Raw genomic sequence first — 56,462 nt, forward strand, 5'->3', positions numbered from 1 at the left:
GCTGTGCGCGGGCATCACCACCTATTCGCCGCTGCGGCACTGGAAGGTCGGGCCGGGCCAGAAGGTCGGCGTGATCGGACTCGGCGGCCTCGGCCACATGGGCGTGAAGCTCGCGAAGGCGATGGGCGCGCAGGTCGTGATGATTACGACGACGCCGGAGAAAGGCCGCGACGCGACCCGGCTCGGCGCGGACGAGGTGCTGGTGTCGCGCGATCCGGCCGCGATGGCGTCGCACGCGGCGAGCTTCGACTTCCTGCTGAACACGATTCCGGTCGGCCACGACGTCAATCCGTACCTCGCGCTGCTCAAGCGCGACCGGACGATGGTGCTGGTCGGCGCGCTCGAACCGCTTCAGCCGGCGCTGAACGGCGCGAACCTGATCTTCGGCCGCAAGAGCATTTCCGGATCGGGGATCGGCGGGATGGCGGAGACCCAGGAGATGATCGACTTCTGCGCGAAACACGGCGTGGTCAGCGACGTCGAAGTGGTGCCGATCCAGCAGGTGAACGAAGCGTGGCAGCGGCTCGAAAAGAACGACGTCAAGTATCGGTTCGTGATCGACATGGCGTCGCTTCGCGGCGAAGTCGCGTAACACGCGGCGCGGCGGCTATTGTGCATGGGGTTCGATGCGCGCCGCCGTTTTTTTCGCATCGGCCGGCGGCGCGCCTGCTACGTGAAACGCCGCCGCCCGATCAAGCCGTATATCCGCCGTTCACGTCCAGCACCGAGCCGGTGATGTAACCGGCGTCCGGCCCCGCGAGAAAGACGATCGCGGCGGCCACTTCGCCGGGCGGCCGGTCCGGCGGCGTCGCCGCGTCCGGGCTGTCGAGCCAGATGCCCGCGTGTTTGATCAGGATGTCGAGCGATCCATGCGTCGCGGCAACGGAGTCGTGCGCGGCCTGGCAGTCGTCGGCCGACGTCACGTCGAGCCGCCGCGTCCGCCGCCGGGCTCTCGAATCGCGGCGGCCCGACGAAACCCGTGTCCGCAAGTCGCAAAAGCGATCACCCGATGGAAAGAATTCGCTATGCCGCCGCGTCGCGCCGCGGCTATAGTCGCTCGAAACGACCACGGAGACACTCACGATGACCCAGCAAGCGTGGCGCGGCGTATTCCCCGTCGTGCCGACCATCTTCGACGACGCGGGGCGCCTCGACCTCGACGGCCAGCGGCGCGCGGTCGATTTCATGATCGACGCCGGCTCGCACGGCCTCGCGATCCTCGCGAACTTCTCCGAACAGTTCGCGCTGTCCGACGACGAGCGGAACACAGTTCAAAAGACCGTGCTCGAACACGTCGCCGGCCGCGTGCCGGTGATCGTCACGACCACGCACTTCAGTTCCGACGTGTGCGCCGCGCGCAGCCGCGCCGCGCAGGATGCCGGCGCCGCGATGGTGATGGTGATGCCGCCGTACCACGGCGCGACGATCCGCGTGTCCGAGCGCGGCATTCACGAGTTCTATCGGCGCGTGTCCGACGCGATCGACATCCCGATCATGATCCAGGACGCGCCGGTGTCGGGCACGACGCTGTCCGCCGCGTTCCTCGCGCGGCTCGCGAAAGAGATCGGCAACGTGTCGTACTTCAAGATCGAATGCCCGCAGGCGGCCGCGAAGCTGCGCGAACTGATCGAACTGGGCGGCGACGCGATCGCCGGGCCGTGGGACGGCGAAGAGGCGATCACGCTGCTGCCCGATCTCGACGCGGGCGCGACCGGCACGATGACCGGCGGCGGCTACCCGGACGGCATCCGCCGCATCTACGACGCGTACATGGCCGGCGATGCCGACACAGCGGCCGCGCTGTACCAGCAGTGGCTGCCGCTCATCAACTACGAGAACCGGCAGACCGGCCTCGCCGCGTGCAAGGTGCTGATGAAGGAAGGCGGCGTGATCGCGTCGGACGCGCTGCGGCATCCGCTCGCGCCCGTGCATCCGGCGACCCGCGAAGGACTGTTGAAGGTCGCGCGGCGGCTCGAACCGCTGGTGCTGCGCTGGGGGCGTTGACGGCCAGCGGTTGGCGATGACGTTCGGCGGCGCGGCGACGGGGGATTCGACTTCGTCGCGTTCGCGGACGTATGCCGAATTACGGCAACCCGCCCGCTTCGACCAGCCGGATGAACTGCTCGGCCGCCGGCGACAACACGCTGCGCTGACGCGTGACGACGCCGAACGTCTGCGACTGCGATCCGAGCTTCACCGGCAGGATCCGCAGCATCCGCCGCCGCGCGAACAGTTGCGCGATGCCGGCCGGCAACAGCGACACCAGATCGTCGCTTCGCTGCAGCAGCGCGATGGTCACGAACGTGGATGCGGTCGAGATCGTGTTCGCCGGCATCGCGAGGCCCGCGAGTTCCATTTCGTGTTCGAGCAGCGCGTGAAGCGGCATGTGCGCGGGATACGTGACCCAGCGATGCGACGCGAGATCGCGCAGCGTCAGCGTCTTTTTTCCGACGGCCGGATGCCCGCCGCCGACCACCACCGACAGCGGCTCCGCGCCGAGCGACCGGTAGCGGTACTTCGACGGGTCCTGGCTGACCGTCGAGCGCCCGATCACGAGGTCCAGTTGCCCATCGTCGAGTTGCGCGAGCATCCGCGTGCTCGTGTCCTCGGTGATCTCGACCGACAGGTTCGGCTGGCGCGCCTGCAACGCGATCACCGCCGGCACCACGACGTCCGGTATCGCGCCCATGATCGCGCCGATCGCGAGCCGCCCGCCGCGGCCCGAGCGGATCTGCGCGACGTCGTCGCACAGCGCGTCGAGGCCGGTCGCGAACCGCCGCGCATGGCGGATCACGCAATGGCCGAACGGGTTCGGGATCATCCCGCTCTTCGTGCGCTCGAACAGCGGCGCGTCGAGCATCGTTTCGAGTTCGCGCAGCGCCTTGCTCGCGGCCGACTGCGTGATCGACAGCGCGCTCGCGGCCTTGTGCAGCGAGCGGTGGTCGTCGAGCGCGATCAGCAGTTGCAGCTGGCGCATCCGCAGCCGCGACAGCAGCACGTTCAACGTGTTTTTCATCGGGATCGCGAAAGAACGGCGCAATGCGCCGCGAGGTCGGGGCGGCGAAGCCGCGCAGGCGTTATCGCGCCGAAGCGGGACCGGTCGTCGTGTCGGCCGGAACGCGACGGCGGTTTCGCGTCGCGCTGGCCGGCGAGCGCGGCCAGGGTCTGCCCCGCGCTCGCCCTGCGGATCACGTGATCGCGCCGATCTGCCACGGCACGAACTCGTTCTGCCCGTAGCCGTGCAACTCGCTGCGCGACCGCTTGCCGGACGCCGTGTCGAGCATCATCCGGAACAGCACGCGGCCGAGTTCGTCGATGCGCGCGGTGCCGTCCAGCACCTCGCCGCAGTTCAGGTCCATGTCGTCGGACTGGCGCTGCCACAGCGCGGTGTTGGTCGCGAGCTTGATCGACGGCGACGGCGCGCAGCCGTATGCGGAGCCGCGCCCGGTCGTGAAGCAGATCAGGTTCGCGCCGCCCGCCACCTGGCCGGTCGCGGAGATCGGGTCGTAGCCGGGTGTATCCATGAACACGAGGCCCTTCTTCGCGACCGGCTGCGCGTACTCGTACACCTCGACGAGATTCGTGTGGCCCGCCTTCGCGATGCCGCCGAGCGACTTTTCGAGCACCGTCGTCAGGCCGCCCGCCTTGTTGCCGGCCGACGGGTTGTTGTTGATCGCCGCGTGATGGCGCTCGCAGTAGGCCTCCCACCAGCGGATCCGCGCGACCAGTTTTTCGCCGACCTCGCGCGTCACCGCGCGGCGCGTCAGCAGATGCTCCGCGCCGTAGATTTCCGGCGTCTCGGACAGGATCGCGGTGCCGCCGTGCTGCACCAGCAGATCGACCGCCGCGCCGAGCACGGGGTTCGCGGTGATGCCCGAGTAGCCATCGGAACCGCCGCATTGCAGGCCGACCGTCAGGTGGCTCGCCGGCATCGGCTCGCGCCGCACGTCGTTCGCGGCCGGCAGCATGGAGCGGACCAGTTCGATGCCCTTCGCGATCGTTTTCGTCGTGCCGCCGGTGTCCTGGATCGTGAACGCGTGCAGCCGCGCGTGTTCGGTCAGCCCCTGCGTGTCGAGCAGCCGCGAAATCTGGTTCGTCTCGCAGCCGAGCCCGATCACGAGCACCGCCGCGAAGTTCGGATGCACCGCGTAGCCGCCGAGCGTGCGTTGCAGGATCGACAGCGCCTCGCCTTCCGGATCGACCGCGCAGCCGGCGCCGTGCGTCAGCGCGACGACGCCGTCGACGTTCGGGAACGCGGCGAGCGCGTCCGGATGGATGTCGCGCCGGAAGTGATCGGCGATCGCGCGCGCGACCGTCGCCGAGCAGTTCACCGAGGTCAGGATGCCGACATAGTTGCGCGTCGCGACACGGCCATCCGCACGGACGATGCCGTCGAACGTCGCCGGCTCCACGGCGGGCGCGGACGACATATCGCACACGCCCTCGCTGAACGCGTAGTCGCGCGCGAACTCGCCCATCGCGAGATTGTGCGTATGCACGTGCTGGCCGGCGCGGATCGGCTGGCTCGCGAACCCGATGATCTGCCCGTAACGATGCACCGGCTGGCCCGGCTCGACCGCGCGCGTCGCGACCTTGTGGCCGGGCGGAATCAGGCCGGACACGGTCACGCGCTCGTCGTCGAGCGTCGTGCCGGACACCAGTTGATCGAGCGCGACGACGACGTCGTCGGCCGGATTCAGGCGGATCACGCGGGCGCGCCGCGCAGGCTGCGCGTCGGCCGGCGCGGCTTCGGAGTCGGTGGAAAGCATGGTCGGATTTCCTGGCGGGTCGTCGATCTAATATATTAGTATTCGATTATTATCCGAATTGTATCGACGTGCCGGAGGAGCGTCATCCGGGTTTACCCACTGACGCGCACGATCCCCTGCGTCCCTCGAACGATCCGCGCCGCAGCCTATCGGGCCGCCCGGCGCATTAATATACTGGCCACATCAGTCCAACCCGGCCCAACCGACCGCCCTTCATGAAGTCCATCCGCAACGATCCCGACGCGTTCATCGGCCGCGTGCTGTCCGCCGGCCTCGCGCTCGACCGCTCGATGGCGCTGTCCACGCAGATCTACCAGTGTCTGCGCGAAGCGATCATCACGATGGCGTTGCAGCCGAACGACGTGATCTTCGAACGCGCGATCGCCGAGGCGCTCGGCGTGTCGCGCACGCCGGTGCGCGAGGCGCTGCTGCAACTTGCGCGCGAGGACCTCGTGATGATCGCCGCGCAGTCGCGCACGTTCGTCGCGCCGGTGCGCCGCGAGCAGTTCGTCGAAAGCGCGCTGATCCGCCAGGTGCTGGAGATCGCGAGCATCCGGCGCGCGGCCGAGATCGTCAGCGACGCGGAACTCGACCAGCTTCACGACATCCACGAAGCGCACCGGCGCGCGGTCGAGCGCGGCAACCCGGTCGCCGCGATCCGTCACGACAACGCGTTCCATGCGGCGGTCAGCCAGTCCGCGCGGCTGCCGAAGATGCAGCAACTGGTCGAACTCGTGCGCGCGCCGATCGATCGCGTGCGGCACATCACCGTGCGCGATCCGGTCGTCGCGGACGTGACGTTGAGCCAGCATCAGCAGGTGCTCGACGCGCTGCTGCGGCACGACCCCGACGCCGCCGAGCGCGCGCTGCGCGATCATCTCGACGACGCGTTCGAGCGCCAGAAGATCGCATTCGACGCGAACGTCGCGCTGTTCGAAGGCACCGACGAACCGGCCGCGACGACAGCGGCATAAACCGTGACGACGATTGCGCGCGCAACGCGCAATCGCGGCATCGGCGTCCCACACTCTGTACAACGCGTTGTTCCCTTTACGATTCGCCCGCCGGCGACGATGATCGCCCTTCAGCGGCGAGCGTCGAGCATCGCGCGTTATGTTCATCAACCACGAAAACCTCGCGATTAACGCGGCGTGCGTAGCAGCACACATTGACCGCATTTCGCATTGCACCGCGTCATACCGCTCGCAGGTTTCAAAAAGCGAATCGCCCGCCGCCCATCGTTCCCGGATAACCCAACGAAACGACTGACCGCCCGCTTTTATGCGCGTTATTGCGCCCATTCCCAATCTTTGAGAAATTTCATAAATAGGATGACTATATAAGCGATAACGCTCGGGAAAACGATAATCGCGACGGCCGAATACGGCAAATATAGTAGGTCTATTGAAGTCGGAAGGCAGGCGGCCGGAGGATCAACCGAAGGCCCCAGGATGGCGCGAATCTCCGTCGTGACACTCCCCAGGCCGTGGCGGATGACGGGTGTAGCGCCTGATTTAAACAACTACAACGCAGGCTACCTCGGAGACACACATGAAGCTGGCAACGCGCAGGATCGCGGGCGGGCTGGTCGCAGCCGCCTTCGCGCTGATTTCGGCCGCCGGTCACGCCGAAGACAAACCGATCACGCTGGGTTTCGCGCAGGTCGGCGCGGAAAGCGCATGGCGCACCGCGAATACGGTATCGGTCAAAAGCGCCGCGAAAGACAGCGGCATCAACCTGAAATTCTCCGATGCGCAGCAAAAGCAGGAAAACCAGATCAAGGCGATCCGCTCGTATATCGCGCAAAGAGTCGACGTGATCGCGTTTTCGCCGGTCGTCGAATCGGGCTGGGAGCCGGTGCTTCAGGAAGCAAAGCGCGCGAAGATCCCGGTGATTCTCACCGACCGCAACATCGACGTGAAAGACCAGTCGCTGTACGTGACGATGATCGGCTCCGACTTCATCGAGGAAGGACACCGCGCGGGCAAGTGGCTCGAAGACCACTACAAGAGTTCGCCGGGGCCGGTCAACATCGTCGAGCTGCAAGGCACGGTCGGCTCCGCGCCGGCGAACGACCGCCACGCAGGTCTGATCGAGGTGATCAAGAACGATCCGAAGTTCAAGATCATCGCGTCGCAGAGCGGCGACTTCACGCTCGCCGGCGGCAAGCAGGTGATGGAGGCGTTCGCGAAGACCTACGGCAGCAAGATCAACGTCGTCTATTCGCACAACGACGACATGGCGCTCGGCGCGATCCAGGCGATGGAGGAAGCCGGCATGAAACCCGGCAAGGACATCAGCATCGTGTCGTTCGACGCGACGAAGGGCGGCTTCGAGGCGATGATCGCGGGCAAGATGAACGTCGACGTCGAATGCAGTCCGCTGCTCGGCCCGCAGTTGATGACGGCGGTGAAGGACATCGTCGCCGGCAAGACGCTGCCGAAACGCATCGTCACGACCGAGACCGTGTTCCCGATGGACGTGGCGGCGCAGGTGCTGCCGAGCCGCAAGTATTGAGCGGCGCATGTCCACCGTCTCCGGCGCCGCGCCGGCCCCCGTTGCGCCCGTGCTCGAAACGATCGGCCTGACGCGCGCGTTCCCCGGCGTGCGCGCGCTCGAACGCGTGGATTTCCGCCTGTTTCCCGGCGAAATCCACACGCTGATGGGCCAGAACGGCGCGGGCAAGTCCACGCTGATCAACGTGCTGACCGGCGTGCACCAGCCGGACGCCGGCGAGATCCGCGTCGGCGGCGAGCCGGTGCGCTTCGCGACGCCGCAGGAGGCCAAGGCGGCCGGCATCCAGACGCTGTATCAGGAGATCAACCTGTGCCCCAACCTGTCGGTCGCGGAGAACATCTTCGCGGGCCGCCAGCCGAAGCGGCGCGGGTTGATCGACTGGAAGACGATCCATCGCCGCGCGGCCGACGTGCTCGCGGAACTGAACCTGTCGCTCGACGTCACGCAGTCGCTCGACACCTATCCGATCGCGATGCAGCAGATGGTGGCGATCGCGCGCGCGATGTCGGTGGACGCGCGCATCCTGATCCTCGACGAACCGACGTCGAGCCTCGACGACGGCGAGGTGAGCCGGCTCTTCGACGTGCTGCGCAGGCTGAAGGCGGCGGGCATCGCGATCCTGTTCGTCACGCATTTCCTCGAACAGACCTATGCGATCTCCGACCGCATCACGGTGATGCGCAACGGCGAGCGCGAGGGCGAATACCTCGCCGCGAATCTGCCGGTGCAGACGCTGGTCGCGAAGATGGTCGGCCAGCAGAACGCGGGCGCGCATCTCGAACCCGGCGCGGACGACGCGCAGCGCGACGCGGCCCGGCCCTGCGCGCCGTACCTCGCGGCGCACGGCCTCGCGCGCCGCGGCGTGCTCAATCCGCTCGACCTCGAAGTGCGGCCGGGCCAGATCCTCGGGCTCGCCGGCCTGCTCGGCTCGGGCCGCACCGAGACCGCGCGGCTGCTGTTCGGCGCCGACCGCGCGGACGCCGGCGCGCTGTCGATCGACGGCCGGCCCGCGCGGCTCGGGTCGCCGCGCGACGCGGTGCGCCACGGCATCGCGTATTGCCCGGAGGACCGCAAGAAGGAAGGCATCGTCGCGGACCTGTCGATCCGCGAGAACATCGTGCTCGCATTGCAGGCGCGGCGCGGCTGGTGGCGGATGATCGGCCGCGCGCGCCAGCGCGAACTCGCGAACGGCTACATCGCGCAACTCGGCATCAAGGCCCGCGACGCGGAGCAGCCGATCGCGCTGCTGTCCGGCGGCAACCAGCAGAAGGTGCTGCTCGCGCGCTGGCTCGCCACCGAGCCGAAGCTGCTGATCCTCGACGAGCCGACGCGCGGCATCGACGTCGCCGCGAAGTTCGAGATCATGGAACGCGTGCGCGCGCTGTGCGCGAAGGGCCTCGGCATCCTGTTCATCTCGTCGGAGATCGGCGAGGTGGTGCGGATCAGCGACCGCATCGCGGTGCTGCGCGACCGCCGCAAGGTCGCCGAACTCGGCGGAGCCGCGCGCACCGAAAGCGAGGTCTACGCGCTGATCGCCGGAGGCCGCGAATGACGCGTTTTCCGATGCGTTTTCCCGCCGGGCTGCTGAAACATCCGCTCGCATGGCCGGCCGCGACGCTCGTCGCGCTGCTCGCGATCGACGTGATCCATCGCGCGGACTTCCTGTCGGTCACGCTGCTCGGCGGCCATCTGTTCGGCGCGCCGGTGGACATCCTCACGCGCGCCGCGCCGCTCGTCGTCGTGTCGCTCGGCATGACGCTCGTGATCGCGACGCGCGGCATCGACATCTCGGTCGGCGCGGTGGTCGCGATCGCCGGCGCGGCGGCCGCGACCGTGCTCGCCGACGATCCGTCGCGGGTCGGTACGGCGTTCGGCGCGGCGCTCGCGGTCGGCCTGCTCGCCGGCGCATGGAACGGGCTGCTGGTCGCGTTCGTCGGCATGCAGCCGATCATCGCGACGCTGATCCTGATGGTCGCCGGGCGCGGCATCGCGCAACTGCTGACCGGCGGCCAGATCATCCCGATCGGCGCGCCGGGTTATCTCGCGGCCGGCGGCGGTTTTTTCGCGCTCGTGCCGTGCGCGGTGTGGATCGCGATAGCAGTCACGACCGTCACCGCGCTGATCGTGAACCGCACCGCGCTCGGCCTGTTCATCCGCTCGATCGGCGTGAACCCGGTCGCGGCGCGGCTCGCGGGCCTGTCGTCGCGCGCCGTGATCTTCGGCGCGTATGCGTTCTGCGGCGTGACGGCGGCGATCGCCGGCATCCTGATCAGCTCGAACGTGCGCAGCGCGGACGGCAACAACGCGGGCCTGCTGCTCGAACTCGACGCGATCCTCGCGGTCACGCTCGGCGGCACGTCGCTCGCGGGCGGCCGCTTCAGCCTCGCGGGCACCGTGCTCGGCGCGCTCATCATCCAGACCCTCACGTACACCACCTATTCGATCGGCGTGCCGCCCGAGGCGACGCTCGTCGTGAAGGCGATCGTCGTGCTGCTGGTCACGCTGATCCAGTCGCCGGCCGCGCGCGCGACGGCCGCCCGGCATCTGCGGCGCGCGGCCGCGCTGCGCCGCGCGCGCCGCGTGCCCCTCAAGAGCCCGACGCCATGAACCGTCCGCAGCATGTCACGCACCCGACGCTCGCCGCATGGCGGCATCGCGCGGCGCGCTTCGTCGATCCGCGCGTGCTGCCGATCGTCGTCACCGTGCTGCTGTTCGTCGCGCTGTTCGCGTTCGGCTCCGTGATGTACACCGGCTTCTTCTCCCTTCAGGTGCTGCTCGGGCTGCTGGTGGACAACGCATTCCTGCTGATCGTGTCGATCGGCATGACGTTCGTGATCGTGTCGGGCGGCATTGATCTGTCGGTCGGCGCGGTGGTCGCGCTGACCACGATCCTGTGCGCGGTGCTGGCCGAACGCTGGCACTGGCCGGTCGCGCTGGTGATTCCGGCCGTGCTGGTCTGCGGCGCGCTGTACGGCGCGGCAATGGGCGCGCTGATCCACTACTTTCGCCTGCAACCGTTCATCGTGACGCTGGCGGGCATGTTCCTCGCGCGCGGCGCGTGTTTCCTCATCACCACGCAGTCGATCCAGATCGACGATGCGGGTTTCCACGCGCTCGCGAACGTCAGCATTCCGGTCGGCTCCGGGTCGCTGAACGCGGGCGCGCTGGTCGCGCTCGCGATGCTCGGCGTCGGCATCGTCGTCGCGCATTTCACGCGCTTCGGGCGCAACGTCTATGCGCTCGGCGGCAACGAACGCTCCGCGCTGCTGATGGGGCTGCCGGTCGCGCGCACGCGGATCGGCGTCTACGCCTTGAGCGGCTTCTGCTCGGCGCTCGGCGGCGTCGTGTTCACGCTGTACGTGCTGTCCGGCTACGGACTCCAGGCGCAGGGGATGGAACTCGACGCGATCGCGGCCACCGTGATCGGCGGCACGCTGCTGACGGGCGGCGTCGGTTACGTGATCGGCTCGGTGTTCGGCGTCGGCATCCTCGGCACGATCCAGACGCTGATTACGTTCGACGGCACGCTCAGTTCGTGGTGGACGCGGATCGTCGTCGGCGCGCTGCTGTGCGCGTTCTGCCTGATGCAGCGCGCGACCGAGCGGCACGCGGCGCGCCGCAAGTCGACCGGCACGGGCGTGGGGATGTCGAGTGCGTCGAGCGCGCGCCCCGACCCGGCGATCGACGCGGAGCAGGCCCGCGCCGCGCCGCCGCGCGCCCCCCTTCATGCAGCACCCCGCTCGCGATAGCGGAAGGCCCCACGCGAGCCCCATCCTCGATACGCAAAAGACGACTGGAGGAAGACATGGCGGAACAGACGACGAAGCCGCAGACTGAATACGACGCGGAACGAAACGAAGGCGGCCAAGGCATCGTCCGCGCAACCCGGCGCGGACTGCTGCAAGGCGCGGGACTCGGCGCGGCGCTGTCGCTGCTCGGCGCGGCGGGCGCGGGCCACGGCGGCCTGATCGGGTCGGCGCTCGCGGCCGAGCCGCCGTTCCCCGCGCACAAGCGCTGGAAGATCGTATTCGTGAATCACGTGACGACGAATCCGTTCTTCGTGCCGACGCAATACGGCATCCAGGACGCGGCCGAACTGCTCGGCATGGACTATCAGTGGACCGGCTCCGCGACGTCCGACGCCGGCGAGATGGTGCGCGCGGTCAACTCCGCGATCGCCGCGAAGGCCGACGCGATCGCGGTGCCGATCGTCGATCCGACCGCGTTCGACAAGCCGGTCCAGGCGGCGCTCGACGCGGGCATCCCGGTGTTCGCCTACAACGCGGACGCGCCGCGCGGCAGCACCAATCCGCGCCTTGCGTACATCGGCCAGGATCTGTATCTGTCCGGGTATCAGATGGGCGAGCGCATCGCGAACCTCGTGGACAGCGGCCTCGTCGCGCTGTTCATCGCGACGCCGGGGCAGTTGAACATCCAGCCGCGCCTCGACGGCGCGAGCGACGCGATCAGGAAGTCCGGCAAGAAGATCGACGTGCAGACGGTCGCGACCGGCGCGACGGTCAACGAGGAGCTTTCGAAGATCAAGGCGTTTTATCTCGGCCACCAGAACCTGAAGGGCATGTTCGCGGTCGATGCGGGCAGCACCCAGGGCGTCGCCGAGGTAATGCGCGAATCGAACCTGCCGGCGAAGGGCGTGCACGGCGGCGGCTTCGACCTGCTGCCGCGCACGATCCAGTTGATCCACGACGGCTACCTCGACTTCACGATCGACCAGCAGCCGTACGTGCAGGGTTTCTACGCGGTGGTCGAGGCGTTCGTGTTCCTCGCGTCCGGCGGGCTCGTCGGGCCGGGCAACATCAACACCGGGCTCAAGTTCGTGACGAAGAGTTCGGTCGATCCGTATCTGAACACGTCGACGCGCTACGAAGGCAAGACCACGAAAGCGCAGATCGTGCCGATGAGCGGCGCGATCAAGTCGTGATGGACAGTGTGAACGAGTCCCGCAACGTGGAGCGGCGGCGCGCGGGCCGCGGGCCGCGTCTCGCCGGCTGGTCGGCGGAACTGCGCATCCTGCTCGTCGCGATGCTGCTCGCCGCGTACTTCGAGTTCTCGAACCGCGACTTCCTGCTGACCAACGCGAGCCTCGAAAACCTGTCGCAGTTCGTCGCGCCGGTCGCGATCATCGCGTTCGGCGAGATCATGCTGATGATCGGCGGCGACATCGACCTGTCCGCCGGCATGGTGTTCGCGTTCGCGCCGTTCATGATGGTGTTCGCGGCCGACGCGGGCGCGCCGATGTGGCTTGCGGTGATCGCGGGGCTGGTCGCGGCCGGCGTGGTCGGCTTCGTGAACGGCGCGGTCAGCGTGTGGCTGCGGCTGCCGTCGTTCGTGACGACGCTCGGCACCCTGTTCCTCGTGAACGGCGTCACGCTGACCGTGTCGCGCGGCACCCCGGCCGCCGCGCCCGGCTCGCCCGCGTTCGCCGCGTGGATGGGCGCGTGGGGCTACAGCGAGATCCTGTGGACCGTCGCCATCGCGGCCGCGATGCACGTGCTGCTGCGCCATACGCGCTGGGGCCTGCATACCCAGGCGTCCGGCGCGAATCCGGTCGGCGCGAGCGAGGCCGGCATCAATGTGAACCGGCTGCGGCTCGGCAACTTCGTGCTGGCCGCGCTGCTCGCCGGCTTCACCGGCATCCTCGAAGGCTTCCGCATCACGTCGATCGACCCGCAGGCGGGCGGCAACCAGATCACGTTCCTCGCGATCGCGGCGGCCGTGATCGGCGGCACGCCGCTCACCGGCGGCTCGGGCACGATCGTCGGCGGGCTGATCGGCGCGGCGGTGCTAGGCATCCTGAACGACGGCTTCACGCTGATCGGCATCAACGCGTTCATGTTCAACATCATTCTCGGCGCGGCGATTCTCGCCGCGATGGTGTTCAACATCCACGTCGCGCGGCTGCGGCGCAGAGGAGGACCATGATGAGCGATCCGCAGCAGCCAGCGCCGGGCGCGTCCGCCGCATCCACTGGCGACGCGGCATCGTCGTCCACGCGCGGCGTGACATCCCCGCAAGGCGCGCAGCCTGCCCGCGAGGCACTGCGCGGCGACGGCCTCGTAAAACGCTTCGGCGCGGTGACCGCGCTCGACGGCGTGTCGTTCACGCTCGGCGCAGGCGAGATTCTCGGCGTGCTCGGCGACAACGGCGCCGGCAAATCGACGCTCGTGAAGATCCTGACCGGCTACCATCAGCAGACGGCCGGCACGCTGTACGTGAACGGCAGCGAAACACTGCTGCGTTCCGTCGATCACGCGCGCTCGCTCGGCATCGAATGCGTGTACCAGGATCTCGCGCTCGCGAATTCGCTCAGCATCTATCACAACATGTTCCTGAACCGCGAGATCGTGCGGCGCGGCCCGCTGCGGCTGCTCGATCACCGGCGGATGCGCGAGATCGCCGCGCAGTGCCTCGACGACATCGGCGTGCACGTGCCGTCGGTGGATCTGCCGGTCGAGCGCCTGTCGGGCGGCCAGCGCCAGGCGATCGCGGTCGCGCGCGCGGTGCATTCGAACGCTAAGATCCTGCTGCTCGACGAGCCGCTCGCGGCGATGGGCGCGCGCGAGGCCGCATTGATCCTCGACCTCGTGATGCGGCTGAAGGAAAAAGGCGGCCTGTCGATCATCATGATCATGCACAACTACGCGCAGACGCTCGACATCGCGGACCGCATCGTGCTGATGCAGCGCGGCCGCGTGACGTTCGAGCAGCACAGCGCGCAGACGTCGGTCGCGGAGCTGATGGAGATCGTGCGGCGCGAATACCGCGCGATGCGCGCGGCCGGCGGCGCGCGCTGAACGCCGGCACGGGTCGGCAACCGCACGCAGCCGGGACCAGCATGGACTATCGCAACCCGCAGAATCGCAAGAGCATGCACCCGAGGATCGTGCAGGAACTCGGCATGCAGATCGTCGGCGGCGCGTTCGCGCCGGGGCAGCGGCTGCCCGCCGAGCCGTCGCTGTGCGCAAGCTACGGCGCGAGCCGCTCGGTGCTGCGCGAGGCGATGCGGGTGCTCGCCGCGAAGGGGCTCGTCACGTCGAAGCCGCGCGTCGGCAGCGTCGTGCGTCCGCGCGACGACTGGCACATGCTCGATCCGGACGTGCTGTACTGGACCGTCAGCAGCCTGCCCGAAGGCGAGTTCTTCCGCTCGCTGATGACGGTGCGCCAGATCATCGAACCGGCGGCGGCCGCGCTCGCCGCGCTGCGCGCGAGCGACGACGACATCGCACGGATCGGCGTCGCCTACGAGCAGATGGAGCAGGCGAAAACGGCCGGCGACCTGCTCGATCCCGATCTCGCGTTCCATCGCGCGATCATGGCCGCGACGCACAACGACATGCTCGCCTACATCGGCAACCTGCTGTCGCTCGCGCTGCGCGAATCGATCCGCTTCACGAGCCGGCATCCGAACACGCATGCGCTGTCGCTGCCGCGGCACAAGGCGATCCTGACCGCGATCGCGCACCGCGACGCGCTCGCCGCGCGCGAGGCGTGCATCGTCCAGCTGGACCACGCGCGCGCCGACGCGAATTCGATCCTCGGCGGCGCCGCGCTCGCGCCGGACCGGTCGCTGCACGACTGACACACGGGCCGTCGCGATCCGTTGCGTCGAACGCGGCGGCCATGCCGCCGCACGCGTTCGATAAGCGTCAGCGGCCGAACGGCTCCACCTCGACGCGGCGTCCGAGCAAAAACGCATCCGCGACGAGCCGCAGCGGCCGCACGTCGACGTCCTCGCTGCGATGCGCGATCAGCCAGTGGAACCGCTCGTACAGCGACGGATACTCGCGCTCGGGCAGCAGCGTGACCGGCTGGCCCGCGATCGACAGCCGCTTGCCGCCCTCGCTGATCGCGAGCAGCCCGTCGGTCGTCTCGACGTCGATCTCCCATTGCTCGACCGGCCCATGCCGCCAGTCGAACTCGGCGCGCACCGGCACGCCGTCCGCGTCGATGCCGTCGAGTTCGGCCGCGATCGGCGTAAACGTGTCGGCCGGAAAATGCAGCGTGGCGGCCTGAAGCAGCACGTCGCGCGGCAGGATGCGCGTGACGATCGACAGCGCGTTGATGCCCGGATCGAACACGCCGAGCCCGCCCGGCTCCCAGATCCACTGCTGGCCCGGATGCCAGCGCCGCACGTCCTCTTTCCAGCGCACGCGGACCGCGCGGATCGTGCGCGACGCGAGCCACGCGCGCGCCGGCTCGACCGCGCTCGCATAACGCGAATGCCATGTCGCGAACAGCGTGCGGCCGACCGCGCGCGCGAGGTCGCGCAGCGCCTCGACTTCGCTGACGCTCGCGCCCGGCGGCTTCTCCAGCATCACGTGCTTGCCCGCCGCGAGCGCGGCGCGCGCCTGCGCGTAACGCACCTGCGGAGGCGCGCACAGCGACACCGCATCGACGTCGGGCTCGGCCGCCAAGAGCGCGTCGAGGTCCGGATAGTTGCGCACGGGCTCGACGCTCGCATGACGGCTCGCGCACGCGACGAGCGAAAAACCCGGATTCGCCGCGATCGCGGGCAGATGCTGGTCGCGGGCGATCTTGCCGATGCCGGCGACCGCCAGTGTGTAGCTCGGGTTCACGAGATGATCTCCGCTGTTTTTTTGGGGGGCCGGCGACGCCGGCTACCGCATCATAGCCGCGCGGCCGTCAATGCGAGTGGCGCGGCACCGCCGCGCCGCGCTGCCCGACGAGGAAGTCGAGATCGCAGCCTTCGTCCGCCTGCAACACGTGATCGACATAGAGCCGCGTGTAGCCGCCCCGCCCCTGCTGTTCCGCGAGACCCGGCGCGGCGGCCGGATCGAGGTTCGCGAGACGCCGCTTCAGTTCTGCTGCGTCGATGTCCAGATGCAGCGTGCCCGCGTCGCAGTCCAGTTCGATCCAGTCGCCGTCGCGCACCACCGCGAGCGGGCCGCCCGCCGCCGCCTCGGGCGCGACGTGCAGCACCACCGTGCCGTACGCGGTGCCGCTCATCCGCGCGTCCGAGATCCGCACCATGTCCTTCACGCCCGCACGCAGCAGCTTCGGCGGCAGCCCCATGTTGCCGACCTCCGCCATCCCCGGATAACCGCGCGGCCCGCAGTGCTTCAGCACGAGCACGGAGTCCTTGTCCACGTCGAGCGATTCGTCCGCGATCCGCGCCTTGTAGTGCTCGAAGTTCTCGAACACGACCGCGCGGCCGCGATGCTTCAGCAACTCGGGGCTCGCGGCCGACGGCTTCAGCACCGCGCCGCGCGGCGCGAGATTGCCGCGCAGGATGCGGATGCCGCCGTCCGCGATCAGCGGACGCGTCAGCGGCCGGATCACCTCGTCGTCGTGATGCGGCGCGTCGCGCACGTTGTCCCACAGCGTGCGGCCGTTGACGGTCAGCGCGTCGGGATGCGGCAGCAGCCCGCCCTCGCCGAGCCGGCGCAGCACCGCCGGCAGGCCGCCCGCGTAATAAAACTCTTCCATCAGGAAACGGCCGGACGGCAGCAGGTCGACGATCGTCGGCACGTCGCGGCCGAAGCGCACCCAGTCTTCGAGTTCGAGCGGCACGCCGATGCGCCCGGCGATCGCCTTCAGATGGATCACCGCGTTCGTCGAGCCGCCGATCGCCGCGTTCGCGCGGATCGCGTTCTCGAACGCGGCGCGCGTCAGCACCTTCGACAGCGTCAGCCCTTCGAGCGCCATCGCGACGATGCGGCTGCCGGACAGATGCGCGAGCACGTAACGGCGCGCATCGACGGCCGGAATCGCCGCGTTGTGCGGCAGCGTCACGCCGAGCGCCTCGGCCATGCACGCCATCGTCGACGCAGTGCCCATCGTGTTGCAGGTGCCGGCCGAGCGCGACATGCCGGCCTCGGCGGACAGGAAACGATGCAGGTCGATCTCGCCCGCCTTCAGCGCCTCGTGCAGTTGCCACACCGCCGTGCCGGAGCCGATGTCCTTGCCGTCGAGCTTGCCGTTCAGCATCGGGCCGCCGCTGACGACGAGCGCCGGCACGTCGCAGCTCGCCGCGCCCATCAGCAGCGCCGGCGTGGTCTTGTCGCAGCCGGCGAGCAGCACGACCGCGTCGATCGGGTTGCCGCGGATCGCTTCCTCGACGTCCATCGACGCGAGATTGCGCGTCAGCATCGCGGTCGGCCGCAGGTTCGACTCGCCGTTCGAGAACACCGGAAATTCGACCGGAAAACCGCCGGCCTCGTACACGCCGCGCTTCACGTGTTCCGCGAGCTTGCGGAAATGCGCGTTGCACGGCGTCAGCTCGGACCACGTGTTGCAGATGCCGATGATCGGCCGGCCGTCGAATTCGTGATCGGGGATGCCCTGATTCTTCATCCAGCTTCGATACATGAAGCCGTTCTTGTCCATCGTGCCGAACCATTGTTGGGAGCGCAGCTTCGGTCGGGATGCGGGCATCGTGTCGTTCGGTTTTTGTCGCGTGGGAGGGCCTGCCGGTCCGGCCAGTCTACGGAGGACTCTGATAATCTTCCAATGAAAAATCGGCTGCTTCCGATATCGAAACGAAGATCGGTATAAACCCTCGGACACGATGCTCGACGACGCTTCGAATCACGGTTATCTGCGCACCCGGCTGAAGATGCGCCACTGGGTGCTGGTCGTCGCGCTCGCGGACGAAGGCGGCCTGCATCGCGCGGCGGCCGCGCTGAGCATCACGCAGCCCGCCGCGTCGAAGCTGCTGCGCGAACTGGAGGACACGCTCGGCGTCGCGCTGTTCGAGCGGATGCCGCGCGGGATGCGGCCGACGCGCTACGGCGACGCGCTGATCCGCCATGCTCGCGCGGTGCTCGGCAGTCTCGACGGCGCGCGGCACGAACTGGCCGCGCTGAAGGACGGCCGGCTCGGCCATGTGGCGATCGGCGCGATCACGTCGCCCGGCGTGCGCGTGCTGCCGGCCGCGGTCGCGGCGGTCAAGCGCACGCATGCGGACCTGCGCGTGTCGGTCGAGATCGACGCGAGCCATGCGCTGCTCGACCGGCTCGCGCAGGACCAGCTCGACATCGTCATCGGCCGTCTGCCGGCCGGCGACGACCGCCCGCCGCTGCGTTACGAGCCGCTGAGCGGCGAGCCGGTCTGCGCGGCCGTGCGCCCCGGCCATCCGCTGCTCGGCCGCGCGGCGCTGACGCTCGCCGACGTCCACCATCATGCGTGGCTCGTGCCGCCGGCCGGCAGCGTGCTGCGGCATCGCTTCGACCTGATGTTCCGGCGCGCGAGTATCGCGCCGCCCGCGAACGTCGTCGAGACCGGCGCGCTGCTGTTCGTCACGCGCGTGCTCGAACAGAGCGACATGATCGCGGTGCTCGCGCAGGACGTCGCGCGTTATTACGCGGCGCACGGGATGATCGCGATGCTGCCGCTGCCGATGGATTGCCGGATGGACGACTTCGGCCTGATCACGCGGGCCGACCGTTTGCTGTCGCCGGCCGCAACGGTGATGATCGACGCGCTGCGGGCCGCGAGCCGCGACGCTTATGCGTCGTGTCCTGCCGCCGGTTGAACCGGACGCCGCCGCGCGTTCAGGACAGCAGCAACGCCGGCTCGAACGCGACGCGCACGCATCCCCAGTGCCGGCCCTCCACCGCGATCGGCATCGAGAACACGCAGGTGACCTCGCCGGTGTCGCGCACGTAGGTCTGCAACAGATGATGGCGGCGCGACGTCGCCGAACGCTGGCCGGTATCGTCCGCGAAGATGCGCTTGTGACGGCTGTGCACGCGGTCGATCCGCGGGTCGCCGGTCGGCGGCGCGGAGAAGCGGCGATGATGCGCGGGCATGTAGCAGTTCGCGTCGTAAGCGACCGCGAAGATCAGGCCGTCGCGCGTGTCGAGCATCTCGTCGAACAGCGCCTGCAAACCGCCCTCGACCCTGTCGTCGTACGACGTCGTGTACTTTTGCGGCGACGTGCCGGGTATCGGCCGGTACTGCTGGTCGAAGAGGTTCGCGCCGCTCCTCGCCGCCTGCTCCAGATAAGCCTGCACGCGATCGCGGAACCGCTCGACGTCCGCGAGCAGCACGTCGTGGCGACTGCCCCGCAGCGGCAGCGTCGAGCCGAGGCCGTGCAGGTTCTCGGTTTCGTCGCGCAGCACCCTGCTGCTCGACTGCGCGGTCGCCATCGCGTCGGCCACCGCCACCGAGCGCACGCGCATCTCGTGAATCTGGCCGGTCAGCTCGACGTTCGCGTGATGGATGTCCTCGAACGCGCGGCCGACCAGCGCCATGTTGCGGTCGGTCGCCTCCAGGTCGTTCACGACTTCCGCGAAACGCAGCACGCTGCGGTCGATCACGGCCGTGCATTCGCTGCTGCCGCCGTGCACCCGCTCGATCTGCTCGCGCAGCGCGCCGATGCCGGTCAGCGTCTGCGTCGCGAGGTCCGCGATCGAGCGGTTCGCGTCCTGCACGCGCTGCGCGAGCAGCTTCACTTCCGCCGCGACCACCGAGAAACCGCGGCCGGCCGGACCCGCGCGCGCGGCCTCGATCGACGCGTTGATCGCGAGCAGTTTGGTCTGCGCGGATACGCTCTCGATCAGCTTCACGACGTCGCCGATCTTCGCGGTGCGCGCATGCAGCGTGCCGATGTCCTGCGCGACGTCGCCGAGCCGTTCGTTCGCCGCGCGGTTGAGTTGCGACACGCCGGTCAGGTCGCGATGCGCGTCGCGGATCGCGGCGAGATTGTCGGCAGTCGCGCGGCACACGGTATCGACATGCGTGCGCGCATCGTCGACGACCCGCGCCACGGCGACGCTGCCGGTATCCGCGCCGGTCGCGAGTTCGCGCTGCTCGTGCGCGAGTTCGACGGTGCGCGCGATGCACTGCCCGAGCCGCGCCGCCTCGACGCCGATGCGCGTGCTCGCGGCGCGCAGTTCCTCGATCATCTCGCGGATGCGCCGGCGTCCGACCCGCGCGGGCAACCCCGTCGCGCGCAACAGCCGCCGCCACGCGCCGTCCGGTGACGACGGGGATGACGGGGACGATGCGGCAGGCGAATCCGCGACAGAATCAGACAGGGTGTTCATGCGCGTTTCCCTTCGCATCGACCCGGCCCGCGAGCATCCCGCGCGCGAACCGGAAAGTCTGAAAAAAAGGGGCGCCGGCACTGCGCGCCCGCCAACTCCACTACGTGGAGGACTCCATGACCCTGCTCAGAACAGCGTGCGCAGGCTGACGCTCGCGCCGAAGTTGTTCGCCTTGCCGGCGAACGTCAGCGGACCGTTCGGATCATCGACCGACGCGCCGGACAGATGGCTGTGATCGACTTCGACGTACACGTCGGTGCGCTTGCTGAGGATGTAGTCGGCGATCCCGTACACGGTCTGGGTCGTGCCGCTGCGGCCCGGTGCGACGTTGTTCGCGTGGTCGTACGCATACGACGCGATGAAGCGCCATTGCGGCGCGAGCTGATACGTCGCGCCGACGCGCACGAACACGTCGTTGCGCGCGCTCGTCTGCGCGCCGGATACGGTCGTCACGTTGCTGATGATGTTCGTGTTCGCGAGCGGCGCGCTGGTGTTCGTCGCGCCGACCGAGAAACCCGCGTCGCGGCGCGCGTCGATCCCGTACAGGTACAGGCCGAGCGGTCCCCACGCGTAGGTGCCGCCGAGCGAGCCGACGACCAGCTTGTGACCGCCGCCGTCCTTCGACTCCGCGCCCGCGACGCCGACCTTGCCGCCGTTGAAGTTGTAGATCAGCGACGCGGTGGTCGTGCTGCCCGCCGCGTTGCTGCCCGGCTGGCCGCCGAACGAACGCTGCACCTGCAGCGCAACCGGGCCGAAGCGGTTTTCGTATTGCAGCGTGTTGTCGAAGCGGATGCCGACGAGGAACAGCGACCAGTCGGTCGCGTTGATGTTGCCGCCGCCGATCGGATCGAAGTTGAATGCGTAGAAGTTGTAGATGCCGCCGTACTGGCGTCCGGCCTTCAGCGTGCCGAACGTGTCGTTCTGCAACCCGACCCACGCGAAGCGGCCAAATAGCTGCGACTGCTGGTCCGACTTGCCGGTCGCGATGTTGAAGCCCGATTCGAGCTGGAAGATCGCGCGCGTGCCGCCGCCGAGTTCCTCGACGCCCTTCAGGCCGAAGCGGTTGCCGTTGACCGCGCCTTCGTTCATGCCGAACGTGTTGCCCGCGCCGGAAGTCTGGAAACGCACCGCTTCGTCGATCAAGCCGTACAACGTGACGCTCGACTGCGCATGCGCGGCGCAGCAGATCAACGCCAGGCCTGCCCCGCTGATGATTCTTTTCATTCGAGTTCCTTATCGATTTATTCGAACCGCGGCGGCTGGTTGCCTGCGGCTCTCGACCCGCTGCATCGAAAAGCCTGCGCTTTGCGAAGCAGCCCTTGCCCCATGCCGTGCTGTGCCGCGATGCGGTCACGCACGACATGTCCCCGAGCACGGCAAATTTTTATGCAACGTGCGGGACAGGTCGAACTCGAAATTTAAATCGGCCGTATAAGGAATTCGAATACCGGCGCAACGGACGGCGCGCGCCTAGACGACGATGCGCGCGGCGTCCTCGCCGAGCCGCGCCGCGTACTTGCGCACCGTTTCGATGGCGATCTCCACGAGCCGCTCGGTCCAGTCGGTGCCGGTGCGCCACGCGATCACGAACGGCAGCGGCGGCGGCACCTCCAGCCCTTCGAGCCGCCGCAGCACGCCTTTTTCGAGCGGCATCGGCACCAGCGCCGGCGGCATCGCCGCGACGCCGAAACCGGCCTGCGTGAGCTGGATCATCGCGGCCACCGAGTTCACGCAGCTCACGCGCGCCTCGCTGATGCCGTACGACTGCATCAGCCGCAGCAGGTCCTGGTGCGGCCGCGAATGGCGGGAGTACGTAATGAGCCGCTCGTTGCCGAGCCGCCGCAGCGCGGACGTCGCCGATTCGTCGGGCCGCAGCCCGTCGATCGGCGTGTTCGCAGCCGCGATCCAGCCGACCGACAGTTCGAGCACTTCGACGCTGCGGATCGTCTCGTCGCGCAGCATGTCGGTCTGGATCACCATGTCGAGCATCCCGCGCCGCAACTGCTCGTTCAGGTTCAGCGCCGTTTCCGACGTGACTTCGATGTCGAGATTCGGATAATGGGCCATCACGTCCGCGACGAAATCGACGAACCACGAATGGATCGCGCTGTCCATCGCGCCGATCCGGATCGTGCCGTACGCGAACTTCTCGCCCTGCAACGATTCGTAGAGCTGCGTCATCGACTGGCTGACCTGCTCCGCGTGCCGCAGCACCCGCTCGCCTTCGCGCGTCAGCGTGACGCCCTTGGGCTCGCGCTTGAACAGCTTCGCGCCGAGTTCCTGCTCCAGCACCGAGATGCGGCTCGAAATCGCCGCCTGCGTCGAATGCAGTTTCTCCGCCGCGAGGCTGAAACTGCGCAGTTTTGCCACCCAGATGAACGTTTCGAGGAACTTCAGATTCACGCTACGCCTCCCCCGTCGATGCCAATGCGCGAAGGCCGGGTTGCGCGTGCAAGCCCGGCCTTCGCGTTCTCCCTATAGCCGCAGCGCGTCGCGCCGCGTGCGCCTACAGCAGAGTATTCAACAGAAATATATTGATGACCAGCAGCGCGAGCGCGGTGGGCGCCTGCGCGCGGATCACGCCGTACCGGTCCGGCAGTTCCAGCAGCGCGGCCGGCACGATGTTGTAGTTCGCGGCCATCGGCGTGAGCAGCGTGCCGCAATAGCCGGAGAACATGCCGATCGCGACCATCGGCGCCGGGTTGCCATGGAACACGCCGATCAGCACCGGCACGCCGACGCCGCCCGTCATCACCGGGAACGCGGCGAAGCCGTTGCCCATGATGATCGTGAACAGCGCCATGCCGACGCAATACACGACGACCGCGACAAAACGATAGTCGAGGTCGATGTACGACGTGGTCAGATGCGCGACCGCCTTGCCGACGCCCGCGTCCGCGAACACGAGGCCGAGCATGCCGAGCATCTGCGGCAGCACGACCGCCCACGACAGCGCATCGACCAGCCGGCGCGCCTCCTTCACGCCCTGCGCCGCCGAATCGCGCGTCAGCCGGCATGCGAACGCGAACGCGATCACGCAGCCGATGCCGAACGACGCGAGCGTCGCGTTCTTCGGATCGATCAGCGCGACGCCGCCGAACACGAGATGCGGCGCGAGCAGCGTGCCGGCCACGGCGACGAGCGGAATCGTCAGCGCGGGCAGGAACAGCCGGTTGCCGTGGCGCAGCGCGCTCGCGCGCCGCTCTTCCTCGGCCGGCACCTTCGGCTTCGCGCCGACCACGCCGCCGAAGCCGGCCACTACCGCCATCGCGACGACGAGCACGCCGACCACGTCGGCCGGCAACTGGTCGCCGGCGAGGAAGATCACGCCGTAGACGATCCAGAAGCCACCGGCGAGGAACCGCTTCGGATGCTCGCGATCGCTGACAATGATCCCGCCGATCACGAACAGCAGCAGGCCGAGCAGCCAGAAGAACAGATTGAGCGAGACGATCATGCGTTTTCTCCGTGCGCGTGAACGGTGTCCGCACCCGCATCGCGATCCGAAGGCGCGGACGCGGGCGTTGAAGAAGAGGAGGATGACGAAGCATGGCGGGCGAGCCAGCCGTCGAGGCGGTACAGCCGGAAGCCGTGGACGATGAACGCCGCGAGCGCGGTCGGCATCCCCCACAGCGCGACGCGCATCGGCTCGACCGCGATCCCCGCTTCCTTCAGGAACGTGACCATCAGCACGATCGCGCCGAACGCGACGAACACGTCCTCGCCGAAGAACAGGCCCACGTTGTCCGCCGACGCCGCGAATGCGCGCAGCCGGTAGCGCACCGCGTCGGTCAGCTTGCCGTAACGCGCCTCGGCCGCGCCCTCGGCCATCGGCGCGACGAGCGGGCGGACCATCTGCGGATGGCCGCCGAGGCCGGTCAGACCGAGCGCGGCGGTGATCTCGCGCACGAACAGATACGCGACCAGCAGCCGGCCCGGCGTCGCCGCGCGGATGCCGCCGATCCAGATCTGCGCGCGCTCGCGCAGGCCGTGCCGCTCCAGCAGGCCGATCACCGCGAGCGGCAACAGGATGATGAGCGGGATCACACGGGTTTTCACGAAGCCGCTGCCGATCGCGACGAAAATGCGGTCGAGCGGAAAATGCGCGGCAAAACCGGTTGCGATCGCCGCCAGCGTGACGATCAGCATCGGATTGAAGCGCAGCACGAAACCGACAACGATCACGGCCACGCCGATCAGCGGATACAGGTTCACTGCGGATTGCATCGAAGGTTCTCCAGGTGCAGCGGGTGGTAAACGTCCCGCCGGATGGGCGGGACGGCCGACATCGCGCGCTTTCCTTGCGTTGCCGCCGCGCGCTGTTGTTCTCTTTCAGCCGGCGCGGCCGTAACCGCCGCCGCCGGGCGTTTCGATCACGAACACGTCGCCCGGATGGACCGTCGCCGTGTGCGTCGCGCCGAAGTGATCGACTTCGCCGCCCGCGCGCTCGATCCAGTTGCGGCCGACGCTGCCGTTCTCGCCGCCCGCGAGCCCGAACGGCGGCACGCGGCGGCGGTTCGCGAGGATGTTCGCGGTCATGGTCCGCGTGAAGCGGATGCGCCGCACCGCGCCGTCGCCGCCCGGCTGCTCGCCGGCGCCGCCGCTGCCCCAGCGGATCGCGTGCTGCTCGACGATCACCGGGAAGCGCCATTCGATCACCTCGGGGTCGGTCATCCGCGAGTTCGTCATGTGCGTCTGCACCGCCGACGTGCCCGGATGCGCGCGCCCCGCGCCGGAGCCGCCGGCGATCGTCTCGTAGTACTGTTGCGCGTCGTCGCCGAACGTGAAGTTGTTCATCGTCCCCTGCGAGCCGGCCATCACGTTCAGCGCGCCGTACAGCGCGTCGGTGATCGACTGCGACACCTCGACGTTGCCCGCGACGACCGCCGCCGGATAAACCGGGTTCAGCATCGAGCCGTGCGGAATCACGATCTCGATCGGGCGCAGCACGCCTTCGTTCATCGGGATGTCGTCGGTCAGCAGCGTGCGGAACACGTACAGCACCGCCGCCTTGCACACCGAGCCCGGCGCGTTGAAGTTGGTGCCGCGCTGCTCGCTCGTGCCGGTGAAGTCCACCCGCGCGACGCGCCGCTCGCGGTCGATCGTCACGTTCACGCGGATCTGCGCGCCGTCGTCCATCTCGTACGTAAACGCGCCGTCCGACAGCGACGCGATCGCGTTGCGCACCGCGTCCTCCGCGTTGTCCTGCACGTGGCCCATGTACGCGAGCACGACGTCCGCGCCGTAGCGCGACACCGCGCGCAGCAGTTCGGTCGCGCCGCATTCGCACGCGGCGATCTGCGCGGTCAGGTCCGCGATGTTCTGGTCGATGTTGCGGCTCGGATACGGGCCGGTCGCGAACAGCAAGCGCACCGCCGGTTCGAGGAACGCGCCCGCCTCGACGATCTTCACGTTGTCGAGCAGCACGCCCTCTTCCTCGATCGTCGTGCTGTTCGGCGGCATCGAGCCCGGCGTGATGCCGCCGACGTCGCCGTGATGGCCGCGCGCGGCCACGTAGAACAGCAGGTCGTCGCGCTCGCCGTAGACCGGCATCACGACCGTGATGTCCGGCAGGTGCGTGCCGCCGTTGTACGGCACGTTCAGCATGAACACGTCGCCGCGCCGCATCGAATCGCCATGCTCGCGGATCACGCTCAGCACGCTGTCGCTCATCGAGCCGAGGTGCACCGGAATGTGCGGCGCGTTCGCGATCAGCCCGCCGTCGCGGTCGAAGATCGCGCACGAGAAGTCGAGCCGCTCCTTCATGTTGACCGAGTACGAGGTCTTTTCGAGCGTCACGCCCATCTGCTGCGCGATCGACATGAAGATGTTGTTGAAGATCTCCAGATGCACCGGATGGCGCGCGGTCGTGATCGCGTGCGCGGCGGACTGCGCGGCGCCGGCCGCGTCCGCGCTTTTTTCGAGCCGCAGCGTGCCGTCTTCGAGCACGAGCGCGGACCAGCCGGGTTGCAGCACGATCGTCGAGATTTCCTCGGTAATGAGCGCAGGACCGTCGAGCCGCGCGCCGACCGCGAGGTCGCGGCGCGCGTGCAGCGGCACCGCCGCCGCGCGGCCGCCGACGACCATCGTCGCGCGTGCGTCGGCGGGCGTAACGGACGTGGCGTTCGCGACGCGCGGGACCGCGCCGTGCAGCGTCGGCGGATCGGTCAGGCCAATCGCCTCGACGACGATCGATTCGACGATCAGCGGCTTGGTCGGCATTGCGAAGCCGTAACGCTTGCGATGCAGCGTCTCGAACGCGTGTTTCATCGTTGCCGCGTCGGCAAACGGCACTTCGAGCGTCGAATCGGTGTTCTGATACTTGAGCCGCGCGCCGCGCGATGCCTCGGTGCGTTCGCGCGGCACCCGCTGAGCGACGATCGCCTCGATCGCGTCGTGTTCGAGCGCGTCGAACTGGGCGTCCAGCGCGCCGACCGTCGCCGCGTCGAGCGCCGCCTCGACCGCGCGCTCGCGCAGCACGCGCAGGTCCGCGAGCCCCATGCCGAACGCGGACAACACGCCCGCGAACGGATGCAGCACGATGCGCCGCATCCCGAGCGCGTCCGCGACCTCGCACGCGTGCTGGCCGCCCGCGCCGCCGAACGCGCACAGCGCGTAGTCGGACACGTCGTGGCCGCGCTCGACCGAGATCGTCTTGATCGCCTGCGCCATGTTGTCGACCGCGACCGCGAGGAAACCTTCCGCGACCGCTTCCGCGCTCATCGTGCGGCCCGTGTCGCGCTCGACCTGCTGCGCGAGTTCCGCGAACCTGCGGCGCACGATCTCCACGTCGAGCGGCTGGTCGCCGTTCGGGCCGAACACGTGCGGGAAATGACCGGGCTGCACGCGGCCAAGCATCACGTTGCAGTCGGTGACCGTCAGCGGGCCGCCGTTGCGATAGCTCGCCGGCCCCGGGTACGCGCCGGCCGATTCCGGGCCGACCTTGAAGCGGCCGTTCTCGAAACTGCAGATCGAGCCGCCGCCGGCCGCGACCGTGTGAATGTCCATCATCGGCGCGCGCACGCGCACGCCCGCCACCTGGGTTTCGAACACGCGCTCGTACGCGCCGTCGTAATGCGCGACGTCGGTGGACGTGCCGCCCATGTCGAAGCCGATTACCTTGTACTCGCCGGCCGCCTCGCTGGTGCGCACCGCGCCGACGATGCCGCCGGCCGGCCCGGACAGGATCGCGTCCTTGCCGCGAAAACGCCCGGCGTCCACGAGGCCGCCGCTCGACTGCATGAACATCAGCCGCACCGAGCCGGTGTGCTGCGACACGCGATCGACATAGTCCTGCAACACCGGCGACAGATACGCATCGACGACGGTCGTGTCGCCGCGCCCGACCAGCTTCATCAGCGGGCTCACCTGATGACTGACCGACACCTGCGTGAAGCCGCATTCGCGCGCGAGTTCCGCGACGCGCAGTTCGTGCTGCGGGAAGCGGTAGCCGTGCATCAGCACGATCGCGATCGACGTGATGCCGCTTTCGCGCGCGGCGGTCAGCGCGCGGCGGGCCGCGTCTTCGTCGAGCGAACGCAGCACCGCGCCCTGCGCGTCGATGCGCTCGTCGATCTCGACCACCCGCTCGTACATCTGCGCGGGCAGTTCGATATGGCGTGCGAAGATGTCCGGCCGCTCCTGGTAGCCGATCCGCAGTTGATCCGCGAAACCGCGCGTGATCGCGAGCAGCGTGCGCGCGCCCTTGCGTTCGAGCAGCGCATTGGTCGCCACCGTGGTGCCCATCTTCACGACCTCGATCAGGTGCTGCGGCAGCGGCTCGCCCGCGCCGAGGCCGAGCAGGTCGCGCATCCCCTGCACGACCGCGTCGCGATAACGCTCGGGGTTTTCGGACAGCAGCTTGTGCGTGACGAGCCGGCCGTCCGGCCGGCGCGCGACGATGTCGGTGAACGTGCCGCCGCGATCGACCCAGAACTGCCAGCGGCCGTCGTCCGCGGCGAGGTTCGCCGGTTGCGGGTTCATAGCGTTTTCCTGCGTGACTTCCATACCGTTCATCTCCGTGCGCGTTCGGCGGCCGGCGCCGGATCGCGTCCGCCGCGGCCAGCCCGTGTTGTGCTGGGGCGGATTGTCTGCGCAGCGCTCAAATCGCGTCGAGGGAGAAAAATAAATCCGCGGTATAAGGAAATGCTATTCCGGCGGGAGGCCCCGCCGGCGCGGGGTTCCGGGCCGGCGGGGCGGTCCTGGAACCGGGGTTTTCCCGGGGGTATGGAGGAATCCGCACGATCGTTTTTTCGCCGCCGGATGGGCCGGATTTCGCGCGAACGGCGCGGCAATGGTGAGCGATGGTCCGACAAGGGCCAGGCCGTTTCGGACACCGCGCGCCTTCTGCGCGCCTCATGCCCGCCAGCGCGCCGCCCGTTGCCCGTCCGAAAACCGCTAAAGCTTGGCGAGCGCGATCCCCGCCGCGCACCTTATTTTTCGAGGTGGCGACGCGGAACGCGTAAACCCGCTGCGTCCGCGCCGCCCCGGACCCCGCACGGACTCCCACGGAACCTCATGCGTATCCTCCAGTTGATCCTCGCGCCGCGGCTGTCGGGCGCCGAAATGCTCGTGAAGGGCCTCGCGATCGACCATCAGCGCAGCGGCCACGCGGTCTGCGTCACGTCGCTGCTGCCCGCGCAGGACGACTTCGCGGCGGCGACCGACGAACTGGCCGAAAGCCGCGTGCTGTGCCACTTCCCGGCCAGGCGCTACGAGCGCGTCGGCCGCCTGCTGTTCCTGTACCGTTCGATCCGGCGCTTCAATCCCGACGTGGTGTTCGCGCACGCGACGATCCCCGCGATGTATGCGCGCGCGCTGCCGGTGCGCGTGCCGATCGTCTGGGTCATGCATTCGAGCGTGAACGATTTTGTCGTGAGCCCGCTGCTGTGCCGCGCGGAGCAGATCCTGTCGCGGCGCGCGAAAGCCGTGATCGGCGTGTCGCAGAAGCACGTGGACGATTACCGGGATGCGATCGGCCGGCATCCGCCGCTGATCGTCGTGCCGAACGGGATCGACGTCGCGCGGTTCCGCAAGGGCGCCGCCGCTTCACGCGACATGGCCGATACCGGCGCGGGTCCGTCGAAGCAGATCGTGCAGATTGGCCGCTATGTGCCGGAGAAAGGCCAACTGGAAACGCTGCGCGCGTTCACGCGGGTGCTCGAAGCCGAGCCGGACGCGCGGCTGCTGCTGTGCGGCGTGATCGAGGACCGCGCGTATCACGCGGCCGTCGTCGCGCTGGCGAACGAACTGGGGATCGCGCCGCGCGTCGACATCGTGGGGCCGATGACGCGCGTCGACGAAATTCTCGACGAATCGGGCGTGTTCGTGATGCCGTCGAGCAACGAGGCGCAGGGCATCGCGTTTCTCGAAGCCCTCGCGTCGGGCATTCCGGTCGTCGCGAGCCTCGCGCCGGCGTTCGCGTTCGCGCGCGACTGGCCCGGCGTGCAACTCGTCGATACGTCGGACCCGGCGTGTTACGGCCGCGCGCTCGTCGCCGCATTGCGCGAGCCGCGTTCGCACCGGCCGCTCGACGGCTTCCGCTTGCAGGACACCGCCGAGCGTTATCTGGCGATCGCGCGGCAGGCGATCGGATAGATCCGCCGCCGCCCGCTCCGGACGCTAACGGTCGCGCGCGGCAACACGCGTCCTGCACCGCGGATTCACGCGAACACGTTCCACAACACGAACGTCAGCGCGAGCCCGACCACCGACACGATCGTCTGCAAAATCGACCACACGTAGACGGTCTCCTTGAGCTTCAGCCCGAAATACTCGCGGATCATCCAGAAACCCGCGTCGTTGACGTGGCAGAAGAACACCGACCCCGCGCCGATCGCGAGCGCGAGCAGCGAGGTATGCGAGGCGCTCAGCCCCGCGACGACCGGCGCGACGATGCCGGCGGTGGTCGTCGTCGCGACCGTCGCGGAGCCGGTCGCCTGGCGCAGCGCCACCGCGATCAGCCACGCGAGCACGATCAGCGGCAGGTGGCCGCCTTCCGAAATCTTGCTGATCGTGTCGCTGATGCCGGCCGCGACGAGCGTCTGCTTCAGCCCGCCGCCCGCGCCGATCGTCAGCAGCAGCGCCGCGATCGGCGGCAGCCCCTTGCGCAGCACGCTGCCGACCTGCTCGCGCGACATCCCGTTCGACCAGCCGAGCACGACGATCGCGAACAGCACTGTCAGGCCGAGCGCGATGATCGGCTCGCCGAGGAAGTTCAGCGTGCCGTACAGCAGGCTGTGCGGCCCGAGCCACAGCCGCGCGACCGTGCGGCCGAGCATCAGCAGCACCGGCAGCAGCATCGTCAGCAGCGACACGCCGAAACCCGGACCGTCCTGCGTGTCCGTGCGCGGCGAGAACAGCCGGCCCATCTCGTCGGGCTCGCCGATGGTCAGCCGCTTCGACAGCCACGCGCCGTACAGCGGCCCCGCGAGCACGACGACCGGCAGCGCGACGATCAGCCCGAAGCCGAGCGTGAGGCCGAGATCCGCGTGCAGCGCGCTCACCGCGATCAGCGGACCCGGATGCGGCGGCAGCAGCGCGTGCAGCGTCGTCATGCCGGCGAGCGCGGGAATCGCGATGCGCAGGATCGGCTGGCCCGAGCGGCGCGCCATCACGAAGATGATCGGCACCATCATCACGAGTCCGACCTCGAAGAACAGCGGCAGCCCGATGATGAGCGCGACGACCGCCATCAGCCACGGCAGCGTGCGCGGCGTCGAATGCTTGAGAATGGTGGACACGAGCCGGTCGGCCGCGCCGGATTCCGCGACGAGCGCGCCGAGCATCGCGCCGAGCGCGATGATGATGCCGATGTCGCCGAGCAGCGCGCCCGCGCCCTTGCTGAACGAGCTGGCGACGGTTTCGAGCGGCAGGCCCGCGGCCGCGCCGGCCGCGAACGTGCCGCCGAGTATCGACAGGAACGGCGCGAGCTTCAGCCACGCGATGCAGACGACGATCAGCGCGAGGCCGAGCAGGCAGGACAGAATGAGTTGCGTGTCACTGGCCGACCAGGGCGTCAGAGGGGCAAGCGGATGCACATCTTCTCCGGAATGAGTTGTCGTTGTACTGACCGGCGCGGCGACGCGCCGGCGGCAAACCGGAGATTGTAGTCGGATGCGGTGCAACGCATGCAGCCGCTTCGGAACGCCAGGAAACCAGGGAGACCTGACGGCGGGCGGCCGCGCGTCAGGCGGACAGCGGCACGCTTTCCGGCTCGTCCGCGTCGAACCATGCGGGATTGCGCGCGGCGACCGGTCCGAGCGACACGAGGATCTCGCGCAGATGCGTGCGCATCGCCGCTTCGGCGTCGGCGGGATCGTGCGCTTTCAGCGCGGCGAGAATCCTGGCGTGCTGGCGAATCAGCAGATCGAGCGGCGACACGTCCGGCAGGCTCAGATAACGCACGCGATCCATCTGCGCCTTGAGGTCCTGGATCTTGTCCCATGCCGCCGTGCAGTCGATCGCCTGCGCGATGCCGCGATGGAACGCTTCGTCGAGCGCGAGAAACGCGGCGGTGTCGTTCGAGCGCGCGGCCGCCTTCTGCCCGCGCAGGTTGTCGGCCAGGCCCCGCAACTGCGCGTCCGTGATGTATCCGGCCGCCTTGCGCACGACGGCCGCCTCGATCGCCTCGCGAATGAAGCGGCCTTCGCGCACCTCGCGCGGCGAAATCTTCTTCACGAGCGTGCCGCGCTGCGGCAGCACCTGCAGCACCCCTGCCTCGACGAGCTTGATGAACGCCTCGCGCACCGGCTGGCGCGACACGCTGAACATCCCGGAGATTTCCTTCTCGGACAGCGGCGTGCCGGGCGTCAACTGGCCCGTGTAGATCGCATCGCGCAGCGCACGGAAAATCTGCTGGCTGATTGACTCGCGCGCGTCGTGCGATACCTGCGCGGTCAGGTCCGGCAGCGCCGAGCCGCCGGCGATCGCGTGACCGACGCGGCGGCGTCGGCGCGGCGCGACGGCACCGGCGTCGTCGGTTAAACCGGGCGCAGTGCGAACAGGCATTTTCATCGGCGGGAGCGTGAGCGGCGGGCGGGTTGTGCGGATCGTGCGAATGGCGCGGGCCGCGTCGCTACCCGCGCCCGGCAATACAGGGTGCGCGTGATACTACCATGCAGCGGCTTGCGAACCGGCTCGCGCCAGAACCGCCGCGAGACACAGTTGGACCCCGTCGCGAAGTCGCGCATGACCGTGCGGATCAACGCTGAAGCGCGGACGGAACCGGCATCGCCACGGGCGCTTCGGCCCCCGCCTCGGCCATCGCTTCCTCGCGATGCGCCCAGTCGTGCAGGTCCGCGCCGCCGCGCCGGCGCGGCGTCGATTCCGGCAGCAGCCACACGCACACCATCGACACGATGCCGAGCGCAACCACATACGCGATCAGCGCGCCGGCCGCGCCGTGCGTGGACTGGATCAGCTTCACCGCGACGAGGCCGAGCACGCCGCTGCCGAGCAGCGACCCGATCTGCCAGATCAGCGCGATGCCGCTGCAACGCACGCGCGCCGGGAACAGTTCCGGAAACAGCGCGGCCTGCGGCGCATAACAGAGGCTGTGGCCGACCGGGATCGCGAGAATCATCACGATCTGGATCGCGACGCGGCTGCCGCTGTCGATCGCATGAAAGAGCGGATACGCGAGCAGCACGTGCAGCGCCGCGCCGAGCAGACAGGTCGCGCGCCGGCCGATGCGGTCCGACAGCATGTCCGCGAGCGGGATCGTCAGCAGTTCGAGCGTCACCGCGACGATCACCGTCTGCAACAGCATGGCCTGGTTCACGCCGTGCACGCTGCCGTACGCGAGCACGATCATCGTGTACATCGCGAACGTGCAGGCCTCGATCAGCTTCGCGCCGACGCCCTTCACGATGGTCGGCCCGAACTGGCGCACGACCTCGACGACCGGCCGCGACTCGACCGCCTTCGTCTGCTGGATCTCGCGGAAGACCGGCGACTCCTCGGTGCGCAACCGGATGTAGAGGCCCACCGCGACCAGTACGATGCTGCCGAGGAACGGCAGCCGCCAGCCCCAGTCGATCAGTTGTGCGTGCGTGAGCAATCCGGTCAGCAGCGCGAACAGGCCCGCGGGAATCAGGAAACCCGCCGGCGCGCCCAGTTGCACGAGACTCGCGAAGAAGCCGCGCGCGACGGGCGGCGCATATTCGGCGGTCAGCAGCACCGCGCCCGCCTGCTCGCCGCCGACGCCGAACCCCTGCAACACGCGGATCACGATCAGCGCGACCGGCGCCCACAGGCCGATCGACTGATAGTCAGGCAACAGGCCGATCGCGAACGTGCCGAGGCCGACGATCAGGATCGTCACGACGAGCGCCTTCTTGCGGCCGACGCGGTCGCCGAAATGCCCGAACACGATGCCGCCGAGCGGCCGCGCGAGAAAACCGACTGCATACGTCGCGAACGCGGCGAGCGTGCCGATCAGCGGATCGCCGGCCGGAAAGAACTTCTGCCCGAACACCAGCACGGCGGCGGTGCCGTACACGAAGAAGTCGTAATACTCGACGGCGGTGCCGATCGTCGAAGCGAACGCGACCCGCCGCAGCATGGACGTGTCGTGCTGCGAACGCGTGGCGGTATGGACCGGATTCATCGCGGCATGTCTCCTTACGATTTCTGTTCAGTGCGTCACGGGCGCGGGCAGCGCCTGCTCGCCGCGCCGACCGTGGCGAATCTACCATACAAGTATTGCGACGAGCCACACGGGGATTTCACCGGGCGGACGCCGGTCGCCCGCCCTGCACGCGCGCACCGGGAACGGCCGATGCGAATTCCGTTCGCGTCGCCGCCGCGCCGGCAATCGCCGCACACCGCGATTGCCGGCGCCCCGCCCGTTCGCGCGACGTCGCCGGAACTCGCGACGTCGGGCCGGGCTTCCCCCCGCGCGGACCCGCGTGCAGGCGACCCGGCGGTCCGCGAGCGAAAGGAGATTCGACGTGAAAGCTGTTGTCTACGAAGGCCCGCGCAACGTGTCGGTGAAGAACATGCCCGACGCGAAGATCGAAAAACCGACCGACGTGCTCGTGAAGATCACGACGACCAACATCTGCGGCTCCGACCTGCACATGTACGAAGGACGCACCGACATGGAAACCGGCCGCATCCTCGGGCACGAGAATCTCGGCGTCGTCGTCGAGACCGGCTCGGCCGTCGAGCGCGTGAAAAAAGGCGACTGCGTGTGCATGCCTTTCAACATCGCATGCGGCTTCTGCAAGAACTGCGAAAAAGGACTGACCGGGTTCTGCCTGACGACCAACCCCGGCACCGCCGGCGCGGCCTATGGGTTCTCGGGCATGGGTCCGTACAGCGGCGGCCAGGCCGAGTACCTACGCGTGCCGTTCGGCGACTTCAACTGCCTGCAACTGCCGCCCGACGCGGAGGAAAAAGAAAACGATTACGTGCTGCTCTCGGACATCTTCCCGACCGGCTATCACGCGACGGTGCTCGCGGGAGTCGAGCCCGGCGACAGCGTCGCGATCTACGGCGCGGGGCCGGTCGGGCTGATGGCCGCGTTGTCCGCGCAGCTCAAGGGGGCGAGCAAGGTGATGGTGATCGATTCGCACCCGGACCGGCTGCGGCTCGCGGAAAAGCTCGGCGCGATTCCGGTGGACGACAGCGACGGCTCGTCGGTCGAGCAGATCCTGAAGCTCACCGGCGGCGAAGGCGCGGACCGCGGCTGCGAATGCGTCGGTTACCAGTGCAGTTGCCATGGCCGCGAAGTGCCGAACCTGACGATGAACAATCTGGTGAAGGCGGTGCGGCCGACCGGCGGGATCGGCATGGTCGGCGTGTTCGTCGCGCGCGACCCCGGTTCGCCCGACGATCTCGCGAAAAACGGCGTGCTCGCGCTCGACTTCGGCCAGCTATGGATGAAAGGCCAGCATATCGCGACCGGCCAGGCGAACGTAAAGGCCTACAATCGCAAGTTGCGCGACCTGATCGCGGCCGGCAAGGTGCGGCCGTCGCAGATCATCTCGCACGAACTGCCGCTCGACCGCGCGCCCGAAGGTTATCGCCACTTCGACGCGCGCACCGAAGGCTGGACGAAGGTGGTGCTGAAGGCGGCCGCCTGATCGTGCAGCCTGGCGTCGCCAGGCGTTCGTGCCGAAGCGCGCGTTGCCGTGTCCGAAAACCGGCGCGGCAACGTTCCGTTCAACGTTGGGGACTCACGATGCCTGTCTATGATTACCTGTGCGCCGATTGCGGCGTGTTCGACGCGGTGCGCCGCATCGCGCAGCGCGACGATGCGCTGTGCTGTCCGCGCTGCGGCGCCGACGCGCAGCGCGTGACGGTGGCCGCGCCCGCGCTCGCGAGCGGCGCGACGGACAGCGGCTCGTCGTCGGGCGAAGGCCGTTACGGCGGAATGCGGCACGTCGGCGGCTGCACCTGCTGCGGGTAGTCGCGCCGCACACACCCCAGGCACAGCGCCGGCCGCCCGCATGCACTATGCGTGCGCGGCCTCCGCGTTTTCGGCCGACTCGTCGCCAAGCAGTTGCCGGCGCGCGGCGGCCATGATCTCGTTCGACAACGCATTCCCCTTCGTCGCGCGCGCGAGCACCAGCGCGCCGACCAGCGTCGAAATCTCCGCGAGCGCCGCAGCGCGGCCGCCTTCCGCGTCGTCCTGCGCTTCCGGCTGCACCGCGGCGAGTATCCCGATCAGGTCTTCCAGCCCGTCGCGAAACACGCGCCGCACCGGCGCGCCGTCGTCCTCGCGCGCGACGTCCGCCGCGAGCGTGGCCATCGGGCAACTGCTGCCCGGCGTCGAACGGTTGTACGACGTCAGATAACCGCGCACCAGCGCCGCCTTCGCGTGCGCCGCGTCCGTCGCGCCAGCGGTCCGCCTGCGCCAGCGTTCGGCGGAATCGGCAAACGCATGCGCGCACGCGATCGCGGTCAGTTCGCCCTTCGATTCGAAATGTCCGTAGAAGCCGCCATGCGTGAGACCCGCCGCGCCCATCAGGTCGGCGACGCTGACGCCCAGTCCGCGCTCGCGGATCAGCCGCGACGCGGCCCGCTCGATCGCCGCGCGGTTGCGCCCGGCCTCGGCCCTCGATACTCGTGGCATGGTGCTGACTCTCCTGACGTCTCCGCCTGATAAATGAGGATTGACATATATTTTACACTGCGACGGCGCGACATAAACGCTGCTGGGGGAACGGACCGGTCGCTACCCTTCGCGTCTTTTCGTGCCATAATAAATTACGGTCATCATTTATTTAAGCGTGCGTCGCCGCTGTCGCCGCACCCCGTCGTCAACCCAGTACAGGAGGCTCATCATGCCCATTGTCCGCATCGACATCCGCCGCAATCCCGACCCGACCTACGTGAAGCGCGTCGGCAACGTGGTCTACGAATCGATGAAGAGCGCGATCAACGTGCCCGATCACGACAACTTCCAGGTGCTGAACGAGCACGACGAACACCATCTCGTGTACGACCCGACCTATCTCGGCATCGCGCGGACCGACGGCATCGTTATCATCCAGATCACGCTCAACGAAGGCCGCACCGTCGAGCAGAAACAGAAGCTCTATCGCACGATCGCCGACGGTCTGCAAAAGGAACTCGGCGTGCGGCAGGAGGACGTGTTCATCGGCCTCGTCGAGGTGAAGAAGGAGAACTGGTCGTTCGGCAACGGAATCGCGCAGTACGCGACTTGACTGCGATCGCCGCGGCGGCGATGCTGCCCGGCGTGTTCGTGTTGCAGGCGGGCCGCCGCGCGCAACGGCCGGCGCCGCCGCCATCGGTCATCGACCGCGCCACAGAAGCACGGCCGGGCCAACCCGCCGACGATCATCCATCAGGAGCCCCATCACGATGACGAAACCAGCCATCGAGCCGCTGTATCTCGACGACCTCGCGGTCGGCGCGCGTTTTCACAGCGGCACGTACCGGGTCGAAGAGGACGAGATCCGGCAATTCGCGCGGCAATACGATCCCCAGCCGTTCCATCTCGACGACGAAGCCGCGCGCGGCACGCTGTTCGGCGGGCTCGCGGCGAGCGGCTGGCACACGGCCGCGATCACGATGCGGCTGCTGGTCGACGGCGGGCTGCCGATCGCGGGCGGCATCGTCGGCGCGGGGACCGAGATCACATGGCCGAAGCCGGTGCGCGCGGGCGACGAACTGCACGTCGAAACCACCGTGATGGAGATCACGCCGTCGCGCTCGAAGCCGGATCGCGCAATCGCGCTGTGCCGCAGCGACACGCTGAACCAGCGCGGCGAAACGGTGCAGCGCTCGGATGCGCGGGTGGTGGTGTTCCGCCGGCCCGCGTGACGACGCGCCCGCGCATGCACGCGGGCAGCGGACATCGGCAAAAAAGAGGATGAAACCGGCGCAAGCCCGCGCCGCACGCGGCGCGGACCCGGCCGCGATCACGCGCCGAACGTCAGCGCATGGGTGAGGTCGCCCATCGGCTTCTGGCCGCGCGCGCGCATCGAATCGTCGCGCAGCTTCAGGCCGTCGAGCGTTTCGAGCCCGAACACGCGCGTGACGAAACGCAGGATCGAGCCCGTGTCGTACACCGTGTGATCGACGTAACCCTTCTTGGCGAACGGCGACACGACGAGCGCCGGCACGCGCGTACCCGGTCCCCAGCGGTCGCCCTGCGGCGGCGCGACGTGATCCCACCAGCCGCCGTTTTCGTCGACGGTCACGATCACGACCATGTTCTTCCACTGCGGGCTCGCGCGCAGCGCCTTCACCGCGTGCACGATATGGCGGTCGCCCGACGCGACGTCCGCATAACCGGCGTGCATGTTCAGGTTGCCCTGCGGCTTGTAGAACGTGACGGCCGGCAGACGCCCCGCGCGCGCGTCCGCGAGGAAGCGGTTGGTGCTCTCGTCGTCGCCGAGGCCGCCGTCGCGCAGCCGCTTCTCGCGCGCGCCCGTGCCCGGCCCGAGGTTGCTGAAGTAGTTGAACGGCTGATGGTGGTACTGGAAGTTCGGCACCACCGGCGTGCCGTTCGCGAGGTTCTTGCCGTGCATGTCGAGCGTCTGCTGGAACGCGCCCGCATACCACGCCCATTCGACGCCGCGCTTGTCGAGCTTGTCGCCGACGTGCTCGTGCGTCTGCGGCGGCACAGCCATCGCGTTCGCGTCGGAACGCAGATCGACCACGCCGTCCGGACCGACCGTCAGCGGCGTCGGCGCATACGGCGGCATCATCGTGTTGACCGCGTAGCTCAACGTCGTGCCGTCCGCGAGCGTTTCGGGCGGCGTCAGCGCGCTCGGGCCGAACTTCGGAATGCCATCCATCGCGCTGGCCGGCGACGCGTCGAGCGGCTTCAGGTTCGGATCGTCGGGGCGGCCGCTGACAGTCTCCGCAATCTGGAACTTCGCGATGCTGTCGCGCGGATTCCCGTAGCGCGGCGGCGTCGCGGCGGCGAGGTACTGGTGGTTCAGAAACGAGCCGCCGAACGCGCCCTGGAAGAAGTTGTCGCACAACACGTATTCGCCCGCGAGGTCCCACATCCGCAGGTCGTAGCTCGTGTTCGCATAGTGGCCCATCGTGAAGCCGGCCGAATCGGCCCACGCGACGAACAGGTCGTTCTTGCCGCCGTTGATCTGCATCTGGTTCTGATAGAACACGTGCCACAGGTCGTGCGTGACGAGCGACAGCGGCAGGTTCTCGCCGTTCGGCCCCTTCAGCGCGAACGGCGCGTTCGGCAGGTTCGTCTGGTACTGCTGGCCCGCGCGGTAGCTGACGCCGTCCGCGACCTGGTCCTTCAGCAGCCAGCCGCCCGGCACCGGCGGCAGACGCGGCAGCACGCTCCTGCCGTCGCGGTCGCGTTGCAGGTAGTCGGCGGGCTTCAGCGAAGACAGCGGCTTTTCGACGCCAGGGTAATCGCCGAACAGGTTATTGAAGCTGCGGTTCTCCGAATAGATCACGACGACGGTCTTCACGTGCTCGCGCAGCGCGGCGTCGAGTTCCGCGCCGGCGAGGCCGCGCGCCGTGCCGCTTTCGCTTGCGCCGTCGGGCGTCGCGCAGCCGGCGAGGCCGCCGCCGACCGCGACCGCCGCCAGCCCGCCGAGGAACGTGCGCCGGCCGGGATTCGGCGCGGACGGCGTTTTTTCCGCGTCGGACGACGGCGTGGACTCAACGGGCGGCTCTTCCTTTTTTGTCATGTCGGTTCCTTGTTGTCGTGATCGGGACGGCTGCGCGGCGTGCGGCGGTCCCGTGCGGCCGGCGATGCAGGTTCGTGCCGGCCGGCATCGCGGCCGCCGGCTCCCCGGGCGTGCAGCGTCAGATGGTACCGTGCGGACACCCCGTTTCGATGACGGATCGATGTCGGCGGGTTTTCAGATCGAAAGGAAACGGGCGGGCACAGGCTGGGACACCCGCGACTTTCGCGCGCCGCGCAGGCTGCGGCCGGAGCGGAACAGGCGAGCCAAACGACGCACCGTGGCGCATGCGCCGGATTTCGCGTTGCCGCGTCAGTCGATCAGTTCGGAAATCTCGATCAGGTTCAGATCGGGATCGCGCACGTACACCGAGCGGATCTTCTGCGTCGCGCCGGTGCGCTCGACCGGCCCTTCGACGATCGGCCACCCGCACGCGTGCAGATGCGCAATCACCTGATCGAGCGGCACGCTCGCGATGAAGCACAGGTCGAGCGCGCCCGGCGCCGGCAGATGCGCCTTCGGCTCGAACTCGCGGCCTCGCACGTGCAGGTTGATCTTCTGGTTGCCGAAGCGAAACGCGATGCGGTCGCCGCGAAACGTTTCGAGCTGCATTTGCAGCACTTCGGTGTAGAAGTGCTTCGTCGCATCGGGATCGACGCAGGTCAGCACGAGATGGTCCAGATGATCGATCAGCGCCATGGTCCGGCTCCTGGTTGACGGCGTCTGCCATGCAGGCACGCCGCGAGTTCCGCGGAAGGCAACGCGGCGACGCCCTGCTTCAGCGGCGCGCCGCCCCGCGCGGCTGCGCGAACGCGTCCGCGAACTCGTCGGAATAGATCTCGGCGAGCGCGACGCGCAACGCGGCCGCGCGCTCCTTTCCATAAACGTCCTCGAAGCGGTTCTGCGCGCTGCGCCACAACCGGTTCGACTCGGTCAGCTTCGCGCGGCCGCTCGCCGTCAGTTCGACGCGCCGGATGCGGCCGTCCTGCTCGTCCGCGACCTGCGCGACGTACCCGTCGCGCTCCAGCGGCTTGATATTGCGCGCGAGCGCCGAGCGGTCGAGCACCATCGCATACGCGAGTTCGGTCATCGTCGGGCTGCCCGCGCGCTCGATGTGCACGAGGATCGAGCGTTGCGAGATGCTCAACCCGCACGGCGTCAGCACCGTGTCGTAAAGCTGCGTGAGCCGGCGCGTCGCCTTGCGCAGCGCGGCGCCGTTGCAGACCAGCGGATCTTTCGGAATCGAGGGAGGCACGCGTCGCTCCATGTTTCTGGCTTTGTGGACAACCCGGCCATGCGGTGCCGCCGCGAACGCGCGACGAACCAGCCCAGGGCCCGTGGCCGAAGTGTAATTCATCTTGACCGATGCGGGCATATGCCATTAAATTGCGCGGACGAAATGCGTGCATATGCCAACAAATCGACGAGTCGCGAAGGACCCGCGACACGTCACCGCCCGACTCCGTGCCCATGACCTCGAACGCCCCGACCGCCGACGCGCTGCGCGCCGCGAATCCCCGCCTGCGCACGATGCTCGAAGCGCCGGTTCTGCCGACGCTCGTGCGGATGGGCTGGCCGAACATGCTGATGATGCTCGCGCAGTCGTCGACCGGGCTCGTCGAGATGTGGTTTCTCGCGAAACTCGGCACCAGCGTGCTCGCGGGCGTAGCCGTCGTCGTGCCGGTGCTGATGCTGATGCAGAACATGTCGCAGGGCGCGATGGGCGGCGGCATCTCGTCGTCGGTCGCGCGCGCGCTCGGCGCGGCCAACCCGGCGCTCGTCGGCCAGTTGGCGCGGCACGCTGTCGTGCTGAACGTCGCGATCGGCGTGGTGTTCTCGGTCGCGCTGCTCGCGTTCGCGCGGCCGCTGTTCAGCGCGCTCGGCGCGCACGGCGCGGCGCTCGACGCGGCCACCACCTATGGCCGCGTGCTGTTCGCGGGCCTCGTGCTGATGTGGGCGATGAACGCGCTCGCAAGCGTGATCCGCGGCACCGGCAACATGATCGTCCCCGGCATGGTGATCTGCGGCGGCGCGCTGCTGCTGATTCCGCTGTCGCCGTGCCTGATCTTCGGCATCGGCGCAGCGCCCCGGCTCGGCGTGGCCGGCGGCGCGTGGGCGCTGATCGTCTATTACGCGGCCGGCACGCTGATCCTCGGCTGGTACTGCGCGAGCGGCCGCAACGCGGCGCCGCTTGCGCGCGGCCCGCTGCACTGGGCGCCGATCCGCAGCATCCTGACCGTCGGCGGCCTCGCGTGCCTGAACCCGCTCCTCACGAACGCGCTGATCGCCGCGACGACCGCCGCGGTCGGCGCGCACGCGGGGATGGCCGCGCTCGCCGGCTACGCGACGGGCGCGCGGCTCGAATATCTGCTGATGCCGGTCGCGTTCGGACTCGGCGCGCCGATGGTCGCCCTCGTCGGCGCGAACATCGGCGCGGGCCAGCGCGAACGCGCGACGCACATCGCGCTGACCGGCGGCGGCATCGCGTTCGCGATCGGCGAAGCGGTCGGCATCGCGGCCGCGCTGTGGCCGCATGCGTGGCTGCTGCTGTTCGGCGCGGACGCGCAACTGCTCGACACCGGCACGCTGTACCTGCGCATCGTCGGCCCGTTCTACGGCTTCTTCGCGCTCGGTTTTTCGCTGTATTTCGCGTCGCAGGGCGCGGGCCGGCTCGTATGGCCGCTCGGCGCGGGCGCGCTGCGGCTCGCGCTGTTCGCCGGGGTCGGCACGCTCGCGCTCGCATGGACGTCGTCGCTGGCGGTGTTCTTCGCGATCGGCGCGCTCGCGATGGTGCTGTACGGCGTATGCGTGCTGTGGTCGGTCGCGTCCGGCAACTGGCTCGCCGCGCGCGGCCCGCGCGCCGGCCGGCGTGTGGAATCCCGCCCGTGAAGGCCGGTTTCACTTTCCGTTCATCAGGAACCCCAATGAAGATTCTCGTACTCGGCGCCGGCGCACTCGGCGGTTATTACGGCGCGCGGCTGATCGAGGCTGGCGCGAACGTGACGTTCGCGGTTCGCGCCGGCCGCGCGTCGCAACTCGACCGCGACGGGCTCGTCGTGACGAGCCCGCTCGGCGACTTTTCGCGTCCGGTGCAGACGATGCTGGCCGGCGACGACCGCGGCCCGTTCGACGTCGTGCTGCTCGCGTGCAAGGCCTACGACCTCGACGCGGCGATCGGCACGATCGCACCGGCGGTCGGCCCGGCCACCACGATCCTGCCGCTGCTGAACGGACTCGCGGTGTACGACCGGCTCGACGCGGTGTTCGGCCGCCCGCGCGTGATGGGCGGCGTGTCGTATATCGCGACCACGCTCGATCCGTCCGGCGCGATCCGCCATCTGAGCCCGTTCGACCGGCTGTCGGTCGGCGCGCGCGACGCCGCGCACGCGGACACGGCCCGCGCCGTTCACGAACTCGCGTCGAAGTCCGCCGGCACGCGCACGTTGTCCGGCGCGATCGTGCAGGAACTGTGGGAGAAGTGGACGACGATCTGCGCCGGCGCGGCCGCCACCTGCCTGCTGCGCGCGACGGTCGGCGAGATCGTGCGGACCCGCGACGGCGCGGACATCGTCACGCGCATTCTCGCGGAGTGCGTCGCGGTCGCGACGCGGGCGGGCTACGCGCCGCGCGACGAGGCGCTCGCCGCCGCGCGCGCGACGCTGCTCGCGGAGAACTCGACGTGGGCCGCGTCGATGATGCGCGACATCGCGGCGAACGCGCGGCGTATCGAGTCGGATGCGATCGTCGGCGACATGATCGCGTACGGCGAGCGGTTCGGCGTCGAGACGCCGCTGCTGCGCATTGCGTTTTGCAGCGTCGATGCGTATGCGGCGCGGCAACGCGCGGCGGCGTAGCCAACCACCGCGCGGGTCTGCATTTACAGCGCCATGCCGCCGTCTATCGTCAGGCTCGACCCGGTCATGTAGCCCGATTCGTCGCTCGCGAGCCACGCGACCAGCGACGCGATCTCGTCCGGGTCCGCCGCGCGGTTCAGCGGGATCAGCGGCGTGATCCGGTCGATGTGCTCGGCCGTCAGGTCGGTGACGGTCGGCCCCGGCTGCACGTTGTTGATCGTGATGCCGCGCGGCGCGAGGTCGATCGCGACGCCCTTCACCATCACCGCAACCGCCGCCTTCGTCATCGAATAAACGCTGGAGCCCGGATAGTTGCTGCGCACCGCCGTGTTGCTGCCGATCGTCACGATGCGGCCGCCGCGCGGCAGATGCGCGACCGCGGCCTGGATCGCGAGAAACACGCCGCGCACGTTGACGGCCAGCATCCGGTCGAGGTCGTCGATGGCGAACGACGCGACGTCGCCGAGCCGCAGGATGCCCGCGTTGACCACCGCGACGTCGAGCCGGCCGAATCGCTCGACGGCCCGCTCGACGGCGGCGCGGATCGCGTCGGCGTTCGCGCTGTCCGCTTCGATCGCGATCCCCGCGCGCCCCGCCGCTTCGATCGCGGCGACCGTTTCCGCCGCCTTTTCCGGCGCCGACACATAGGTCAGCGCGACATCCGCTCCTTCGTGCGCGAGCCGTCGCGCGATAGCCGCGCCGATGCCGCGCGAACCGCCGAACACGATCGCCGCGTGATGATGCAATTTGCCGTTGCTGCTTGTCATGCCTCTCTCCATTGTGGATCAATCAGTCAAAAACTGACGATAAAAAAACCGGCCGCCATCGGCCGGTGGATTGACAAACCTGGATCAGCGCCGCTTCAGGCGGCCGACGGCAAAACGCGCCATCGCCTTCAACGCCTTCGGCTCGGTGCCGGCGCGCGCGGCCAGCTGGATGCCCTGCATCGTCAACTGGACAAACGCGGCGGCCTCGTTCGCATTGACCGTCGCGTCGATCTCGCCGCGCGCCTGCCCGTCGCGAATCCGCGCGGCGAGGCTCTTCGCGAGCGTCGGCCCGACCTTCGCCCGCAGCGGCGGCAGTTCGGGGTCGGTCGTGCCGAACTCGCAGACGGCGTTGACACCCATGCAGCCGAGCGCGCGATCCGCATCGTCGTCGTGGATCAGCCCGAGCAGCAGCGCCTCGATGCCCGCGAGCGGCGACGCCGCGCCGTTCAGCCGCCCGAGGTGGCCGGACGTGCTGTTCGCCTGATACCGTTCGAGTGCTTCGAGATACAGCCTGCGTTTGTCGCCGAATGCGTTGTACAGGCTCTGGCGGCCGATGTTCATCGCCGCCAGCAGGTCGTCGGTCGACGTCGCCGCGTAACCCTTTTCCCAGAACACGCGCATCGCGCGGTCCAGCACTTCGTCCCGATCGAATTCTCTTGGTCTCACCATCGGCGCAGAATAAGGATTGTGGACCGATCTGTCAACAACAGGGATGACCATGATGCCTGACGGTCGTCGAACCACCGCCCCGCGCGGGTAGACATGAAAAAAGCCTGAAAAACAGGGGCGAAATCGAGGTTCGCAACAATCCTGGCTGACACCACCGCGTTTCAGGTGATAGACTTTCGCGCGAATCCCTGTCTCCCTGTCCGCCCGACGCCTCATGTTCTTCCGCGCCCGCAACCGCATGACCGCATGGCTTGGCCTGATCGCCATGTGGATCGTCGTGCTCGCGCCGCTCGTAAGCCAGCTGGTCGTTTCGGCGCACATGGACGATCCCGCGACCGCCGCGTTGTGCTCGGTCGTGCAGCCGGTTGCCGGCGACGCGCATGACAGCCAGCACGGCGACCTGCTCGCCGCGTGCGGCTACTGCGACCTGCTCGCCGATCATCCGGCGCTGCCGGCCGTGGTGGGGCCGACGCTGCTGCTGATCGTGCTGATCGCCGCCGTCGTGGTGCCCGCGCTGTCCACCCGCTTCACGCCGCTCGGCGCGTTCCCCTCGGGACGCCCGCGCGCGCCTCCCGCGTTTTCCCTGCCCAGCCTGTAAGCGAACCGCGCCGGCCCGTTGGCCGTCGTCACGCCGCCGCGCCCGCACGCGGCGCGGCAGGTCACGACCAGAGGAAACGTTTCACCCATGCTCACCCGACATTCGAGCGGCACGGTCCTGTCCGTGTCGTCGCGCCCGGCCGTCCGTAGCCGGCTGCTGCCCGCCGTGCTGCTCGGCGCTGTGCACGGCATCGCGTCCGCCGCCGGCGCGCCGAACCCCACGCCGGCCCCGCTTCAGGCCGACGGCGACTCGCCCGCCGCAGCCGCGCCCGCCGGCGCATCGGCGCCCGAACCGCAGAGCCTGCCGTCGGTCCAGGTTTCCGGCACGCGCTCCTATGCGGAGAAGAACCTGCTGCCGCAGACCACCGAAAGCATCACCGCGAAGCAGATCGCGGAGACGGTCAACGTGATGGATACCGAGGACGCGCTGAAGTATCTGCCCGACATGCTCGTGCGCAAGCGCTACATCGGCGACACCCAGGCGCCGATGGCGACGCGCACCACCGGCATCAACGCAAGCGCGCGCAGCCTCGTTTATGCGGACGGCGTGCTGCTCACGCCGCTCATCAACAACAACAACCAGAACGGCTCGCCGCAGTGGTTCATGGTGCCGCCGCAGGAGATCGACCGGATCGACGTGATGTACGGCCCGTTCGCCGCGCAGTTCCCCGGCAATTCGTACGGCGCGGTCACGCAGATCACGACGCGCATGCCGAAGCGTTTCGAGGCGAGCGTCGCGGTGACCGGCGCGGTCCAGCATTTCAGCCAGTACGGCACGAACACGAGCGAGCCGTCCACCCAGTACAGCGCGACGCTCGGCGACCGCGTCGGCAAGCTGTCGTGGTGGTTCAGCGCGAATCACCTGAACAGCTTCTCGCAGCCGATCACGTTCGGCACCGTCAGCCAGTCGAAGACGCCGGCCGGCGCGGGGCTGCCCGCGATCGGCGGCGGTTTTGCCGACACGAACCGCACCGGCAGCGCGATCCAGGTGATCGGCGCGAGCAACTTCATCCACACGATCCAGGACAACGCGACACTCAAGCTCGCATACGACTTCACGCCGACGCTCACCGCGACGTACACGCTCGGCTACTGGCAGAACCGCTCGAAGGCGCACGCGGAAACGTACCTGACCGACGCGAACGGCAACCCGTATTACGGCGCGGCCAGCGGCTCGGTGAACCTCGGCGGCTTCGCGTACAGCGCGAGCACGATCGCCGGCCAGTTCGCGAGCAACAACGTCGAGCAGGAGCACCTGATGCAGAGCGTGGACGTCGGCACGCACACGCAGGGGCCGTTCGACTGGCAACTGGTGGTCAGCAACATGGACTACCTGCAGGACCTGAGCCGCCTGTCCACCGGGCTTTATCCGGCCGCGCTGTCCGGCGGGCCGGGCCGCACGACCGACATGAGCGGCACCGGCTGGACGACGGTGGACGCGAAAGGCATCTGGCGGCCGCAGGGGATCGACGGCGCGCACCTCGTCAGCTTCGGCGCGCATTACGACCAGTTCCGGCTGGAAAGCCCGACGTACAGCACGTCGGACTGGATCTCCGGCGGCCCGGGTGCGCTGTACAGCAACTCGCTCGGCCGCACCGGGACCAGCGCGCTATGGGTGCAGGACGCGTGGCGCTTCGCGCCGTCGCTGACCGCGACGCTCGGCGGACGCTACGAATGGTGGCGCGCGTACGACGGCTACAACTTCTCGACCGCCGGCAACGGCGCGGGCGTATCGATCCAGCAGCCGGGCGTGAGCCAGTCCGGCTTCTCGCCGAAGGTCTCGCTGAACTGGGCGCTCGGCGACGTGTGGTCGGTGACCGGCTCGGTCGGCCGCGCGCTGCGCTTTCCGACCGTCGGCGAGCTGTACCAGAGCGTGCAGACCGGCACGACGTTCCTGCAGGCGAACCCGTTCCTGAAACCCGAGGACGTGTGGTCGGGCGAACTCGCGATCGAGCGCGACACGAATCGCAGCCACCTGCGGCTGTCCGCGTTCGACGAATACGTGTACGACGCGCTGATCTCGCAGACCTCGCTGATCCCCGGTTTCGCGACGCCGGTGTCGTTCACGCAGAACGTCGGCAAGACGCGCCAGATGGGCGTCGAACTCGCGGGCCGCGCGGACGACGCGCTGATCCGCGGGCTGTCGCTGTCCGGCAACGTCACGTACGTGAATGCGAAGATCCTGTCGAACGACAGCTTCGTGCCGACGTCGCCCGGCGACACGTCGGTCGGCAAGCGCGTGCCGTACGTGCCGACGTGGCGCGCGACGCTCGAAGCGACCTACCGGCCCGACGCGCACTGGGCGTACACGCTCGCCGCGCGCTACAGTTCGCGCGTGTTCGCGACGGTCGACAACAGCGACGTCAACGCGGCCACGTTCATGGGCTTTCAGGATTTCTTCGTGATGGACGCACGCGTGCACTACCAGTTCGACCGGCACTGGGGCGGCGCGCTCGGCGTCGACAACCTGAACAACCGCAAATACTTCCTGTATCACCCGTTCCCGCAGCGCACGTTCTATGCGGAGCTGAAGTACGACCTTTGAGCGCGGCGCGCGACACGATCGCGGCCAGCGCATCCCCCTCTTCTACCGACAGGAGATGAACCGATGAAACGAACGATCCATACCCTCGCCGCGTTGTCGCTTTGCGTGGCCTCGCTCGATGCGTTCGCCGCGCCGCCGGCGGTGTCGAACTGCTGGGTGCGGCTGCTGCCCGGCAATCTGCCGTCCGGCGCGTACTTCGACGTGACGAACCCCGGCAGCGCCGCGATTGAAATCGAAAGCGTCGACAGCGACGCGTTCGGCATGGCGATGCTTCACCGCACGCAGCGCAACGGCAGCACGTCGACGATGGAGATGGTCCACACCGCGACGGTGCCGGCGAACGGCACGCTGAAGTTCGCGCCCGGCGGTTATCACGTGATGCTCGAACAGCCGAAGCAGCCGGTCGCGATCGGCTCGACGATCGCGCTGACGTTCACGTTCGGCGACGGCGAAAAGACGACCGCGCAGTGCGCGGTGAAGAGCCCGGCGACGATGGTCAAGTGAGCGCGGCGACGGCGCCGCGTTGGGCTGGCCGGCGGCCGTCACCGGAAAAGCAGCGCGCCGGCGGCGGCGACGGCCGCGATCAACCCGCCTCGACGCGATTGCGGCCCGACTGCTTGGCGCGATACAGCGCCTGGTCCGCGCGTTTCAGGATCGCGTTCACGTCGCGCTCGCCGGGCGCGCGCGTGGTCACGCCGATCGTGACCGTGAACGGCACCGCGTTGCCGGTGCGCCATTCGTGCGCGAAGTCCTGCTGCTCGAACGTCGCGCGCAACTGTTCGGCAATCGCCAGCGCGTCGTCCGCGCCGGTCTGCGGCAGCGCGGCGACGAACTCCTCGCCGCCCCAGCGCGCGAACACGTCGGACTTGCGGCTCGACGCCATGCCGACCTTCGCGAGTATTCGCAGCACTTCGTCGCCGACGTCGTGGCCGTAGCTGTCGTTGATCTTCTTGAAGAAATCGATGTCGAGCAGGAACACGGACAGTTCGTCGTCGGACTCCAGAATGTGCTCGACCACGCCGAGGAACTCGCGCCGGTTCGGCAGGCCGGTCAATTCGTCGGTCACCGCCTGCTTCTGCAGCAGATCCATCAGCCGCACGCGATCCGTGATGTCGCGGATCACCGCGGTGAATTCGATCAGCCCGTCCACGACGATCTTCGAGATCGCGATCTCGACCGGCAGCAGCGAGCCGTCGCGATGCTGGCCGTACACGCGGTTGCGTTCGTCCATCTGCCGCGAGCGCACCGGCGAGCGCGCGAACTGCTGCACGTACCGCGCGTGATACGGGCGATACTTCTCGGGCAGCAGCCGCTCGATCGGCTCGCCGAGCATCTCCTCGGACGAGTAGCCGAACAGGTTCTCCGCCGCGCGGTTGAACAGCGTGATGTGGTGGTGCTGGTCGATCGTGATGATCGCGTCGTATGCCGCGTCGACCACCGACCGGAAACGCGACGTGCTGGCTTCGAGCGCGCGCGTCAGGTCCATCTTCGACGTGATGTCGAGGCCGGTCACCAGAATCTCGACGACGGTCGAGCCGCTGTCGGTGTGGCGGAACGGCTTCAGCGACATGCGCCACCAGTGCGTGCCGTCCTTCAGGTCGTACGCCTGCTCCAGTTCCTGCGCGATGCCGGATTCGAAGCACTCCAGCAGCTTCTCGCGAAACTCGTGGCGCGCATAGTTCGGCACCAGCGTGTCGAGCGGGATCGGGAACGCGCGCACGCCCGGCCGGCGTCCGCCGGTCATCTGGAAAAAGCCGTCGTTGCAGGCCGGGACGACCAGCTGGCCGGCCTCGTTGCGGCCGACGACGGCCACGCTCGCGCCGATGCCATCCACGAACTCCTGGACCCTGCTGGACCAATCGACCATCGCGACTCCTGAAGAGGATTGCCCGGGCGGGCGGGGAGCAGGCTCGACGCATTCGACGGCGTAGCCTGGCGAAACAGCGGCATGACGACGCAGCGTATCGCAGCATAACGCCGATGAAAAGTCGCGGGAAGCGCCGGGCAGGCGAAAGGCAGGCTCGTGGCGGGGCGGCGCGGGTCGGCAACCCATGCAGCCGATGCGTGCCGCATCGCGGGCGCGATACGGCGTGCGAACGTATGCGAACCGGAAGGGGCTTCGCAATGCCAACGGCTGTCCCGAACGGGCCGGTGCTGGAGGGCTTGGCGCGACGTGGGCCGCCGCGTTCAGTCGTTGTGCAGCACGTCGTCGAGCCAGTCCAGCACGCGCCGGTTCAGCAGCGAGCGGTTCATCATCTCGCAGTGGTCGCCCGCGCCTTCGGCCGCGGTGAAGCGGATCATCTGCTTCGGGCAGCGCAGCGCGTCGAGCATCGCCGCCACGCCGGCCGCGAGCGGATCGCGCTCGGCGCAGGTCAGCAACGTCGGACAGCGAATCAGTTCGGCGCGGCCTTCGAGTGTGTACGTTTCGACGGACGCCAGATAGTCGCGCAGATTGTCGACGCCGTTCGCCCAGAAACCGCGCTGCACGACCATCCAGCGCAGCTTGCGGTCGCCTTCGATCATCTGCCGCATACGGTCGAGCAACGCGTCGCCGATGCGGCCGAGATCGCGGACCTCGTCCGGTGTCCCGCCGAGCCGCAACGCCGCCTGGCGAAAGCCGGTCGCGACGCTCCACTGCCCCGGATCGGCGATGCACGCGGCCAGCCGGTGCTCGCCGGATGCCGCGCGCGGCGCGAGATAACCGCCGAGGCTCCCGCCGCTCAACGCGATGCGCGCGGGATCGACGACGTCGAGCGTCAACGCGAAGTCCACGACCGCGGCGATCACCGTCTCCCAGTCCGGCCGCAGCGGCACGCCGTGTTCGTACAGCAGTTCGCCCTGGCCTGGGCCGTCGAAGATCAGCGCGTGGTAGCCGCGCCGCGACGCGGCGACCGCCGAGGCGAAATAGAGGTCGGTCAACGTCGCATCGTAGCCGTTCGTCAGGATCAGCAGCGGACGCCGTTCCTGCGCGCCTCCTTCGGCCGGAATCAGATACGCGGGCAACGACAGACGATCGAACGGAATCCTGAGCGGTTCAACGGCCGGATCGCCGAGGCGCATCGCGGTGGCGAACAATGCCATCTGTTTGCGGAACGCATCCAGCAGGCGTGGATCGACCGGCGCGCCATAGATCGGGTGATACGACGCGGCGTAGCTGCAACTCGCCCGCAGGTATAACTCGCGTGCGCTGGCCGTCTTTGCGCGGGCGAGCGTGGCATCGGCTTCCGCCTGCTGGCGCTGCGCCGCTTGGACCCATGCGTCGTAGAACGCGGAGTCGTCGCCGTGGCCGACCTTCTCCGCGACCGCCGCGACGTCGCCGAAGTCCGCGCCGCCATACGGGATATACGCGAGCGGCCACGTGCCGAAGCCGTCGTGGAACGCTGACTCGAAAATCGTCGCCATGCGGGTCTCCCTCGTCGTGACCGGCCGTTCGTTGCGACAACGTTCAACGGAGTATAGAAGCTGTTTTCGCGATTACGACGATCGCGCGACGCGTCGTGGCGTTGCCGCCGCGCTTCGTTTTCATCAGAGGAACACGAAGCGCCGTTCAGCGCGGTCCGCCTTCAACCGCCAAGCACGGACAGATTCAGCGGATACGAACGCCCGATCCACAACGCGCAGTCGCGATGATCGCGCAACGCATCGCTGGTGTTCGGATGAACGAATACGTCGAGCGCCCCGTGATGCAGCGCGAGCCACGCGACGATCGTCGTAAACTCCGCCGGTTCGAACGCCAGCTGATACGACCACATCGGATGCGGACCGACCGGCCGCTCGTGAAAACGGCCCATCTGCAATTCGCGCGGGAACCGCGCTTCGATCGCCTCGCGCAACGCCCATGCGGCATCGCGGGTCGCGGCGTCGAAATAAACGTGCGCGTGCCAGTTACGGATCTCGGCAAGGTCGGGGCGGGTCATCGGGAGTCGCGCAAACAGAAGCCATGAAGCGGCCATTCTGCCGTATCGGCCCGCACGACGCCACCGCGCGGCCGGACAAACGATCGTTTACCATGTGCCGCAAGGCATCGCGTCCGATGCAACCCGCCACCCGACGGAGAACCCGATCATGCGCCAGGCGCTTCATCATCTGCGGGTCCGCGTCCCCGGACGCGGGCTCATCGACATCAGCGACGAGGTGCATGCGTTCGTGCGCGAGCAACGGATCGACACCGGACTGCTGACGCTGTTCTGCCGTCACACGTCCGCCTCGCTGCTGATCCAGGAAAACGCGGACCCGTCGGTGCGCCGCGACCTCGAACGCTACTTCGCGACGCTCGCGCCCGAAGACCCGCAACGCTACGAGCACGACACCGAAGGCCCGGACGACATGCCCGCGCATCTGCGCACCGCGCTCACGCAGGTGCAACTGTCGATTCCGGTCGAGCACGGCGCGCCGACGCTCGGCACGTGGCAGGGCATCTATCTGTTCGAGCACCGGCAGCATGCGCACACGCGCGACGTCGTGCTGCATCTGATCGGCGAATGAAGCGTCGGTAACGTGGGCCGGCGGCAAAGCCCGCACGGCTAACCCTCGTGATGATCGTGGCCGTCGTCGGCCGATAACCCGCTGCCGAGCCCGAGCCCCGCGCCGCCGCCCGCCATCGCCGCACCGCCGGCACCCCCGCCTCCGCCTCCCGCGCCCTTTCCGCCGCCGCCCTGCCTCGCATCGTCCTTCGCGCCGCCGTCGCCCTTGCCTCGCGCAGCGGTCGTGCGGGCCGGCCCCTGCTTCGGAATCGCGAGACCGGCCGGCACCGGCTCCAGCGTCAGCACGCCGCGAATGAAGTCGCGCAGCGACACGACCAGTTCGTCGGTATGCACCGGACGCCCGGCCACCAGTTCCGTCGCCGCGCTCGCCGCGAGCCGCACCTGCTCCTCGGTGCCGAGCAGGATGATGTCGGACAGCGCGGCCTCGACCGCGTCGCGCATCCGCCGCGCGCGGTCGCTGGCCGGCACGCTGCCCGCGCTGCGCAAATCGCGCAGATGCATCGGGTTCACCGCGAGGTCGCCGGTGAACGAGCCGCCGAGCGTCTTGTACGCGGCGATCAGCGTGCGCAGCCGTTCGTTGATCTGCCGGTTCTCGCGTTCGCGGCGCTGCTGCAACGTCTGCATCACGAGCAAACGGATGCCGACGCCGATCAGCGTGATCAGCGCAAGGCCGAACAGCGTCGACAGCAAGCCCTGCCACGAACTGAAATCCAGATTGCGCATGAGTCGGGTTCCGATCGTCGAAAGCCCCGCTCCGGTCGAAGCAGGGTTCCTGTCTGCGCGGACGACACGCTCGCCGCGCATTGGGTGTTCCGTGCCGGCGCTGCAACGAACACGCGCCGGCACGACGAGGCACCTACTATAACGAAACGTCCCGCCGCGTTGTCGCGATGGACGTGCGTGCGGCCGGGTCGTCGCAGCGGGTATGCGCGTTGCTCGCAGCCGGTGGGGTTCGAAGCCGATGCGGATTGGTCGCGCGCCGGCCGACGATCCGCCATCACCCCGGGCAGCACGCCGCGTGCGCGCCCATCTGACCACCCCACCCATCCCCCGCCAGGAGACCGACGATGTCCGATTCCTCCTCGCTGCATCAGGTCGCGAAACGCTCGCAGTTGCGCGACCACGTTCCGCTTCGCGTCGAAGCAGGCGACACGCCCGTGCTGCTGATCCGCGACGGCGAAACCGTCCATGCGTATCGCGCCGATTGCCCGCATGCCGGCGCGCCGCTCGAACACGGCGCGATCTGCCATGGCCGCCTCGTCTGCCCGTGGCACAAGGCCACCTTCGACGTGAGCACCGGCGCGTTGCTGGAACCGCCCGCGTTGCAGGGGCTGTCGCGCTATCGCGTCGAACTGCGCGGCGACGACGTGCTCGTGTCGACCGACGCGCCGACGCCGGCCCCGGCCGAAGAACAGACGCCAGACAGCGGCGAAGCGAAACGGTTTGCGATCGTCGGCGCGGGCGCGGCCGGCGCGGCGGCGTGTGCGGCGCTGCGCGAACTCGGTTTTCGCGGCCGCATCGTGCTGATCGATCATGAAACGACGACGCCGTACGATCGCACCGCGCTCAGCAAGTTCGTGCCGTCCGGCGAACTCGCCGCGCGCGACGTGTATCCGCTGCTCGACGACGATTTTTTCGCGGATCAGCAGATCGACCAGAAGCTTGCGAACGTCGCGACGCTCGATGCCCGCGCGGCCGAAATCCGCTTCGACAACGAGACCGACCCGCTGCGCTACGACGCGGCGCTGATCGCGACCGGCAGCGTGCCGAAGCCGCCGCCGGTGCGCGGCTTCGACGACGCGGCCGTGCGCGGGCGCGTGGTGATGCTGCGCAACGTGAACGACGCGGCGCGCATCGAGCAGTGGGCGGCGGCGGGCCATCGGGCGGTCGTGATCGGCGGCAGTTTCATCGGGCTCGAAGTCGCGTCGTCGCTGCGCAAGCGCGGGCTCGACGTGACTGTCGTGTCGCCGGAGCGGGTGCCGTTCGCGAAGCAGTTCGGCGACGAGATCGGCGCGCTGTTCATGCAGTTGCATCGGCAGAACGGCACGACGCTAGAAATGGACACCCAGGTCGAGGCGATCGAGCCCGGCGAGCCGCTGACCGTGCGAACGAAGAACGGCAAGCAATTCGCGTGCGACTTCGTCGTCGCGGGGACCGGCGTGACGCCGGCTACGTCGTTCATCGCGGGCGTCGGGCGCAACGACGACGGCGGGCTGAACGTCGACGCGTCGATGCGCGTCGCCCCTAACCTGTTCGCGGCCGGCGACGTCGCGTGTTTCGAAACGCAGGGCGGCCAGCGGATACGCATCGAGCACTGGCGCGTCGCGCAGCAGCAGTCCCGCGCGGCCGCGCGCGGGATGCTCGGGCTCGATGCGCGCCAGCCGGCGGTGCCGTTCTTCTGGACGTACCACTACGGGAAACGGTTCGACTACCTCGGTCATGCGCGCGCGGGCGACTGGGATTCGTGCCTCACGCTCGGCGAGCCGGAACGGTACGCGTTCGTCACGCTGTATTGCCGCGACGGCCGGGTCATCGCGGCGCTGGGCTGCGAGCGCGAAACGGCCATCGCGCTGCTCGCGGAAGCGATGCGCGAACCGCTGCCGGCCGACGACGCACGCCGCATCGTCGAACAGGCTGACAACGGCGATGCGGGGTGACGATGCCGAAAAACGGTGGTGGATGAGGCTGGGCTGCTCACGTTGGACGCACCGGAACAGGCAAGCTTCTTTCGGCACTCACGTCCACCAACGGCCAAGCCGCTGAACAGCGCCTTGCAGGCGCGACGCCGACCGCACGAAGCCGCCAGCCCTGCCGTACACGGACCCGCGCGAATCATCCGCGCGCCCATCGCGCGGCGTCCGCGCTCCTCGCCTGCTCCATGATCGCGTCCGCGATCGCCGCCGCGTGCTGGAACGGCTCGACCACCGACCATCTCGACCAGTGCAGGTCCGCGCCGTCCGAACCCACGCGGAACGCGCGCGAGCCGTCCGCGAACAGCAGGCACTCGACGCGCAGCGGCGCGCAGCCGGCGGCCGCGACCGGGCCGAGGCCCCCTTTCTCCACGATGAAGTGCAGATTCCCCTCCCGCAGCAGATCGGCTGCGGCCTGATCGTCCGGCTCTCGTCGATTCAAAAGAATCGCTGCGATTTCGGCATCCAACATGGCGGCCCTCCTTGCTTCCGCACGGGCTGGCCGGGTCGCGGCGAAACACGTCGCGCCCGACCGCCTGCACTACCCGTTCGAGCGGTCACACGACTACTATAGCCGACTTGCTGCGATGCAACACGTATAGTGTGAGCCGCGACCGGAAAGGTCGCGGCGGGATTCCGGCTCCGGCCTCGCGCACGCGGCTTCCGGGCGCGCGAGGCCCGCTTATTGGGCATCGGTAGGCACCATGGTAGTATTCGTCACTTTTCTGTCACACCCCCGATCGCAAATGATTTGCGACCTATGCAGGAAACTCCTCGCCGCGGAAGGCATCGCGCCGCCTCACGGCGCGCTCGCCGCCGACGGCCGTCCGAAGAAGCTGCGGCCGGTCATGCGCCGGCCGGTGCGCGTGTTCCGCTACGGCTGCATCGACTGCGGCGCGAACTGGATGCTCGATCTCGACCCGCTGAAGCCGGCCGACAGCGGCTGGACGTGGCTCGGCAACGCGCGAAGCATCCTCGAACCGGCGTCCGCGCTCGCTGAAACGCGCTAGCCGCGCGCAAACGCGCGGCGCGTTCGCATCCGCGGCCGCCCCGGACGGCAAACACCATCAGCGCGCCGAAGCCGAAGCCGGACTCGCACCCGCACCCGCACCCGGCCCCGCCGCGAACGCGCGATACACCGCGTCGCGCAACTCGCGCGGAAACTCGCCCGACATTCCTTCGACCGCCGTGTTGGTCAGCGCGACCACCGCGATGTCGTTCACCGGATCGAAGAACCACGTGTGGCCATACGCGCCGCCCCACTGGATCGTGCCTTTCGCCTGCGGCGTCGGCACGAGCGCGGGGTCGTCGAGCACCGCCCAGCCGTAGCCGAAACCCCAGCCCGGCCCCTGCGTCTGCGCCGCCGTGCCGACCTGGTCGCGCATCATCTGCGCGAC

The 56,462-nt window shown here is 68.6% G+C and carries 51 protein-coding genes (2 of these 51 running past the window's edge); 25 read left to right on the plus strand and 26 right to left on the minus strand.

The genetic code is table 11. The features are described 5' to 3' along the window. On the plus strand, positions 1–592 hold the 3' portion of the coding sequence (locus BLV92_RS30445; RefSeq protein WP_090552861.1) for an NAD(P)-dependent alcohol dehydrogenase. The gene continues 470 nt to the left of window position 1, outside the view; 592 of the gene's 1,062 nt are visible here — the last part of the coding sequence; its start codon lies beyond the left edge, outside the window; its stop codon occupies positions 590–592. 100 nt (positions 593–692) lie between these two features. Here the strand turns inward: BLV92_RS30445 and BLV92_RS33150 are convergent, their stop codons facing one another. Beyond that, entirely contained in the window at positions 693–923 is a 231-nt protein-coding gene (locus tag BLV92_RS33150; protein WP_090552863.1) for an SDR family oxidoreductase, read from the minus strand. Positions 924–1,083: 160 nt separating this feature from the next. Between BLV92_RS33150 and BLV92_RS30455 the strand changes: the two genes are divergently transcribed. Next, the gene (locus BLV92_RS30455) at positions 1,084–2,004 is read left to right on the plus strand and encodes a dihydrodipicolinate synthase family protein (protein WP_090552864.1); all 921 of its coding nucleotides are present in this window, start codon (positions 1,084–1,086) and stop codon (positions 2,002–2,004) included. A gap of 79 nt (positions 2,005–2,083) precedes the next feature. On the opposite strand, the gene BLV92_RS30460 is transcribed toward BLV92_RS30455, so the two are convergent. Together BLV92_RS30460 and BLV92_RS30465 are read right to left on the minus strand one after the other, a co-directional pair. Continuing rightward, positions 2,084–3,016 carry a LysR family transcriptional regulator gene (locus BLV92_RS30460; RefSeq protein ID WP_090553192.1) on the minus strand — a complete coding sequence of 311 codons (933 nt, stop codon included), beginning with the start codon at positions 3,014–3,016 and terminating at the stop codon, positions 2,084–2,086. A gap of 172 nt (positions 3,017–3,188) precedes the next feature. Next, positions 3,189–4,769, minus strand: a complete 1,581-nt coding sequence (locus tag BLV92_RS30465) for a UxaA family hydrolase (protein ID WP_090552866.1) — start codon at positions 4,767–4,769, stop codon at positions 3,189–3,191. 215 nt (positions 4,770–4,984) lie between these two features. Here BLV92_RS30465 and BLV92_RS30470 point away from each other — a divergent pair, with 215 nt between their 5' ends. The 9 genes from BLV92_RS30470 to BLV92_RS30510 all read left to right on the plus strand — a co-directional run bounded on the left by BLV92_RS30470 (position 4,985) and on the right by BLV92_RS30510 (position 14,886). Further along, complete coding sequence (locus BLV92_RS30470; protein WP_090552867.1) at positions 4,985–5,743, plus strand: GntR family transcriptional regulator; 759 nt, start codon at positions 4,985–4,987, stop codon at positions 5,741–5,743. 577 nt (positions 5,744–6,320) lie between these two features. Further along, positions 6,321–7,286, plus strand: a complete 966-nt coding sequence (locus BLV92_RS30475) for an ABC transporter substrate-binding protein (protein ID WP_090552869.1) — start codon at positions 6,321–6,323, stop codon at positions 7,284–7,286. 7 nt (positions 7,287–7,293) lie between these two features. After that, positions 7,294–8,838: a sugar ABC transporter ATP-binding protein gene (locus BLV92_RS30480; RefSeq protein ID WP_090552870.1), complete on the plus strand. Its 1,545-nt coding sequence runs from the start codon at positions 7,294–7,296 to the stop codon at positions 8,836–8,838. Beyond that, a complete protein-coding gene (locus tag BLV92_RS30485) occupies positions 8,835–9,893 on the plus strand; it encodes an ABC transporter permease (RefSeq protein ID WP_244283981.1) in 1,059 nt (352 codons plus the stop codon). Before BLV92_RS30480 ends, BLV92_RS30485 begins: the two co-directional genes overlap by 4 nt. After that, positions 9,890–11,035 carry a galactofuranose ABC transporter, permease protein YjfF gene (gene yjfF / locus BLV92_RS30490; RefSeq protein ID WP_090552872.1) on the plus strand — a complete coding sequence of 382 codons (1,146 nt, stop codon included), beginning with the start codon at positions 9,890–9,892 and terminating at the stop codon, positions 11,033–11,035. The genes BLV92_RS30485 and yjfF overlap by 4 nt, the downstream gene beginning before the upstream one ends. A 56-nt stretch (positions 11,036–11,091) precedes the next feature. Further along, positions 11,092–12,228 carry a sugar ABC transporter substrate-binding protein gene (locus BLV92_RS30495; protein WP_090552873.1) on the plus strand — a complete coding sequence of 379 codons (1,137 nt, stop codon included), beginning with the start codon at positions 11,092–11,094 and terminating at the stop codon, positions 12,226–12,228. Beyond that, positions 12,228–13,229 (plus strand): ABC transporter permease, encoded by a 1,002-nt coding sequence (locus BLV92_RS30500; RefSeq protein ID WP_090552875.1) that lies wholly within the window; start codon positions 12,228–12,230, stop codon positions 13,227–13,229. Before BLV92_RS30495 ends, BLV92_RS30500 begins: the two co-directional genes overlap by 1 nt. 77 nt (positions 13,230–13,306) lie before the next feature. Then, positions 13,307–14,101 carry an ATP-binding cassette domain-containing protein gene (locus tag BLV92_RS30505; RefSeq protein ID WP_090553196.1) on the plus strand — a complete coding sequence of 265 codons (795 nt, stop codon included), beginning with the start codon at positions 13,307–13,309 and terminating at the stop codon, positions 14,099–14,101. A gap of 41 nt (positions 14,102–14,142) precedes the next feature. Further along, on the plus strand, positions 14,143–14,886 hold the full coding sequence (locus BLV92_RS30510) for a FadR/GntR family transcriptional regulator (RefSeq protein ID WP_090552877.1): 744 nt from the start codon (positions 14,143–14,145) through the stop codon (positions 14,884–14,886). Positions 14,887–14,953: 67 nt separating this feature from the next. Here the strand turns inward: BLV92_RS30510 and BLV92_RS30515 are convergent, their stop codons facing one another. Together BLV92_RS30515 and BLV92_RS30520 are read right to left on the minus strand one after the other, a co-directional pair. Continuing rightward, entirely contained in the window at positions 14,954–15,883 is a 930-nt protein-coding gene (locus BLV92_RS30515) for a Gfo/Idh/MocA family protein (protein WP_090552879.1), read from the minus strand. A 67-nt stretch (positions 15,884–15,950) separates the two neighbouring features. After that, positions 15,951–17,702, minus strand: coding sequence for an IlvD/Edd family dehydratase (locus tag BLV92_RS30520; protein ID WP_090552881.1), 1,752 nt, complete (start codon positions 17,700–17,702; stop codon positions 15,951–15,953). Positions 17,703–17,835: 133 nt separating this feature from the next. On the opposite strand from BLV92_RS30520, the gene BLV92_RS30525 reads away from it, so the two are divergent. After that, positions 17,836–18,801, plus strand: coding sequence for a LysR substrate-binding domain-containing protein (locus tag BLV92_RS30525; RefSeq protein WP_090552882.1), 966 nt, complete (start codon positions 17,836–17,838; stop codon positions 18,799–18,801). A 19-nt stretch (positions 18,802–18,820) separates the two neighbouring features. On the opposite strand, the gene BLV92_RS30530 is transcribed toward BLV92_RS30525, so the two are convergent. The 6 genes from BLV92_RS30530 to BLV92_RS30555 all read right to left on the minus strand — a co-directional run bounded on the left by BLV92_RS30530 (position 18,821) and on the right by BLV92_RS30555 (position 28,300). Beyond that, complete coding sequence (locus tag BLV92_RS30530) at positions 18,821–20,317, minus strand: methyl-accepting chemotaxis protein (protein WP_167627171.1); 1,497 nt, start codon at positions 20,315–20,317, stop codon at positions 18,821–18,823. Positions 20,318–20,443: 126 nt separating this feature from the next. Continuing rightward, positions 20,444–21,541: a porin gene (locus BLV92_RS30535; RefSeq protein WP_090552885.1), complete on the minus strand. Its 1,098-nt coding sequence runs from the start codon at positions 21,539–21,541 to the stop codon at positions 20,444–20,446. Between the two features lie 246 nt (positions 21,542–21,787). Beyond that, the gene (locus BLV92_RS30540; RefSeq protein WP_090552887.1) at positions 21,788–22,720 is read right to left on the minus strand and encodes a LysR family transcriptional regulator; all 933 of its coding nucleotides are present in this window, start codon (positions 22,718–22,720) and stop codon (positions 21,788–21,790) included. Positions 22,721–22,823: 103 nt separating this feature from the next. Then, positions 22,824–23,774 (minus strand): DUF979 domain-containing protein, encoded by a 951-nt coding sequence (locus tag BLV92_RS30545; protein ID WP_090552888.1) that lies wholly within the window; start codon positions 23,772–23,774, stop codon positions 22,824–22,826. Continuing rightward, the gene (locus BLV92_RS30550) at positions 23,771–24,544 is read right to left on the minus strand and encodes a DUF969 domain-containing protein (RefSeq protein WP_090552890.1); all 774 of its coding nucleotides are present in this window, start codon (positions 24,542–24,544) and stop codon (positions 23,771–23,773) included. Before BLV92_RS30550 ends, BLV92_RS30545 begins: the two co-directional genes overlap by 4 nt. Before the next feature lie 105 nt (positions 24,545–24,649). Further along, complete coding sequence (locus tag BLV92_RS30555) at positions 24,650–28,300, minus strand: hydantoinase B/oxoprolinase family protein (RefSeq protein ID WP_244283982.1); 3,651 nt, start codon at positions 28,298–28,300, stop codon at positions 24,650–24,652. A 534-nt stretch (positions 28,301–28,834) separates the two neighbouring features. Here BLV92_RS30555 and BLV92_RS30560 point away from each other — a divergent pair. Then, positions 28,835–29,914, plus strand: coding sequence for a glycosyltransferase family 4 protein (locus tag BLV92_RS30560; RefSeq protein WP_090552893.1), 1,080 nt, complete (start codon positions 28,835–28,837; stop codon positions 29,912–29,914). A 65-nt stretch (positions 29,915–29,979) separates the two neighbouring features. Here BLV92_RS30560 and BLV92_RS30565 read toward each other — a convergent pair whose 3' ends face one another. The 3 genes from BLV92_RS30565 to BLV92_RS30575 all read right to left on the minus strand — a co-directional run bounded on the left by BLV92_RS30565 (position 29,980) and on the right by BLV92_RS30575 (position 33,926). Beyond that, a complete protein-coding gene (locus tag BLV92_RS30565) occupies positions 29,980–31,356 on the minus strand; it encodes a GntT/GntP/DsdX family permease (protein ID WP_090552894.1) in 1,377 nt (458 codons plus the stop codon). A 148-nt stretch (positions 31,357–31,504) separates the two neighbouring features. Beyond that, positions 31,505–32,326 carry a GntR family transcriptional regulator gene (locus BLV92_RS30570; protein WP_090553197.1) on the minus strand — a complete coding sequence of 274 codons (822 nt, stop codon included), beginning with the start codon at positions 32,324–32,326 and terminating at the stop codon, positions 31,505–31,507. Between the two features lie 193 nt (positions 32,327–32,519). Next, positions 32,520–33,926: an MFS transporter gene (locus BLV92_RS30575; protein WP_167627172.1), complete on the minus strand. Its 1,407-nt coding sequence runs from the start codon at positions 33,924–33,926 to the stop codon at positions 32,520–32,522. 343 nt (positions 33,927–34,269) lie between these two features. On the opposite strand from BLV92_RS30575, the gene BLV92_RS30580 reads away from it, so the two are divergent. After that, positions 34,270–35,406 (plus strand): glutathione-independent formaldehyde dehydrogenase, encoded by a 1,137-nt coding sequence (locus BLV92_RS30580; RefSeq protein WP_090552896.1) that lies wholly within the window; start codon positions 34,270–34,272, stop codon positions 35,404–35,406. 98 nt (positions 35,407–35,504) lie between these two features. Then, positions 35,505–35,732, plus strand: a complete 228-nt coding sequence (locus BLV92_RS30585) for a zinc ribbon domain-containing protein (RefSeq protein WP_090552897.1) — start codon at positions 35,505–35,507, stop codon at positions 35,730–35,732. 45 nt (positions 35,733–35,777) lie between these two features. On the opposite strand, the gene BLV92_RS30590 is transcribed toward BLV92_RS30585, so the two are convergent. Next, complete coding sequence (locus tag BLV92_RS30590; protein ID WP_090552899.1) at positions 35,778–36,398, minus strand: TetR/AcrR family transcriptional regulator; 621 nt, start codon at positions 36,396–36,398, stop codon at positions 35,778–35,780. 211 nt (positions 36,399–36,609) lie between these two features. On the opposite strand from BLV92_RS30590, the gene BLV92_RS30595 reads away from it, so the two are divergent. Further along, positions 36,610–36,993 carry a tautomerase family protein gene (locus tag BLV92_RS30595; RefSeq protein WP_090552900.1) on the plus strand — a complete coding sequence of 128 codons (384 nt, stop codon included), beginning with the start codon at positions 36,610–36,612 and terminating at the stop codon, positions 36,991–36,993. Between the two features lie 157 nt (positions 36,994–37,150). Further along, positions 37,151–37,612, plus strand: coding sequence for a MaoC family dehydratase (locus BLV92_RS30600; protein WP_090552902.1), 462 nt, complete (start codon positions 37,151–37,153; stop codon positions 37,610–37,612). A gap of 98 nt (positions 37,613–37,710) precedes the next feature. On the opposite strand, the gene acpA is transcribed toward BLV92_RS30600, so the two are convergent. The 3 genes from acpA to BLV92_RS30615 all read right to left on the minus strand — a co-directional run bounded on the left by acpA (position 37,711) and on the right by BLV92_RS30615 (position 40,714). Then, a complete protein-coding gene (gene acpA, locus BLV92_RS30605; protein WP_090552904.1) occupies positions 37,711–39,462 on the minus strand; it encodes an acid phosphatase in 1,752 nt (583 codons plus the stop codon). 309 nt (positions 39,463–39,771) lie between these two features. Continuing rightward, positions 39,772–40,158: a VOC family protein gene (locus BLV92_RS30610; RefSeq protein WP_090552905.1), complete on the minus strand. Its 387-nt coding sequence runs from the start codon at positions 40,156–40,158 to the stop codon at positions 39,772–39,774. A 79-nt stretch (positions 40,159–40,237) separates the two neighbouring features. Next, positions 40,238–40,714 carry a MarR family winged helix-turn-helix transcriptional regulator gene (locus BLV92_RS30615; protein WP_243842469.1) on the minus strand — a complete coding sequence of 159 codons (477 nt, stop codon included), beginning with the start codon at positions 40,712–40,714 and terminating at the stop codon, positions 40,238–40,240. Between the two features lie 215 nt (positions 40,715–40,929). Here BLV92_RS30615 and BLV92_RS30620 point away from each other — a divergent pair, with 215 nt between their 5' ends. Together BLV92_RS30620 and BLV92_RS30625 are read left to right on the plus strand one after the other, a co-directional pair. Further along, positions 40,930–42,348 (plus strand): MATE family efflux transporter, encoded by a 1,419-nt coding sequence (locus tag BLV92_RS30620; protein ID WP_244283983.1) that lies wholly within the window; start codon positions 40,930–40,932, stop codon positions 42,346–42,348. A 35-nt stretch (positions 42,349–42,383) separates the two neighbouring features. Further along, positions 42,384–43,313 (plus strand): 2-dehydropantoate 2-reductase, encoded by a 930-nt coding sequence (locus BLV92_RS30625; protein ID WP_090552909.1) that lies wholly within the window; start codon positions 42,384–42,386, stop codon positions 43,311–43,313. Between the two features lie 23 nt (positions 43,314–43,336). On the opposite strand, the gene BLV92_RS30630 is transcribed toward BLV92_RS30625, so the two are convergent. Further along, positions 43,337–44,080 (minus strand): SDR family oxidoreductase, encoded by a 744-nt coding sequence (locus BLV92_RS30630; RefSeq protein ID WP_090552910.1) that lies wholly within the window; start codon positions 44,078–44,080, stop codon positions 43,337–43,339. 84 nt (positions 44,081–44,164) lie between these two features. After that, complete coding sequence (locus tag BLV92_RS30635) at positions 44,165–44,749, minus strand: TetR/AcrR family transcriptional regulator (protein ID WP_090552912.1); 585 nt, start codon at positions 44,747–44,749, stop codon at positions 44,165–44,167. A gap of 238 nt (positions 44,750–44,987) precedes the next feature. Between BLV92_RS30635 and BLV92_RS30640 the strand changes: the two genes are divergently transcribed. The 3 genes from BLV92_RS30640 to BLV92_RS30650 all read left to right on the plus strand — a co-directional run bounded on the left by BLV92_RS30640 (position 44,988) and on the right by BLV92_RS30650 (position 48,395). After that, entirely contained in the window at positions 44,988–45,347 is a 360-nt protein-coding gene (locus BLV92_RS30640) for a DUF2946 domain-containing protein (RefSeq protein ID WP_244283984.1), read from the plus strand. Between the two features lie 87 nt (positions 45,348–45,434). Continuing rightward, positions 45,435–47,891 carry a TonB-dependent receptor gene (locus BLV92_RS30645; protein ID WP_090552915.1) on the plus strand — a complete coding sequence of 819 codons (2,457 nt, stop codon included), beginning with the start codon at positions 45,435–45,437 and terminating at the stop codon, positions 47,889–47,891. A 63-nt stretch (positions 47,892–47,954) separates the two neighbouring features. Beyond that, positions 47,955–48,395 (plus strand): copper chaperone PCu(A)C, encoded by a 441-nt coding sequence (locus tag BLV92_RS30650; protein ID WP_090552916.1) that lies wholly within the window; start codon positions 47,955–47,957, stop codon positions 48,393–48,395. A 79-nt stretch (positions 48,396–48,474) separates the two neighbouring features. Here BLV92_RS30650 and BLV92_RS30655 read toward each other — a convergent pair whose 3' ends face one another. From BLV92_RS30655 to BLV92_RS30665, 3 genes are all read right to left on the minus strand, one after another. Continuing rightward, entirely contained in the window at positions 48,475–49,758 is a 1,284-nt protein-coding gene (locus BLV92_RS30655; RefSeq protein ID WP_090552918.1) for a sensor domain-containing diguanylate cyclase, read from the minus strand. A gap of 320 nt (positions 49,759–50,078) precedes the next feature. Beyond that, complete coding sequence (locus BLV92_RS30660) at positions 50,079–51,293, minus strand: alpha/beta hydrolase family protein (RefSeq protein ID WP_090552919.1); 1,215 nt, start codon at positions 51,291–51,293, stop codon at positions 50,079–50,081. Positions 51,294–51,454: 161 nt separating this feature from the next. Then, a complete protein-coding gene (locus BLV92_RS30665; protein WP_090552921.1) occupies positions 51,455–51,808 on the minus strand; it encodes a DOPA 4,5-dioxygenase family protein in 354 nt (117 codons plus the stop codon). A gap of 148 nt (positions 51,809–51,956) precedes the next feature. On the opposite strand from BLV92_RS30665, the gene BLV92_RS30670 reads away from it, so the two are divergent. Next, a complete protein-coding gene (locus BLV92_RS30670; RefSeq protein WP_090553203.1) occupies positions 51,957–52,376 on the plus strand; it encodes a secondary thiamine-phosphate synthase enzyme YjbQ in 420 nt (139 codons plus the stop codon). 38 nt (positions 52,377–52,414) lie between these two features. Here the strand turns inward: BLV92_RS30670 and BLV92_RS30675 are convergent, their stop codons facing one another. Continuing rightward, positions 52,415–53,098 (minus strand): hypothetical protein, encoded by a 684-nt coding sequence (locus BLV92_RS30675; RefSeq protein ID WP_090552923.1) that lies wholly within the window; start codon positions 53,096–53,098, stop codon positions 52,415–52,417. 344 nt (positions 53,099–53,442) lie between these two features. Here BLV92_RS30675 and BLV92_RS30680 point away from each other — a divergent pair, with 344 nt between their 5' ends. After that, positions 53,443–55,032, plus strand: coding sequence for an FAD-dependent oxidoreductase (locus BLV92_RS30680; RefSeq protein ID WP_090552924.1), 1,590 nt, complete (start codon positions 53,443–53,445; stop codon positions 55,030–55,032). A gap of 175 nt (positions 55,033–55,207) precedes the next feature. On the opposite strand, the gene BLV92_RS30685 is transcribed toward BLV92_RS30680, so the two are convergent. Further along, positions 55,208–55,537 (minus strand): hypothetical protein, encoded by a 330-nt coding sequence (locus tag BLV92_RS30685; RefSeq protein WP_090552926.1) that lies wholly within the window; start codon positions 55,535–55,537, stop codon positions 55,208–55,210. Between the two features lie 274 nt (positions 55,538–55,811). Between BLV92_RS30685 and BLV92_RS30690 the strand changes: the two genes are divergently transcribed. Further along, complete coding sequence (locus BLV92_RS30690) at positions 55,812–56,075, plus strand: hypothetical protein (protein ID WP_090552927.1); 264 nt, start codon at positions 55,812–55,814, stop codon at positions 56,073–56,075. A 57-nt stretch (positions 56,076–56,132) separates the two neighbouring features. Here the strand turns inward: BLV92_RS30690 and BLV92_RS30695 are convergent, their stop codons facing one another. Continuing rightward, positions 56,133–56,462, minus strand: partial view of a serine hydrolase domain-containing protein gene (locus tag BLV92_RS30695; protein ID WP_090552929.1) — the final stretch only. 936 nt of this gene lie beyond the right edge of the window; 330 of the gene's 1,266 nt are visible here — the last part of the coding sequence; its start codon lies beyond the right edge, outside the window — the gene reads right to left on this strand; its stop codon occupies positions 56,133–56,135.

The organism is Paraburkholderia caballeronis (assembly GCF_900104845.1).
Classification (GTDB): domain Bacteria; phylum Pseudomonadota; class Gammaproteobacteria; order Burkholderiales; family Burkholderiaceae; genus Paraburkholderia; species Paraburkholderia caballeronis.

What these genes read in the sequence shown, in the direction of transcription:
- BLV92_RS30510 (WP_090552877.1), top strand. Translation starts at nt 14,143, where the DNA reads ATGGACTATCGCAACCCGCAGAATCGCAAGAGCATGCACCCGAGGATC.
- BLV92_RS30590 (WP_090552899.1), bottom strand. Translation starts at nt 36,398, where the DNA reads ATGCCACGAGTATCGAGGGCCGAGGCCGGGCGCAACCGCGCGGCGATC.
- BLV92_RS30465 (WP_090552866.1), bottom strand. Translation starts at nt 4,769, where the DNA reads ATGCTTTCCACCGACTCCGAAGCCGCGCCGGCCGACGCGCAGCCTGCG.
- BLV92_RS30500 (WP_090552875.1), top strand. Translation starts at nt 12,228, where the DNA reads ATGGACAGTGTGAACGAGTCCCGCAACGTGGAGCGGCGGCGCGCGGGC.
- BLV92_RS30520 (WP_090552881.1), bottom strand. Translation starts at nt 17,702, where the DNA reads ATGCCCGCATCCCGACCGAAGCTGCGCTCCCAACAATGGTTCGGCACG.
- BLV92_RS30630 (WP_090552910.1), bottom strand. Translation starts at nt 44,080, where the DNA reads ATGACAAGCAGCAACGGCAAATTGCATCATCACGCGGCGATCGTGTTC.
- BLV92_RS30670 (WP_090553203.1), top strand. Translation starts at nt 51,957, where the DNA reads ATGCGCCAGGCGCTTCATCATCTGCGGGTCCGCGTCCCCGGACGCGGG.
- BLV92_RS30570 (WP_090553197.1), bottom strand. Translation starts at nt 32,326, where the DNA reads ATGCCTGTTCGCACTGCGCCCGGTTTAACCGACGACGCCGGTGCCGTC.
- BLV92_RS30495 (WP_090552873.1), top strand. Translation starts at nt 11,092, where the DNA reads ATGGCGGAACAGACGACGAAGCCGCAGACTGAATACGACGCGGAACGA.
- BLV92_RS30595 (WP_090552900.1), top strand. Translation starts at nt 36,610, where the DNA reads ATGCCCATTGTCCGCATCGACATCCGCCGCAATCCCGACCCGACCTAC.
- BLV92_RS30475 (WP_090552869.1), top strand. Translation starts at nt 6,321, where the DNA reads ATGAAGCTGGCAACGCGCAGGATCGCGGGCGGGCTGGTCGCAGCCGCC.
- BLV92_RS30675 (WP_090552923.1), bottom strand. Translation starts at nt 53,098, where the DNA reads ATGCGCAATCTGGATTTCAGTTCGTGGCAGGGCTTGCTGTCGACGCTG.
- BLV92_RS30530 (WP_167627171.1), bottom strand. Translation starts at nt 20,317, where the DNA reads ATGAACACCCTGTCTGATTCTGTCGCGGATTCGCCTGCCGCATCGTCC.
- BLV92_RS30470 (WP_090552867.1), top strand. Translation starts at nt 4,985, where the DNA reads ATGAAGTCCATCCGCAACGATCCCGACGCGTTCATCGGCCGCGTGCTG.
- BLV92_RS30460 (WP_090553192.1), bottom strand. Translation starts at nt 3,016, where the DNA reads ATGAAAAACACGTTGAACGTGCTGCTGTCGCGGCTGCGGATGCGCCAG.
- BLV92_RS30585 (WP_090552897.1), top strand. Translation starts at nt 35,505, where the DNA reads ATGCCTGTCTATGATTACCTGTGCGCCGATTGCGGCGTGTTCGACGCG.
- BLV92_RS30620 (WP_244283983.1), top strand. Translation starts at nt 40,930, where the DNA reads ATGACCTCGAACGCCCCGACCGCCGACGCGCTGCGCGCCGCGAATCCC.
- acpA (WP_090552904.1), bottom strand. Translation starts at nt 39,462, where the DNA reads ATGACAAAAAAGGAAGAGCCGCCCGTTGAGTCCACGCCGTCGTCCGAC.
- BLV92_RS30545 (WP_090552888.1), bottom strand. Translation starts at nt 23,774, where the DNA reads ATGATCGTCTCGCTCAATCTGTTCTTCTGGCTGCTCGGCCTGCTGCTG.
- BLV92_RS30525 (WP_090552882.1), top strand. Translation starts at nt 17,836, where the DNA reads ATGCTCGACGACGCTTCGAATCACGGTTATCTGCGCACCCGGCTGAAG.
- yjfF (WP_090552872.1), top strand. Translation starts at nt 9,890, where the DNA reads ATGAACCGTCCGCAGCATGTCACGCACCCGACGCTCGCCGCATGGCGG.
- BLV92_RS30555 (WP_244283982.1), bottom strand. Translation starts at nt 28,300, where the DNA reads ATGAACCCGCAACCGGCGAACCTCGCCGCGGACGACGGCCGCTGGCAG.
- BLV92_RS30535 (WP_090552885.1), bottom strand. Translation starts at nt 21,541, where the DNA reads ATGAAAAGAATCATCAGCGGGGCAGGCCTGGCGTTGATCTGCTGCGCC.
- BLV92_RS30685 (WP_090552926.1), bottom strand. Translation starts at nt 55,537, where the DNA reads ATGTTGGATGCCGAAATCGCAGCGATTCTTTTGAATCGACGAGAGCCG.
- BLV92_RS30655 (WP_090552918.1), bottom strand. Translation starts at nt 49,758, where the DNA reads ATGGTCGATTGGTCCAGCAGGGTCCAGGAGTTCGTGGATGGCATCGGC.
- BLV92_RS30660 (WP_090552919.1), bottom strand. Translation starts at nt 51,293, where the DNA reads ATGGCGACGATTTTCGAGTCAGCGTTCCACGACGGCTTCGGCACGTGG.
- BLV92_RS30550 (WP_090552890.1), bottom strand. Translation starts at nt 24,544, where the DNA reads ATGCAATCCGCAGTGAACCTGTATCCGCTGATCGGCGTGGCCGTGATC.
- BLV92_RS30485 (WP_244283981.1), top strand. Translation starts at nt 8,835, where the DNA reads ATGACGCGTTTTCCGATGCGTTTTCCCGCCGGGCTGCTGAAACATCCG.
- BLV92_RS30455 (WP_090552864.1), top strand. Translation starts at nt 1,084, where the DNA reads ATGACCCAGCAAGCGTGGCGCGGCGTATTCCCCGTCGTGCCGACCATC.
- BLV92_RS30680 (WP_090552924.1), top strand. Translation starts at nt 53,443, where the DNA reads ATGTCCGATTCCTCCTCGCTGCATCAGGTCGCGAAACGCTCGCAGTTG.
- BLV92_RS30635 (WP_090552912.1), bottom strand. Translation starts at nt 44,749, where the DNA reads ATGGTGAGACCAAGAGAATTCGATCGGGACGAAGTGCTGGACCGCGCG.
- BLV92_RS30645 (WP_090552915.1), top strand. Translation starts at nt 45,435, where the DNA reads ATGCTCACCCGACATTCGAGCGGCACGGTCCTGTCCGTGTCGTCGCGC.
- BLV92_RS30625 (WP_090552909.1), top strand. Translation starts at nt 42,384, where the DNA reads ATGAAGATTCTCGTACTCGGCGCCGGCGCACTCGGCGGTTATTACGGC.
- BLV92_RS30480 (WP_090552870.1), top strand. Translation starts at nt 7,294, where the DNA reads ATGTCCACCGTCTCCGGCGCCGCGCCGGCCCCCGTTGCGCCCGTGCTC.
- BLV92_RS30560 (WP_090552893.1), top strand. Translation starts at nt 28,835, where the DNA reads ATGCGTATCCTCCAGTTGATCCTCGCGCCGCGGCTGTCGGGCGCCGAA.
- BLV92_RS30610 (WP_090552905.1), bottom strand. Translation starts at nt 40,158, where the DNA reads ATGGCGCTGATCGATCATCTGGACCATCTCGTGCTGACCTGCGTCGAT.
- BLV92_RS30600 (WP_090552902.1), top strand. Translation starts at nt 37,151, where the DNA reads ATGACGAAACCAGCCATCGAGCCGCTGTATCTCGACGACCTCGCGGTC.
- BLV92_RS30640 (WP_244283984.1), top strand. Translation starts at nt 44,988, where the DNA reads ATGACCGCATGGCTTGGCCTGATCGCCATGTGGATCGTCGTGCTCGCG.
- BLV92_RS30665 (WP_090552921.1), bottom strand. Translation starts at nt 51,808, where the DNA reads ATGACCCGCCCCGACCTTGCCGAGATCCGTAACTGGCACGCGCACGTT.
- BLV92_RS30575 (WP_167627172.1), bottom strand. Translation starts at nt 33,926, where the DNA reads ATGAATCCGGTCCATACCGCCACGCGTTCGCAGCACGACACGTCCATG.
- BLV92_RS30650 (WP_090552916.1), top strand. Translation starts at nt 47,955, where the DNA reads ATGAAACGAACGATCCATACCCTCGCCGCGTTGTCGCTTTGCGTGGCC.
- BLV92_RS30690 (WP_090552927.1), top strand. Translation starts at nt 55,812, where the DNA reads ATGATTTGCGACCTATGCAGGAAACTCCTCGCCGCGGAAGGCATCGCG.